Genomic DNA, 56,220 nt, shown 5'->3' with positions numbered 1-56,220 from the left:
GCACCAGCTCTCCGGCGGCCAGCGCCAGCGGGTCAACATCGCCCGGGCCCTCATGGGCGATCCCAAGGTCCTGCTCGTGGACGAACCCACCGCCGCCCTGGACCACGAACGCAGCGACTCCATCGTCCGGCTCCTGCGCCGGGTCACCGACGACTTCAGGGTCGCCACGGTCATGGTGACCCACGACACCGAATTTGTCCCACTGACGGACTCGGTCGCCACCATGCGCGACGGCAAGCTCACCGCCCCCGTACTGACATCGGTCTGAGACGCAACCTCCCCATCGTGTACAACTGAGACCATGACGCGAACCACCATGGCCCGGCTGGCCGGCGGCCGCGAGATCCTCTACTTTGACGACGACGACGACGGCGAGCGGCCCGCAGCATCCCTCGTGGATCACCGCAGGCTGCCCGCCCGCCCGGAACCCGGCGAGTTGCGCTTCGATGCGCTCAGCCGCGAATGGGTTGCCGTCGCCGCGCACCGGCAGGCGCGGACCCACCTGCCGCCGGCGGACCAATGCCCCATCTGCCCGACGACGCCGGCCAACCAAACCGAGATCCCGGCCCCGGACTACGACGTCGCCGTCTTCGAAAACCGATTCCCCTCGCTCGGCCCGGATGTGACCGAACTCCCCGCCGCACCGGGCTGGGGGGACTCGGCCCCCGCCGTCGGCCGCTGCGAAGTGGTGGCTTTTACCCCGCAGCACACCGGGTCCTTCGCTGAACTGGGCTGGCGCCGCACCCGCACGGTGATTGACGCTTGGGCCCACCGGACGGAAGCGCTCAGCGGCCTCCCCGGTATCCAGCAGGTCTTCCCCTTCGAAAACCGGGGCGCCGAAATCGGCGTCACCCTGCACCACCCGCACGGGCAGATCTACGCCTACCCGTACGTGACGCCCCGCGCCGCGGTCCTGGCCGCCGCAGCAGGGCAGTACGCCGCGACGTCCAACGGTACTTCGACCCTCACTTCCGCGCTGCTCCGGAACGAGCGCCGCGACGGCAGACGCATGGTGCTGGAGGGCGAACATTTCAGTGCCTATGTGCCCTTCGCGGCCCGCTGGCCGCTGGAGGTCCACCTCGTCCCGCACCGCGAAGTCCCGGACCTGGCGGCGCTGGACGGGGCCGAGCGGGACGAATTGGCGGAGCTGTACCCCGAACTCCTAAAGCGCTTCGACGCCCTCTACGCGACGCCGACCCCCTACATCGCGGCCTGGCACCAGGCGCCGCTGGAACCAGCCCTGCGCAGGACCGGCCACCTGCACCTGCAGCTGACCTCGCCGCGCCGCGCCGCGGACAAGCTCAAGTACCTGGCCGGCTCCGAGGCCGCCATGGGTGCTTTCATCAACGACACCACCCCCGAATCCGTTGCCGCCCGGCTGCGGGAGGTGGCCAGCGAGGTGACGGCGGGGCGCCTTTCCTGACGTCGGCTACTGCCACACCCGCACATAGTCCACCCTCATGCTGACCCGCTCGCCGAAAAGCCGGGGACCCGCCGAGACGCCCAAATTCAGGATCAGATAGTGGGGGCTGTTTCCATCAACCGTGGGATAGGAGTGAACGAGCCGGCCGTCGTAGTAGATGTCGTTGGCTCCGGCCTTCCGGTGCAAACCGTAGGTGTGGTAGGCCCCGGCCCAGCAGGCGTCAATCGTCCGCTTTTTCCTGCCCTCCGCTGAGTGATACACGCTCCACATATCACCGGCAAGGGGCTCCGCTATGTCGATTTCCCCGGTACGGGGATACCGCTGCCCCACGGTCCACCACGCTGGCCAGTTGGGGATCCCGCTGCTGCAGGTTCCCGGGAAGTAGATCCGTGCTTCGATGTAGCCGCTGCTGAACTCGAAGCCCGCATGGCCGGGAGCGCCGTCCTCGGGATTGGTGGAGAGAAGTGCGCCGGACTGGGCATCGGTGAGCTGGAGAACTGCTTCGCCATTGGCAACCTTAACGTTGCTCGAACAGGTCTTGACGTTGTTCATCACCGATTTGGGATCGCAATCATTGAACCAGTAGGGAGTCCAGACTGCTGTGTTCAGGGTGTCGAAGTCATCGTCGAAAACCAGATGCGACGCGCCGTCGACGCCGGGCGGCACCGTGTGCGTCGAGCCCAGGACCGGCGTGACTGTCAGCGAATCCGTTCCAGCGGGATTGCCGGAGGAGGCGTCGCCGGAAGTGTCTGCCCCAGTGTCAGGAGCAGGGGCTTCCGCCTGCATGCCAGCCCCGCGATCGGAGGACGGCGACTCCGCCGCCATGCCGGCTCCCGAGGCGCCGGAGGCCGCGGGATCGGCTGCGGCAGATTCTGTAATAGGTGCACTCCCTGCCAGCCCGGCCAGGATGAGAAAGCAACACAGCCCCTGCAACGAGCGGCCCTTCATGGAAAAGCCACGCCTCGGGTCGGGGCCAGGACCGGATGCTGCCGATGCTGTGGTCCCCTTTCGGCCGGTGCCCACCCCGTGGCACCGGGCGCTGTGGCTGGTTGCACGATGGTCCTTCCGTTTACGACTCGGCAGGCGGCCTGATCCTCTTCTTGCGCTCAGGCGATAGGCGGGTTTGCCGCAGGTCAGGAGTACCGGCTACTCGCCTGTTGGCTTCCTACTCTCGTGTCGGCGTCCCGGATTACTTGATAAGCGCCAGCCACCGAAGCTGGACATTGTTCCGAGCCCACAACCCACCAAACTGCTAGGCTCCAGCTATCGGCACCGTCCGGCGACGGCAGCTGGTGCAACAGCGGGGTTGCGAGTGAGGGAGACGCCATGACGGTTGCCGAAATCCAGGTTGACCAGCGGGTGATCGGGATCGACTCCCGCCGGTTCGCTTCCGTGGAGAAGGCGCTGGTGGAGCTCATCACCAACAGCGACGACAGCTACGCCCGGCTGGAGAAAACCGGGGCGCCCGTGACCGGCAGCATCCACGTCGGCTACGAGCGGCACTACACCGGTGCCGTGCTCATGGTGACTGACCAGGCGGAGGGCATGTCCTTCGAAGAGGCCGCCCGCATCCTCACCTACGGCGGCGCGCACAGCCCGCTCTCCCGCGGCGAGGGCAACGGCCGTGGATACTTCGGTCGCGGACTCAAGCAGGCAATCTTCGGCCTGGGTCACGGCTGGATCGAGACCATCAGGGACAGCCGGTTCACCCGCATCGACGTCTTCCGCGGCGAGAACGGCGGCTACCTCTACGACGACGGCGAGGAGGACCGCCGTGCGTTTCCCGCCGACTACGCCCGCCTCGGCATTCCCGCGGGCGTCGCCGAGAGCGGCACCCGGGTGACCATCGTCGTCGATAATCCCCACGTCACGATCACCCAGCACGCAACCCTGCTGCAGTCCCTCTCGGACAACATCTATCTGCGTGACGTGCTGGACCGCCGGACGGTGGAGCTGGTGCCTGGCCGGGGCGGCGGACAGCATGGAACCGGGCACGACGCCAGCGAGTTGATCCGCTTCCAGGAGCCCCCGGCCATGCTGCTCCTCGGCCCGGAGCACCCCGGCAGCTTTAGCCACGAGGGACAGGAGCATCCATTTACCCTCACGCTGAAGCGGGCGAAGGATGTGGAGCTGACGCTCAAGGGCGACGAACGCACCAACGGCCTGGTGGTCCTGTCCGGGATGGCGGCGCTCGACTGCACGCTGTTCGAGTACGAGAACCAGGTGGGAACGGAGTATCTGTTCGGCACTGTCCGCTGCGCTGCGCTGACCGAGATGCTGGGCCTCGGCAAGGCGGTCATCAGCGACGAGCGGGAAGGGCTGAACTTCAAGGATCCGTTTGTGGCAGCGTTCTCCCAGGCCGTCAGCGCCATGATCGGCAGCGCGGTGCGGGACGAGAAGGAGAAGGTCGCGCACCTGGAACGGGCCACCACCTCCGGCCGCACCGCCGAGATGATCGAGCGCCTGCTGCAGCACATGAGTGAGGCGGCCGTGGTGGACCTGGGCATCGAGTCCTCCCCGGAAGCCGCCGGCCGGATCCCGGCCGAGGAGGAACCACCGGCCGCCCTGCGGTTCACCACCCCGTTCTACTACCGGAAGCCGGGGCACCCGTTCCACGTCGCCCTGCTGGTCGATGCAGGCCAGTTGCCCGACGGCGAACAGCTCACCTTCGAACTCGTTCTGCCCGAGTCGATGCGGATTGAACCTGAGCCTGTTCCCGTTCCGGTCGGTTCGTTGGACGGCACCCAGCGGATCGAGTGGACGGTCACGGGGGACGCCGCGGGGGAGCGGGGTGAGATCACCGTCCGGGCCGGCGCCTACTGGGCATGGTGTGAGATCGTGGTTGCCGAGCACGCGTCCCACCGCAGCGAAAGCCAGCCCCCGCACCCTGCGGTTGTTCGACCCGCCGGCCACCCCGCTGAGCACCCCGCGGCGCACCGGGTTCCCCGGGACCACGGTATGGATCTGTTCATCGGCTACGAATTCCGGAACCTGCACAACAGCGCGGACCGGGCCCTCTACAGCGCCGCGGAACGCAAGGTCATCATCAACACCGGCGCACCGACCGTGAGGCTCTATGTCGACGGCCGCGGGCGCTTCCGAGACTCAGCGCGGCTGCTGCTCGCCGAACTCTTTATGGACGTGATCTCGGACGAACTGGCCCGGCGGCGCATCGGTCAGCACGGGCATGGGGGCGAGCTTGAGGCTTTCCACAGCGCCAAGCAGGACATCATCCGGCGCTATGGCAGCGACATCCACTTGTCGTTCCTGAGCTGAAACACGCTTCCGAGGTGGCGTCGTGATGCGGTGCCGCGCCCCGGCACTGGCGCATGGCCGCCAGGCTACCGCTGCAGCGGCAGGTACAGAACCGTGTAGATGCCCAGGCCGGCGAGTACCACAACGCTGCCGGCAATCGCCGCCGTCCCCCGGATGTTCGCGGTCATCACCGCCCCGCCGATACCGCTGGCGTGGTGGTGGTAGCGGCGCCGCTGCGTGAGGGCGATGCCCAGGGCGACCAGGAGTGAAGCCGCCACAAGGGTGCCGGCAAACCAGCCGTGGTGGGGCACCCAGCGCAAGAAGATGCAGGCCGCCGTGACCAGCGTGAAGGAGGTCCGCCGCCACGCGAGGTCCGTGCGCTCGGGCTGGAGCCCCGGGTCGTTATGAACAGCAGCGGGCCTGGTCTTCGCCACGGCTAGGCCGACCGCCCGATCACAAAGACAATCAGCACGGCCGCAACGAGGGCGCCGCCGACGGCCAGGACCGGAGCGAGCAGGGGCGCCGGGAGCGGAGCCTGGCGCCGCATGGCCCGTTCCACATTGAGCCAGCGGAAGAACGAACCGCCGCCCGTCACCAGCCCCAGCAGAAGCAAGAGCACGGAGACGGTCTTGCGGAGTTCCGGGTCGAACAGTTCCGCGGTGAAGGCCTCGACCGCGATGCCGCCGGCGACCATCGCCAGCGAGGTCCGGATCCAGGCCAGGAACGTGCGCTCGTTGGCGAGCGTGAACCGGGGATCCGGGTCGGTCCCGCCGGCCAGTGCCCGAGACAAGATCCCACGACGACTCCGGCCGGTGCCCGAAACCTCCCCGGCAGCCTCAGACCCGGTGCCGGTCGCGGCCGGGGGTGCGCCGCCCGGTGCCTGGCCGACGTTGTGGGACGTGTCGTGTGCCTCTTCGTGTGCGGTCATGATGCTTTCAGGATGTCACTCGACGAGAGAATTCCACATTTTTCTGCCACCGCTGCGTCGTTCTCAGTTGTTCACGGCCGCATACAGGTTCAGGCTGGCCGAGAACACAAGCCACGAGACGTAGGGCAGCATCAGCAAACCGGCGGTCCTGCTGATGGGCCCGAAGCTGAGGACGGCAAGGGTTGCCGTCACGGCGTGGCCCCCAATGACGAGAAGGGCCAGCCACAGGGCAGCGGTTTCCAGCATCGGGTACAGGCCAAAGAACGTAAACGGCCACGCCAGATTCAACAGCAGCAGGGCGCCATAGGCCCGGAGCGCCGGCCGCCGGTCGACGCGCCGCTGCCGCCACACGAGCCACACCGCTACGGCCATGGCTGCATAGAGCACCAGCCACACGGAGCCGAAGATCCATCCCGGCGGGGTCCATGGGGCCTTGTCAGCGACGGCGTACCAGCCGTCCCCGTTCATCCGGATCGGCAGGGAGCCCAACAGCGACACGCACCAGGACACCGCCAGGAAGCCGAGCAAGGCTGCGCTTTGCCGCCGCCACGGCCGGTCAACCGGCAGCGCGGGGCGCGGGAGACTGGCGTCAACGTTCGCAGGCACTGACTTACTGTGGTCAATCGGCGCCCATACGTCAAACCCCGACGGCGGGACCTGCCGCCGTCGCCGTCGTCCGCGGCGCAAAATGGATGGCGCCGCGCCAAATGCCCAGCGCTACGCGAATGCCCGCAGCGAGGGCGCAATTGCGCAGCGCAGGGTGATTTGCGCAGCGACAGCGCGTTGGCGACGGCGTCACCTGCCGCCCCTGCCCTCGGTGGAATCCGTCTGTCAGGCCTCCGGCACCCGCAGCACCTCGACTGAAGCCAGGAGGTACGGCACCGGATCAGGGTCCGTTCCCGCGGCCCACCGCATCCACGCTTCAAATGTCGCGGCGAGATAGGCCGCACACAGGTAGCAGGCCGTCTCGTCCGGAACCCCGAGATCAACAAGATAGAGCCGAGCCCTCTCGCGCTGGGGCGCCAGGGAATCATAGCTCCGGCTGGCCAGTTCGGGATGCTCCGCGATCAGGCGCAGCCGCCCCCGCGACACCGAAAGATCGGGAATTGCCGCCACACCGGCGATGGCCGCGGCACGCAATCCCGCCATGAGGCCGTCGCCGCCCTCGCGACCGTCCCCGGCCACTTCGAGGGCGAGCCCAGAGGCCTGGATCACCGGTTCCATGCCGCCCCAGATGAGATCGGCCTTGCTGGAGAAATACCGGTACAGGCTCTTACGCCCAATCCCGGCCTCGCGGGCAATGTCCTCCATCGAGGTCCGTTCGTAGCCGTTTTCGGCGAACAGCCGCAGCGCGAGCCTGGCGATGGCGTCCGGATCGATGGTCACGGGACGCCCGGGGGAACGCATGCCGGGGGGCTTGGGGTCTTGCGAAGGCATCCCACCAGTATTCACCCTTTCATAATGACACAGCGTGTCATAAGGAGGGAGATGTCAGCACTGGGAAACACTCGGAAGGACATCATGGGCAACGAAGCTTCATGGCAGGAATCCATCACCTCGGGCCGCTTCGCCGGCAGGACAGTTATCGTCACGGGCGCCGGCTCGGGCATCGGGCTGGCCACGGCCCTGCGCATTGCCAAGGAGGGCGGCAAGGTCATCGCCGCCGACATCAGCGCCGAGCGGCTGGACGAGCTGGTCGCCGGGAACAGCGGCCTGGACCTGGTTCCCATCGCCGGTGACATCGCTGATGAGGCAACCATCGCCGCCGTCGTCGCCTCCGAGGCCGGCCTCCGGGGTTCGGCCGCCGGTGCCGCGTACACCGCGTCCAAGCACGCCGTCATCGGACTGACCAGGAACTCCTCGGTGATGTACGGGCCGAAGGGCCTGCGTTTCAACGCCGTGGTCCCCGGTGCCACCATCACCAACATCGAAGCCACGTGGGGTTCCCAGCTGGCAGCCGAGCGGCTCGGCCCGCTGATGGACGCGAACATCCCGGCCCCCGCCACCGCGGCGCAGCTGGCGGCCTCGATCACCTTCCTGCTCAGCGACGACGGCACCAACGTCAACGGCGCGATCCTCGCCTCCGACGGCGGCTGGTCCGCGATCTAACAGCACGCCGGCACAACGCAAGAGGACGACGGCGGGAGCTCCCGCCGTCGTCCTCTTGCTATATCCCTGCTGTATGTCAGCAGGGCCCCGTTGGATTGGCCTGGTCAGGCAGGCTTCAGCGCTGTCCGCCAGACTGCGACGGCTTTTGCGGTGAATGTCCAGGTGGCTGTGCCGGTGGCGCCCGCGGTGGCTTGCGTCTTGTCGGCCTGTTCAGCGATCTGCGCGGCAGTGGCTTCCCAACGTTCGGTCCAGCCGCTCGGGGGCGTTGCCGCCGGCGAGGAGCTGTCGAAGCCGACGCCGCCGATCAGCATCGCGTTGTTGCTGGCGGTGGTGATGCTGGGGGCTGTGATGCTGGTCGCTGTGTAGGTGGTGTTTGTGGCTGTGACAACGCTGCTGTCCAGCGGGGTGCTGTTGTTGACACCCCGGTAGGCTGTGACGCCGCCGCCCCACTTCACCGCGGTGCTCAGTGTCCAGCTGTAACTGGCCGGGTCAGCTGAGCCCACCACCTTGTAGTAGGCGAAGACCCGCGCGCCGCTGGTGATGGAGAGATTGTTGACGACGGCTGTCCAGCCAGCCGGGGCAGCGGATACCGTCGGATTCTGGTCCGCCGTGAACGACGCGACCAGGACGTCGCCGGCCGCCGTTCCCGACGGCTTGGGCAGCGTGACGGCCGTAGTGGCCGTTGCGTTGTTCGTGGTGGTCGAGGCTCCGACTGTGATCCCTGACGGCGGCGGCGGGGTGGTGCCCGGGTTGACCGTGATGGTCTTGCTGGCCGACGTCGAGCCTCCGGCGTTGGTGGCGGTCAGTGTCGCGGTGTAGGTTCCGGCGGTGGAGTAGGTGTGCGACGGATTCTGCGTGGTGGAGGTCCCGCCGTCCCCGAACGCCCAGGCCCATGAGGTCGGTGAACCCGTGGACGTGTCAGTGAAAGCCACATCCAGTGGTGCGGTGCCCGACGTCGGAGACGCGGTGAACGAGGCCACCGGTGCCGCCGGCGGGGGTGGTGTGGTTCCCCCCAGGGGCCGGTAGGAGAACCAGTAGCGCTTGGTCACGTTGTTGCTGGCCAGGACCACCAGGCCGGTGGTGCTGTTCACGCTCTGCTTGCTGGTGGTCACGTCGTTCATGTTGGCGGACGATCCGTCCTGGATGATCGGAGTGCCGCGTCCGGAGGCGAAGACGGGGTTGTCCATGGAGGCCGTCTTTTCATAGATGGCGCCGGGGATGCCGGAGTAGGCGCAGCCGCTGACACCGGTGCCGGGTGCGGTGTGGAAGGCGTGCACGCTGTTGTTCTGCGTATCCAGGATGATTTGCGGGCGGGATACGCAGTCCCCGATCGTGGCGATCGTTGACTGCGAGAACGAGCCCGTTCCGGGCTTGAAAACCACCAGCAGCAACTGCGCCAGGCTCTGGTTGCTCGACGTGTCGTTGAGGCCGGTCTTGATCGCAGCGAACACCCGGCCAGTATTGTCGGACTGAAGTGTCTTGACGCTCAGATGGTCGTCGGCGAGCTTGTTGCCCTTGACGGCATCCTGGACCTTCCACGAGGACGTCGCCGTGGGGCTGGTCCCATCGGTGCGGGTCGCCCAGCGCACGGAGCCTGTGAGCTGGTCGCTCCACATGACCCCGACCTTGTTGTTGCCGTAAGCCACGACCGCGGAGATGTCATCCGGAGCGGGATTCGGGTTGGTGACCGGGATAACGAACGGGGAGTCCCAGCTGGTCCCGCCCGCTGCGGATCGGTTGACGTAGACGGTGTTTTTGAAGCCGCTGGTCGAATTGCCGGAGACCTGGGTCCAGGTCGCCCAGATGGCGCCTGTGCTGTCCTGGTCGATCGTCATCGACTCGCTGCTGTTGTTCATGATGGTGGTCGGGAAGCCGCTGTCCAAGGTGAACGTTCCCCCGGAGTAGCTGTAGCGGTACAGCTTGGCAGGCTGCCCCGAGACCGATGCTTTGGGCGTTGAATCGCTGGACACTGTCACAACATGGGAGGCGATGTAGAGGTGGGTGCCATCCCAGAGTGTGTCCGCCAGCGTGCTGGCCCGGGTGTCATTCGTGATACCGGTACTGACCCAGGTCTTCGTGGGGACGTCCAGCCGGTAGATTTGCCAGCCCGTTCCGGAGGTCCACATATCGGCCCACCAGGATCCGCCGTTGAACCAGAGCTTGCTCTGCGGCTTGTCCGACGTCGGTGGGTTGCTCACTCCGGAGTAGCTGATGCTGGGATAACCGTAGTCGGTGGCCGCCGAGGCGCTGCTTGAGATTCCCAGCAGGCCCCCTGCCACGACTAATGCCATTACCAGGCTCTGGCTTAGCCAGCGGACTGTACGTTTCATCTTGATCGCCGTTTCTTTCATGCGTTTGATCGCCGTTTCCATGGTGAGTTTGCAGATGTCTCCCGACGAGGTGATGCTAGCCACTCTTTCGGGAAGTGAAAAGAGCAATTTTCCCTAGTTTGGATTCTTATGTCTTTCCTGGCGGAGAAAGACCTTTCATGGAATACGCGATATGCCCCCTGGGTGGCAGCCGAACTGCACCCAGAATCCCGTTTCCCCCTGGACCCGCAGCCGCCTTGCAACTTCGTTGCGGCTTCGGCGTGCGCCGGCGCTGGAGCCTCCAGTCGAGGCGGCGTACGGTTCCAGTATCAGGACAAAAGCGCTGAAACTCAACGGAATTTGGCACTTAAGCCGCCGTCCGAGTACACCGTTCACGAATGACTCGTGGTTCCCGAGTAGGCCGCCCGGAGGACCCAAGTAGAGGCACGGGAACCGCGTGCTGAGTGGAACAAACAACCAAGTATTAGCCACTCGTGACACAACATTGGGTGAACTTTAGGCTCTAGGCAAGGCCACCGTCCAGTGGCAGCTGGGGTTCGGGGTTGCTGGTAATTCGACGGATGTCTATGAATTCGTCCGATAGGTTCTCATTCGCTGATGGCTGGGCTGTCAGCGTCCGGAAATTCCATGAAGTGGTGAGGCTTTTGTCTATTCCCAATTTGGTCCCTAATTCGCCCACGGAGCGAATTGCCGCCTCGCCGAGGGCTTCGGTGAGCGTGGTTATTCCTACGCTGAATGAAGAAATGAATTTGCCGTGGGTTCTGCGGCGCATGCCTTCATATGTGGATGAAGTGGTCATCGTGGACGGGCGCTCCCATGACCACACGATCGACGTCGCCCGGGCACTCAGGGTCGACGTTGTGGTGGTGGCTGAACCGCGCAAGGGCAAGGGCATCGCAGTCCGCGCCGGCTTTGCAGCGGCGTCGGGAGACATCATCGTGATGCTCGACGCGGACGGAAGCATGGACCCGCAGGAAATCGGCTGGTTCGTTTCCCCACTCCAGCATGACTACGACTTCGTCAAGGGCTCCCGCTACGTAACAGGCGGCGGGTCGGAAGACCTGACCTGGCTGCGGAACACCGGGAACCGGGTCCTGACGGGGTTGGCGAACACGGTGCTGAGAAGCAACTACTCGGATCTTTGCTACGGCTACATTGCGCTCCGCCGCGAATGCCTCGAGGTCCTCGAATTGGAGTCGGACGGCTTTGAGATCGAGACGGAGCTGATCGTCAGGGCCGCCCGCGCAGGCCTACGGATCGCGGAAGTGCCGAGCTTCGAACTTGACCGCATCTCCGGTGTCTCGAATCTGCAGACCTTCCGGGACGGATGGCGGGTCCTGCGCACGCTGGCCCGGGAATGCACGACGTGGGATGCGCCGACCGCGGGGGCAAGGCCCGAAGCCCTCCGACGGGTGAAGTACACCTATCCGAATGTCCGGTTTGCCCGCACACCCACGGATCCGCACAGCGTGCTTACCGTGGCGGAAGGAGCCTAAGGTGCTCGACTTCAATTTCCGGCCCACCGCTTCCGTGGTCATCTGCTCCTACACGGAGCAGCGCTGGGAACTACTCATGGACGTCATTGACTCCGTCCACGCCCAGACGCTGCAGCCGAAGCAGGTGATCGTCGTCGTGGACCACAACGAGGATCTGTACAAGCGGCTGGTGGCCGCCGTCCAGGACGTCACCCTGGTGGAGAGCACCGGTCTCCAGGGCCTTTCCGGGGCCCGGAATACGGGCGTGGGCCTGGCCACCTCGGAGATCGTGGCGTTTTTGGACGACGACGCCGTGGCAGCTCCGGACTGGCTCGAGAAGCTGACGGCGCTGTACGACGATTCCGACGTCCTGGCAGTCGGCGGCAAGGTTGAGCCGGCGTGGGAAGGCGGCCGGCCCGGCCACTTTGGCCCTGAATTGGACTGGATCGTCGGCTGCAGCCACCGCGGCATGCCCAAGGTGGCCTCCGAAGTGCGGAACGTGATCGGCGCCAACATGTCCTTCCGGCTTCAGGTGCTCCAGCAGGTCGGCGGCTTCAACCTTTCCCTTGGACGCCAGGGGACGAAACCGCTGGGTTGCGAAGAGACCGAAATCTGCATCCGGGCGGCTGTTGGCTCCCCGGGCTCCCGCATCGTGTACGAGCCGGCAGCCCTGGTGCATCACTACGTCCCGGTCCAGCGGGGAACGTTCCGCTACATGCTTGAGCGTTCCTGGGCGGAGGGTATTTCCAAAGCCCAGGTCAGCCACATCGTGGGCCACAAACGGGCCCTGGGTCCCGAGCGGCGCTACGTCCGCAGCGTCCTTCCACAGGCGGTCTTTTCCGCCCTGGCGGCCTGGGGCCGCGGTGCCGACCCCCAGGGTCTGCGCCGGGCGGGCGCCTCCGTTGCCGTTCTGGCAGTCACTGCCGCAGGATATCTGCGCGGACGCCGGGTCGCCCAAGGCTCCGGATCGCTCCTGTCCGGCCCAGCCCCTCTCGCCCATAGCGGCCCTCCCTGGAGGGAAGCCACGTGATTGAAGTCGGAAACGAGTTTGGGGTGGCAATCGAGGACGCAGGCCTGGACATTGCTCCGTCGATGGGAACCGGGGCCGCCCCTGACTGGCCCGGAGCCCTGTGGGTCGGAGCCGTCGACCTTGATGCCCTCGCGGGCTACACCCACCTGAGGCTTCAGGATTCCGTGGGCTACCACCGCGCACGCCTACTGGTGCGCAGCGGACCGTCAGTGCGCGGGTTCGTCGACGTCGACGCCCCCGGCGGCGTCCTGGACCGTGGCGTCCTTGAGTCCGCCGCGGCGGCACTGCCGTCGGCCGCAGCATCCCAGACGTCGTCGACGCCCTCAATCACTGTGATTGTGTGCACGCGGGACCGCGCGTCGCTGCTGCGCGGCGCGATCGCCGCGATCCTGCGCCTCGACTACCCGAACTTCGACGTCATCGTTGTGGACAACGGCGCAAGTACTGACGAGACACGCGACATGGTCCGTGAGGAGTTTCAAGACCCCCGCTTAATCCTGATTTCCGAGCCGAGGCCGGGGCTGTCCAGGGCCCGCAATGCCGGCTTGCGGCATGCGCGCGGGGACATCGTCGCGTTCACGGATGACGACGTCGTGGTGGACGAGTTCTGGCTGCGGGGAATCGCATCCGGCTTTGAGCAGGCCCCTAATGTTGCCTGCGTGACAGGACTGGTTCCTGCCGGCGAGCTGCGGTCGGCCGCCCAAGGCTACTTCGACGAGCGTGTCAACTGGTCCAAGATCGTGGCGCCGAAAGTCTTTTCCATGGCGGATCCGCCGGCCGACCTGCCGACGTTCCCGTTCTGCCCGGGGGCCTTCGGCACCGGGGCGAACTTCGCACTCGATCGGCGCACCGCCCTGGCGCTGGGAGCATTTGACCCGGCCCTGGGCGTCGGGACCCGCACCTGCGGCGGCGAGGACATCGACATGTTCACCCGGGTCATCCTCGGCGGGCATTCCCTGGTCGTCCAGCCTTCAGCGATTGTCTGGCACCGCCACCGGGCAGAGCTGGAAGACCTCATTGTCCAGGTCAGCGGTTATGGCAAAGGCCTGGGATCGTGGCTGACCAAGATTCTCTTGAACCCAAAAACGGCACGACTGGCCATTGCCCGAAGCCCACAAGGCGCGTTGCATTTCCTCAGAAACGCCCGTAACCATTCCCGTGGGCAGAACGCGGCCATCACGACGGCGACGGCGCCCCGGGACCCGCGCATCGCGAAGGCCCTGCGGACAGAACTTGTCTCAGTGGCGCGAGGACCACTGAACTACCTTCTTGAGCGCCGGTCGGGAAAGACATAGGCGGGTTCACCGACCACCGGCACGGCAGATGGCCTACACAGTTTTGGGGGAGCGCGTCACAAGGGGACGCTGACCACCCACTCGCACAGTCCCCGACAATCGATCAAGGAAGTTTCAGCGACATGGGTCTCTTACTCCACGACGAAACACCAACCCCCAAATCCCCGAGGCCAACGGTCTCGGCATTGAGGGCAGACAGGCCTTCGGACTTTGGGCTGGCCCTCGCCGGCCTCATCCTTGCCGGCCTCATCCTGTTCGATCTGGGCGGGCCCGTGCTGGCGCCGGTCACCCTCCTCGGCTGCCTCGTGCTGCCCGGATGGGTCCTGGTACGCCGTCTTCCCGACGCTGATCCGGTCGCACGCGCGGTCTGGACCGTCGTGATGAGCGCAGCCATCTACACCCTCCCCGCCGTCCTCATGGCGTGGGCGCATTTCTGGCATCCCCGGCCCGTCACGGCCGCCATCCTGATTGTGGCCTCGGCACTCATCGCGGTCTTCCCTCCGGGGACCGGAACAGGCCGGCATGCCGTTGACGGGCATCCGGTCAGCAGCCGCGCGCCGGACTGGCGCTCCGTGCGGAGCTTCGGGGCGTTCCGGGCCCGCAGGCTCTCGACGTACGTGCCGTGGGCCATCCTCGGCGCAGCGATGGTCGTATGGGGCGTAGCGCTGGCCACGACAGGGGAGGAGCTCGTCGGGAACAAGGGGCTCCTGACGACGTTTCCCCTGATCTGGTACTTCGCCGTGGCCGCGGTCGTGGCACTGTGCATCTGGGCCGTCGCGGCGCGGAAGATGGCGTCCAACGGCTTCCTGGCCGCCTCCACCACGGGACTCGTCGCCATGCTGTACGCCTCTGCGCCAATGGTGGACAGTGTTCCGCGTCTGCCCTGGTCCTACAAGCACATTGCGGTGACGAACTACATCGGTGCCACCGGCCAGGTGGATCCTTCAATCGACATCTACAACAGGTGGCCCGGATTCTTCTCGGTCAGCGCCTTCATGGGCGAAGTGGCCGGGTACCACAACGCCGTGGACTACGCTGCACTGGCGGAGTTCGGGTTCGGCCTGCTGGACGTTGTGATCATCCTCGCCATCGCCCGGACCCTCAGCTCCAACCCGAGGATCTACTGGACCGCCACCCTGGTCTTTGCCCTCACCAACTGGGTGAACCAGAACTACTACTCACCCCAGGCGTTCTCTTACACCCTCTACCTGACGATGTGCCTGATCGCATTGACCTTCCTCCGCAGTAGTCCCGTGAAAATCGTCACCGCGGTGGAGGCCCGGCTGAAAAGACTGCAGGGGCGGTTCAACCGGGGGCTCCCGGCCGCCACGTCGACTGAAGAGGTCCGCCCCAGCCCCGCCATGGTGATGCCCGCGGTCTTGGCGATTCTCCTCCTGCAGACCGCGACGGTCGTGAGCCATCAGCTGACGCCGTACATGGCCATCCTGGCACTGTTCCCGCTCTTCGTCTTCGGCTACTTCAAACCAAAGTGGCTGGGCCCGGCGCTTGCGGTTATGGCCATCGCATACCTGCTGCCCAATCTCGATTATGTGGACAACAAGTATGGCCTGTTCAGCGGATTCGACATCTTCAAGAACGCCAGTTACACCCTGCCCCAGGTCAGCAACATCGATAACGCCACCGGCTGGATGGCCCGGACTCCGGATGCCCTCTCTCTCCTTGTCGGGGCGCTGGGACTGGCCGGCTTCATCCGCAACCTGATCCGGGGCAACGTCAGGCAAACGCTGATCGTCGGCTGGCTGGCAGTCGCGCCCATGTTCTGGCTCCTGGCCCAGTCCTACGGCGGGGAGGCCAAGTTCCGGGTCTTTCTCTTCGCGCTCCCGTGGCTGGCAGTCGGGACGGCCTGGCTGTTCTGGTCCGGGCCGATCCGCACCCGGAAAGCCGTTCTGGGCGCCGTCGCCTCAATGACGATCATGGCTGTCCTGTTCACCATCGTGTACTTCCAGGCGGAAGCGAAATTCCGGGTCCCGAAAGCAGACGTGGTGGCGGCGCAGTGGCTGGACGCACGGGTCGGGCCGCGGGACGTTATTTTTGAAACCAACGCCTTCTTCCCGTTGCTGATCGGGCCGAACTACCCCAGCTACCTGGAATGGGGCCGGGTCACCCCGCTGACCAAGTTCCTCCAAGGCTCCAGCCGGAGCCTGACGCCCGAGGGAGTCGAGCGGTACGCGAACAACAACTGGAAGCCTGAGCGCATCTTTGTCGTCTTCTCGGACTCGCAACTGGCCCAGGCGATCAAGGACAAGCTATTCGATGCCGACATGCTCCCCGCTCTTGAACGGGCGATAGCCGTAGGGGATAAATCCGATCATGTATATGACAATGGAGCCGTCCGAATCTACCAAATCAAAAAAACCGGTTAACTTGGGGACAAGCGGCGGCATTCTCGCCAGAGTGGTCGCGGTCGTCGTCGCAACTGCGGTGGTCGTCGCGGCGGGCGTGTTCTTCTCGCGGGGACCCGACCCGTCGGACATGCCGGTGGGGGACCTCCCCGGGTGGAAGCAAACCGGCGCCCAGGACTTCAACACCCCGGCCCGGCTGGGCCAAGTGGGTGACGTCTACGGGCCGGACATGCGCGGCTATCACGATCTCGAGGACACCTCCGGCCAGGGCCTCTACACGCCGGATTCCGTGCTCTCCGTGAAGGATGGAAAACTCGATTACTACCTCCACACGAAGGGCAGGACGCCGCGGGTAGCGAGCATTGTCCCGTTCGGCTACGCCGGTCAGACCTATGGCCGCTACTCCATCCGGTTCCGGTCGGACAGCCTGCCGGGCTACAAAATCGCCTTTATGCTCTGGCCCACAAGCGATGATTGGCTCGAGGGCGAGATTGACTGGCCGGAAGGCGAGCTCAACGGGAAAATGTACGGCGTCTCGGCCATCAAGGATTCTCCGCTTAAAGGGCCGGACCGGTTCGACCCTTCCACGAGGTATTACTCGCGGACCGATGCGACCGAGTGGCATGTGGCGACGACGGAATGGACCCCCGGCAAAGTGAAGTGGTTTTGGGACGGGGAATTCGTCGGCAAGACGACCATTCCCGAAGGTGTCCCCACCACCAACATGCGGCTGACGCTGCAGGCCGAGACGAAGGACGGAGCCGACCAATCGTCACCCAAGCCTGAAACGGCCGGCCACCTGGAAGTCGACTGGGTCGTGCAGTATGCCTACGCGCCTTAGTGCGGCCCGCCCGCATATCACCGGCAGGATTGTCAGGCACGATTTTCCAGTGTTACGGCGGGAGGAACAGATGGAAGTGCCCAGTAACGGCCAGACCGACCCAGGGGAATGGAACGGTGAGCAGCCGGACATCCACCCCTTGATCGCGAGGGCGTTCCAGGCGCTTGACGGGTCGGGGCTTCCCTGGGTGCTGTTGCGCGGCGAAGATGACCTCGTCCGCCCCAGAGGCGATGTGGACATCCTTGTGGGGGACGGCCAGATGCAGCGCGTGGACGCCTTGTTGGCGGGTGTTGGTTTCCGCCGCGTGCTCGCTCCCGGGCACGGAAGCCACCGGTTCTATTTCAGCTACGACGCCGCAGAAGACCTGTGGCTCAAACTGGACGTCGTCTCGGAGATCTCCTTCGGCCCCTACCAACAGTGGCACACGCCCCTGGCCCAGGGCTGCCTCAAACGGCGCCTCCGGAACGGGCTGCTCTGGCTCCCGGCAACAACCGAACAGGCATGGCTTCAGCTCCTCCACACCATGCTGGACAAGGGCGGAGCCGTCGGGCCGGAGCGTGTGGAAACCGTCCGGGTCGCCGGCGCTCTGGCCTCGACCGATGACGCGATCGCGGCCTATGTCGACCGGCAGGTGGGACCCGGAACCGCCGCGCAGCTGCTCAAACTTGTCAGATCAGGCAGCGTTGAGGATTTCCGGGGTCCGGCCCTGCGCATGGCGTCAGCCCTGACCCGGAACGCGCCGTTGCGTACCAGGTTTACCGCGGGCCGAAACCGGGGGCTCCGGCTGATCAGCCCGACCTTTCAGGGGCGCGTCGGCCGCGGCATCGTGGTTGGTGTGGTGGGCCCGGAAGGTGCGGTCGAAACGACGCTGCTGCGCCGGCTCTGCGAGAGCTTTCCGGTTCCCAGCCGCTGCGTGTACCTGGGCATGCAGGGACCCGGGCGGAGGGACGGCTGGGTCGCACGGATTACCGGCGGACGGCTCGGCCAGGGCACGGTCGGGCAGATCCGCGGCGCGGTGGCAGCCAGATACCACCATCGACGGGGGCGGCTGGTTCTTGTGGTCCGGCCGGCCAACGACTCTTTGCTGCCCGGGCCTGCCGGGTCTGCCGGGGGAAAGCGGACAGGGACGGCCTTGGCGGTCGCGCTGGCGCCGCGGCCCGATGTGCTGCTTGTGCTGGACGCCCCCGGCCGGGTCATGTTCGCGGCGAACGGTGGAAACCGGTCTGAGGTCCTTGAAGAGCGGCGACAGGCCCACCTGGAAACCGCACAGCGGCTCCCCAACACCTGGGTCATCGACGCTGCCCGGCCTCAGCCGCTCATCCAGAGGATTGCAACCGAGATTGTCTGGGGGCAGGTGGCTGGATCCGCGGCCACCCTGGCCGCGTCCGGACGGCCGGAGCCGGAGACCCCGGAATCCGGAGGGCGGCCGTGAACTTCATCGACTCGGTACTCCGCGAGCACTACGGCGAGTGGGAGCTGGCGGCTTGCGGGCTGGGGGCGGAGTGGACCACCGTTATGGTGACGCCGCAGTTCACCACCTCACGGCACGTTGTGGGCCTGGTCTTCGCGGCCGGCGCCCGCTCTCCGAGCCTGGTCGTCAAAATTCCACGCTGCCCTGGAGACAATGAAGGTGTCCAGCGGGAGGCGGAGATGCTGCGGCAGCTCACCGCCCTCAGCGGCGGGCGGGTGGAGGGAATCCCCCACATTGTGGCCACCCTGGAGGTGGGGCTGCACACCGTTCTGGTGGAGACTGCTTTGACCGGAACTCCGCTGGACCCGGACAAGGTCGCCCGGGATCTGGCCGGCGCGGTCACCCTCGGTGTGGACTTCGTGGCCGCCCTGCCCTGCACCCGGCAGGGGGCGGACAACCGGGACTGGTACGAGCGGACGGTCGAGCGCCCGCTGGAGGCCCTCGCCGCGCTCCTGCCGCAGGACGCCGAGGTGTCCGCGCTGGTCGACCGCACCCACGAACTGCTGGGGCCCCTCCGGCACAGCACACTGCCCGCAGTATTCGAACACGCGGACCTGAGCCATCCAAATCTTCTGGTGCAGGCCGATGGGAGGCTTCAAGTCATGGACTGGGAACGCTCGTCGCTGTACGGCATTCCCGGGCACGACCTCATCTTCTACCTCCAGTACCTCAGTGAATCGTCCGACATGGCGTTTTCCCGGGTCGCCCAGCTGGCGGCGTTCGACAAAGCCTTCGGGCACGGGGGGTGGGCGCTGACGCCACTTCGCGAGCACCTGGCGCTCCGGAGCGTCGATCCGGAGCTGCTCCCGCTGCTCGTGATCGCCACCTGGGCGCGCTCAGCGTCCACGCTGGCCTACCGCCTTGCGAGCGAGGACGTTCCAGTGCCGGGGTCGGCCCAGCTGCGGGCCGCCGTCCTGGCGGACCGCGACTTCTGGCTGTGGCGGCATGTGGTGACCTCCGGCCTGAACGAGGTCTGCACCGGATGGTGCTGAGCCGGGAATTCGCCGGGGGACGGCGGTTCACGGCAAGATGTGACCATGGAGCACACTGACCAGCAGCCCTGGGTGAAGAACTACCAGCCGGGTGTCCCGGCCGAGATCGAATTGCCCACGGAATCTCTTACCGCGATGCTGGAGCGGTCTGTGGCCGAGGCCCGTACCGCCCCCGCACTGGAGTTTTTCGGGCGCCGCACCAGCTACACCGAACTCGGCGAACAGGTCGACCGGGCAGCGGAGGGCCTGCGCAGGCTCGGCGTCCGCGCCGGCGACCGTGTGGCCCTGATATTGCCGAACTGCCCGCAGCACGTGGTCGCGTTCTACGCGGTACTGCGCCTCGGCGCCGTCGTCGTCGAACACAACCCGCTGTACACCTCGCGGGAACTCCGCCACCAGTTCGAGGACCACCAGGCCCGCGTCGTCATTACCTGGGACAAGGCCGCGGCGGCCATCCGCGACTTCCCGGCCGACATCGAGATCGACCACGTCGTCTCGGTCAATCTCCTGGCGGCGTTCCCCGCCGTCAAGCGCCTTGCCCTGCACCTGCCGGTAAAGAAACTGCGGGAGTCCCGCGAGGCGCTGACCGGCCCCGCGCCGGGAACGACCCCGTGGAAGGAACTCCTCAGCCACGGCCGCATCGATCCGGGACACCCCCGTCCCGCGGTCAATGACCTCGCCGCAATCCAGTACACCTCGGGAACCACCGGCCGTCCCAAGGGCGCCATGCTCACCCACTTCAACCTGTACTCCAACGCCCTGCAGGGTGAAGCGTGGATGCACGGGGCCGAATACCGCAAGGAAGTCTTCTACGCGATCCTGCCGATGTTCCATGCCTTCGGCATGACGCTCTACCTTACCTACGGCATCCGCAAGCAGGGCCTGCTGGTTCTCTTCCCCAAATTCGACCCGGACCTGGTGCTGGAGGCCATGAAGAAATCGCCCGCCACCGTCTACTGCGCAGTCCCGCCGATCTACGAGCGCACCGCCATGGCCGCGAAGGAGAAGGGCATCTCGCTCCGGTCCTGCAAGTACTGCATCTCCGGCGCCATGAACCTTCCTGACCATGTCGTGGAACTGTGGGAGTCGGTCTCCGGCGGGCTGCTGGTGGAAGGCTACGGGATGACCGAGTCCTCGCCGGTTGCGCTGGGCAACCCCTTCCACCCGACGCGCCGCAACGGCACGATCGGCGTGCCGTTCCCGTCGACCCTGATGAAGGTCGTCAGCCTGGATGATCCCGCCGTGGACGTGGCGCCGGGCCAGCCGGGGGAGTTGCTGCTGAAGGGCCCGCAGGTCTTCCATGGCTACTGGAACAACCCGGAGGAAACAGCGAAGACCCTCACCGCTGACGGCTGGCTGCGGACCGGCGATGTCGTGACCGTGGACGAGTGCGGATTCACCACGATTGTTGACCGGGCGAAGGAGCTCATCATCACCGGCGGTTTCAACGTCTCACCCACCGAGGTGGAGGCGGTGCTGCGCCTGCACCCGGACGTCAAGGACGCCGCCGTCGTCGGCAGGCCACTCGAGCGGGGCGGCGAGATGGTGGTCGCCGCTGTCGAACTTGAGCCGGGCACCACGCTGGATGAGGACTCCCTCCGCGGGCACTGCCGCGAGCACCTGGCCGGCTACAAGGTCCCCAAACGGATCGTTGCCATCCCGGACATGCCGCGGTCGATGCTCGGCAAAATCCTGCGGAAGCAGGTTCGCGAGCAGGTGCTGCCGACGCTCTGACCTTGCCGGGGCACACGGCGAGCGGGCGGGGGCGACGGCGGGGCGCGCCGTCGACGTCCGGCGGGTCGGCACGACTGAGCGAGTAGGCACACGTGGAGTCAAACATCCTGCTCAAGTAGCCATCCAAGGCCGGGCCCAGAGGCCGCTACTAGTGACACCCGTTCGTGCAGATCGTAGGCTTCAGTACACAGTTGCAACGGCTGTCCCGCCGTTGGTGTCCTCTGGTGATTGACGCGGTTGATTGCAGTGGGGCAGCTGCTGGATGGCAGCTAACTGGAAACCCGGCCAAGGAGGTCTCACCCCGTGGTTCACGCGCTTCGCAGCGACTCGCCGGCGTCACGCCCGCCAGAGCGCGCCCGACGGCGGCGCACATGACTGCGGACCCGCGCACCGGCCATTCGGCCGTGCACCCGACGGTAGCCAAGGCCTTTCACGCCCTTGACGAAACGGGGCTGCCCTGGGTCCTGTTGCGCGGCGAGGACGACCTCGCCCTGCCCTCCGGCGACGTCGACATCCTCGTGGCACAGGAGCTGCTTCCGGTCCTGGACGGGCTCATGAACGGGATCGGACTGTGCCGGGTCCACGCCACGGGACACGGTAGCCACCGCTTCTACTTTGGCTATTCGGACTCCGGTGAGCTGTGGCTGAAACTGGACATTGTCACGGAAATCTCCTTCGGGCCGTTCCAGCAGTGGCGGACGCCCTTGGCGCAGGGCTGCCTCGAACGGCGCGTCCGCACGGGTGAGCTGTGGATGCCCGCCCCGGCGGACCAGGCCTGGCTGCAGCTCCTCCATCTCACGCTGGACAAAGGGGAGATCCAGCCGCAACGCCAGGAGGCCGCCCGGGCCGCCGCCGCCGTCGCGTCGCCCGCGGACCGAATCGCCCGATACCTGAATCAGCGCAGCGGAGCGGGCGCCGCGGCGGAACTGCTGGACCTGGTCCGCGCCGGCAGGTTTGACGAGGCCCCTGCCCTGGCCGCCCGGCTGCGGTCCGGCTGGACTTCCGCGGCACCCCTGCGGACACACTCACTGGCCCTGACAAACCGTGCGCTGCGCCAGCTCAGCCCGAGGCTCCCGGGCCGGGGCCTGGTGGTGGGCGTGATGGCCCCCGACGGCGCCGGAAAGACCACACTGCTCCACGGCCTGCGTGCCGGATTCCCCATCCCCACCGCCTATGTCTACATGGGCTTGTGGGGCGCCGGGCCGTGGGATGGCTGGCTGCACCGGGTCCCCGGGGGGCGAACCGCGAAGAAGATGTACCGGGCCCTCAAAGGCGGGATGGCCGCCCGGTACCACCGCGTCCGCGGACGCGTGGTGCTCATGGACCGGGTCGCCTACGATGCCCTGCTGCCAGGAGCTGCGGACAGCAAACCTAAAACCGGAGGATCAAACTCACTCGCCGTGCGGCTCGCCGCTGCTCCGGACCTACTGCTGGTCCTCGATGTTCCCGGTGAGGTGATGTTCTCCAGGAAGGGCGAGCACACGGCGGAAATTCTGGAGACATGGCGGCAGTCCTACCTGCAGTTGGCTGATCGGCTGCCCGGTTCCTACATCCTCGACGCCGCCCAGCCCCTGGACCTGGTCCAGCGGCTGGCAACGAAGACGGTGTGGGGCCGTGTGTGCCCCGGCACGCCAGACGCCTCCGAGGCAGTTCCTTCGAGTGAGGCGGCCGCCCTCTCGCTGCACTTGTGGAGGCTGCTCGACTGGCGCTTCCTGGTACCGGTGTTGCAGCCCCGCAGTGTGGGGTACGGCGGCTCGGTGGGCCCGGATCTGATGGCGGCGCTGCATTTGCTGGACCCCGACGCCGTCCGCATCCCGTCCCGGCGCAATGGCACCCCGGACGGTTCTTTTGAAGTTGTGCTGCTCCGGGAGCCTGACCTGCAGCTTTTCGAGCAGGCCGCGGCGGCGGTGCAGCCCGGCGGGTGGATGTGCGCCCAGGTGAAACGTTCGTTCCTTCGGCGCACGGGTCCGCGCACGCTGGCTGGTTGGAAACGGACGTTCAAGCGGCGTGGTTTCGATGACATCAGCGTCCACTGGCACGCGACCACCCTGGACAGCCCGGGCCGCCTGGTGCCAACGGCATCGGCCACCGCGGTCCTGGACACGCTGTCGCTGCACAAGGGGGTCCGCTTCGGATTGGCCAAGGCCGTCATGGCCCGGTTTGCCCTGGTGCTTCGCTTGTTCGATGTGGCAGTCCCGGAGGGAACCGTGACGGGCCGCCGCCCGGAGCGCTGAAAATCCGCTGACCCCCGGCACTCCGGGGGTCAGCGGCGCCGGACCAGCTGCACCAGCTCATCATGCAGGGGCTTGAAACCGAAGCGAAGAATCGCATAGACCACGGCAACGGCCGTGGGGACAACCAGAACGAGGGTGGCTACTCCGCCCAGGACCGGCGCCGCGAGGATGCCGAGTCCCGCTACTGCCACGGCCGCACCGCAGACCAGACCGGGAGCTACAGCACGGAGCAGTTCCCGGGCCCGCAGCTCGATCACCCGGGCGGCCACGAGCTGCATGCCGCCGGCGAACACCACCGCGACGACGAATTGTGCACAGGCGACGCCCACGATGCCCCACTGGGTGGCATACAGCAGGACCGGCAGCAGGATGACGAGCCGTACCAGCGAAACCCAGATCGAGAGGCCGGGACGGCCGATGGCCTTGTACACGTCGTTGGCGCCGGCGCCCAGGGAGCGGGCCGCGGCGTAGAGGGCAAGGAAAACGAGCGGCAGTACGGCGTCCAACCACTTCTCGCCGAAGACCAGCGGTACCAGAACCGGTGCCACCACTGCCAGCCCCACACCCGTGGTGACGCCGTACAGGGACTGGATCCGCACACTGGTCAGGTAGCCGGAGCGGAGCCGTTCCGGCTCGCCGCGTACCTGGGCGTACAAGGGGAACAGGACGGTCGACAGCACAAAGAAGACGTTGAGGATCAGCACCTCGGGCAGGCGGAAGGCCAGCGTGTAGTAGCCCAGCGCGTGCGCCCCGAGGAGGAGGCCAATGATGAGGTAGTCGATGTCGAAGATCAGCCGGGCCAGCATGCTGCTGCCGGCGACCGGTGCGCCGTATTTCAAGTTGGCTTGGAGGGCATCTTTGCGCACGCGCCAGATTTGCCAGGGTGCACTCCTGCCCACGAGGAACCAGCACGTCGCTGCGTAGGCCACGGACCCCGCCGCGGTTCCCACGGCCAGCGACCAGGCCCCGTGGCCGGTAAATGCCAGGCTCAGTGTCACTGTGCCCATCGTGGCGGCACGTATGACCGGAGCCGCCGTGAGCTTCTTGAATTGCAGGTCGCGCCGCAGCAGGGCCTCGGGAACGGCGCCGAGCGAGGTGGCCAGCACCGAGATCCCCAGGACCTGGACCAGGGGTTCGACATCGGGGAGGCTGAAGATCTCCGCAATCAGGGGCGCGGCCAGGAAGGCGCCCAGGCCCAGGAGGGTGCCCAGCACCGCGGAGATCAGCAGCGCGGACCTCGCAATGACGCCGGTGCGTGGCAGGTAGACCAGCGCCTGGGCCACGCCGGCGTCGGCAATAGTCTCCGCGTAGCCCATGAGGACCAGGGCCAGGGCCACCAGGCCGTACTCTTCGGGAGACAGCAGCCGCGCCAGCACGATGGTGGTCACCAGGACGATGATTCTTCCGCTGGCGAAGGCCAGCCCCTGCCACATGGCGCCCCGGACACCGGTCCGGGCCAGTTCCCCGGGTGCGTACGTCATGCCGGCGAGCTTCCAAGCGCAAGGCCGGCGCTGCCGGGATGGGTCGCGCTGCGCAGCTCGTCCAAGTACTCCTGCGTGACCGTCTGCCAGGTCCTGACGGCGCCGGCGTCACGCTCCGCGTGCTCCGGCCGTGGCCCTGTCAGCCGATTGACGACGTGTTCAGCAAAGTTGCCGGAGTCCGGCGCAATGGTCAGCAAAGGATGAGGGTCCTGCTCCCGGGCGGCGACCGGTGTGGCAACCACGGGAAGTCCCGCAGCCAGCGCTTCGCGGACCGAGTTCCGGATGCCGACCCCATGTTCGTCGGGGAACGCTGCCACATCGGCGGACTGGAAGACGTCGAGGACGGACGGCACATTCGCCAGGACCTCCACCCGGGGCCCGGCCAGCGCGAGGACTTCAGGCTCGGGGCGGCGGCCGGCGAGGACAAACCTGGCATCCGGGACCTTTTCCCATACCAGGGGGGCGATCTTGCCGATCAGGACCTTCACGCTATCGATATTAGGTCCGTAGTTCAGGCTGCCGACAAAGCAGACCACTGGGCCGGACTGTCGGGCGGCGGGACGGCGGGCCTGCTCGGCTCCGTTCGGGATGCTCCGCACCGGCCGTGCCAGGCGGTGAGACCATTCAATGGCATCCTGTGAGCCCACCGTGAGAAGGCGCGCCCGTGCGGGCAGGCGTCGCTCGGCCCGCAGCGCCTGACGCTCCCGTGCCCGGTACGCCGGCCGCAGGCGCCCCGCGATGGCGGTGTCCATCCCGGCCCGGATCGACCAGGGGTCCACTGTCTGCAGGACAACCGGTCCCTGCACGTGGCGGGCGAGAAAAAGGGCGTGTGGACCGTGGATCAGGGTGGCATCGCTCCGGGCTGACAGCCTGACGGCGGTCGAAACGGCCTCCGCAGTGGAACGTTGGTGCTTTCCGACGCCGTTCAGGCCAGCAAATGACCGCATCAGCGCAGCAGCGCGGCTCCGGGGGGTCAGGACGTGCACTGCGGCGCAGCGGCTGCGCACCTCGTCCGGAAGGCCGACCGGGCCCGAGAACGTCAGCAGGGTCACGTCCACGTCGGCCGGAAGATTTCGCAGAATCTCATAAGGAATCATCGAGCTGCCGTCACCGAAGACGGGGTCCCGGTTGGGCACACTTTCTGTGATGTACAGAAGCCTCATTGCACGAGTGTACTGGACCCTGCGGGCGTGCGGCCGGGGGTCCGGCGGCCCTGTTTGGGACCGCGGATATTTCGTGTGACGGCTGTCAGCCCAGAAGATCGTCCTCGTAGCACCAACGCCAGTCCTCCCCAGGTTCGATACTCCGCATGACGGGATGGCCGGTCGCGCCGAAATGCCTGGAGGCATGGGTTCCGGGCGACGAATCACAGCACCCCACGGTGCCGCAGGCCAGGCACATTCTGAGGTGGACCGGCGTCGTGCCGTCCCGGGCGCAGTCCGCACAGTACGGGTGGGCGGGGACCCCGGGTTCCGGTGCGGATTCCAGATGCGTGCACATGCCGCCCGGCTGGGCAACGCCCTCGCCGCCGCCGCCGCTGGACATGTCCAGGTCCTCCACCGCCGCGTCCAGCATCGATTCCTCAATGTCCAGCCGGTCCAGGACCGAGCTGAGGACCTCATGCGGAAACCCGCCGCCGCGCCGCAGCTCCAGCACCTTCGTCCGCTCAGCATCCAGCATCGCCAGCCGCAGGTGGGCGTAGCGCTGGCTCGGCGTCGCCGCCTCCGCCGAGGGCCGGCCAAGACGTTCCCAGGCCGCCAGCCCGCGTTCCTGGGTCCGCCGCTTGAGCATCGCCATGACTTCGGGCGGGTCGGCGTCGGTCCGGAGTTCCTGCAGCCGTTCCACCCCGGCCGCCGTGGCCAGCTGCATCAGGGACGCCTGATTCAGGGCATCTTCACGCTGGTCCGGCCCCTGGACCTGCAGCAGCCGGACCAGCGAGGGCAGGGTGAAGCCTTGCAGTGTCAGGGTTCCGCCGACCACCACCATTGCCGCCAGCACCAACACGGAACGGTGCTCCAGGTCCGCGGGCAGCACCAGCACCGCCGCGAGGGTGACGACACCGCGCATGCCGGCCCACGAGACGATGGCGGCGTATTGCCACGGCGGGGCCGGGTCCTTCCGCCGTATCGCCGGAACCAGCCGGGGCAGGTAGGTCGCGGGGAACACCCAGACCGGCCGCAGCAGCAGCACCGCCAGCAGAATCACGGCGCAGCCGGCCCAGATCCGGGCGGCCCCCAGCGAGTCGCCCTGGACGCCTTCAATGATGGTCCGGACCTGCAGGCCGATCAGCAGGAAGACCGAATTCTCCAGCAGGAACTGCACCGTGTTCCAGTTGCTGCGCTGGCTCAGCCGGGCCGCGCCATTGGGCATGGACGGCGCCTTAGTGCCCATCACCAGCCCCGCCACGACGACGGCGAGGACACCGGAGGCATGGATCGCCTCCGCCGGGAGGTACGCGACGAAGGGTGCCATCAGGGACAGGGTGGTGTTGATCGCGACGTTCCGGATCCGCTTGCGCAGCTGGGTCAGCACGTAAGCCGCAGCCAGTCCCACCACCAGCCCGCCGCCGGCCGCGAGCAGGAATCCGCCGGCCAACCCGGCCGCGGAGACGGTTCCTGCGATGGCGGCGATGGCCGCCCGGAGACAGACCAGGGCCGTCGCGTCGTTGACCAGCGACTCGCCTTCGAGGATGGTCACGATCCTGCGGGGCATGCCCACCTTGCGGGCGATGGCAGTCGCCGCGACGGCGTCCGGCGGTGCGACGACGGCGCCGAGGGCGATCGCTGCGGCGAGCGGAATCTCGGGGAACAGCCACCAGACGACGAAGCCCACGGCGAGCGTGCCAAAGATGACGTAGCCGACCGACAGCAGGCCGATGGCGCGCCGGTTGGAGCCGAAATCGAACAGTGAGGTCTGCAGCGCCGCGGCGTAGAGCAGGGGCGGCAGCAACCCCACCAGGACGAGTTCCGGGTTCAACTCGATGTCGGGAACAAAGGGCAGGAAGGATCCGACGACGCCTGCCAGCACCAGCAACAGGGGGACGGAAACATTGATCTTCCGGCCCAAAGCGCTGCCCGCGCAAACCACCGACGCGAGTGCAAGCAATCCAAGGGCAACTTCCATGGGGCTATTCTCTCAGGCGTGGTTCTGTCGGCCGCGACCGGCGGCCGTCAGCCGTCCCCGGGTCGGGCCCCGTCAGTACCCCGCGATCTGGGCCAGATATCCGTAGTACTGCCCCTGGACCGGGCGGAGCGGGTCGCCTTCGAAGCCGAAGCCGCGGTGCTCCTTGTTGTATGCGGCGGTCAGATCCAGGAACTGTGACATCAGGGCCTTGCCCGAGCCCTCACACTCCCCTTCACTGATGCACAGCGCCAGCAAGCCGGCGACGGCGGGGCTGGCGAAACTGGTTCCATGGGCCACCGCATAGCCTGCCGGCTCCGGGGACGTGGAGGAGACGCAGACCCCGGGGGCTGCGACAGTATGGGCTTTGTCCTTGGGTTCGCTGGCGTAGTTGGAGAAGAAGGCCGGCCGGTCATCCAACTGGCCGATCTTGGACCAGTCCTCGGCCCCGCAGACCGGGGACGCGAGTCCGTCCGGCTTGCCGTCGAAGTCCGCCATCGCCGTGGCGGTGAGCACCTCGTCGTAGGTGGCGGGAACAAAGTTGGCGATGTCTTCTCCGGAGTTTCCGGCCGCCACGGCGTAGGCGACCCCGGCCTTGACCGAGCGGCAGATGGCGTAGTGCATCGGGTCCGTGCCCTTGCCGCAATTGGAGGTGTCGGCGCCCGGGCCGCCGATGCTGATGTTGGCCACCTCAATGTCGTTGTTTGGGTCCTTGTCCTTGCGCGTCGCCGTCACCCAGTCGATGGCGCAGATGAGCATTTCTTCCGTGATCACATCTGCGTCATTCACCACGCGTACGGACCACAGCGGGGTTCCCGGGGCAGCCCCGATCACGCCCTGTTTGTTTTCTTTGGCGCCGATCACACCGGCCACGAAGGTCCGGTGCCCAACTTTGTCCGTGGGGGTCACCGTGACCGGGGTGCCGGTGGAGCAGTCGATGCCGCCGCGCACATTGAGGTCCGGGTGGGTGCCGTCGATGCCGCTGTCGATCACGGCCACGTTGACGTCCACTGGGTCCCGGGGTCCGTGGTGTTTCCGTTCGCCAGGGGGAGTGCCGCCAATCCTCTTCCACCACTTCGGCGCGACCTGGGTGCTGGGAGACGGGTCCTTGGGCTTCTGGAATTCCCTGGCTACGGTGACGAAGTCAACGCCCGGGTCGGCAGCTAGGCGGGCCGCCTCAGAGGGCGTCATCGTGGCGGCGTACCCGTTCACGGCGTCGCGGTAGACCGTGGAAACGGTAAGGCCGTAGCTGCCCTGCTGGGCTGCGGCCGCGGCGCCGGGGTCAACGACCTCGTCCTTCAGCACCACAATGTAGCTTTGTTCCTGCTCGGCCGCGGTTGCGGGGACGGCTGCGACGAGGACTCCGGCCACGGCCAGGCTCAGCGCTGCGAGGCCGCCGACGAAGGACCGAACCCGTGTCCTGATTTTGGGCGGTGGAGCGGCGTTGCCGGGATCTTGGCGTGGTCCTGCGGCTGCAAGCGCTGGCTGTCGTGATGATCCCGGATGGCGGACGTGGCTGAACATAGTGGCCTCCCTTAAGCGTCTTCGCTATTGAGCGCCCCCGGTCCTAGCTTAGGCCCGCGATCGTGCATTGCACACGGACCTTCGGATTAACGTGGAAGAGAACTGCGAACGGCGATCCGACGGCGGCGGGACCCTGCCGCCGTCGGACGCCTGACCGGCGCCACCGACAAGGCGACGGCTCTAGGCCCGGAGCCAGTCCTGCTCGAAGTCGGGGTGGTCGAAGTAGGGCAGAGCCAGGGCGTTGAGCGAGCGCTCCATCCATTCAAGGGACTGCGGGATCCAGCCGGAGTCGTGGCCAGGATCGCTGACCATCGCTGCAAGGGCAGCCTGCCGGGCGGATTCGACGATGCTGATCAGGCGCCGCTTCGCCTCGCACTCGAGCAACAGGCGCTGCTCGTACCAGGCGCCGGATTTCGAGACAGTCCGGTCGCCGAGGAGGGTCCGGGCCACGGCCTCGTCCTCGCTGATCCGCTCGGACAGGAATTCGACAATGTCCACACCGCGAGCGTACGCGCCCTGCGATACGTCTGGATACGACCGAAAGCACGGTCAGTTCCTGGAGTAGTCGAAGCCGTCCCCCTCCATCCAGGGGCCCTTTAGCGAGGCGCGGAACCCTTGGCAGACCGCAGGACGGCGGAGGCCTCGGTTACCAACATTGCCGTATCGCTGCTGGCCATCACAAAGTCGAACCCGTGGTCCAGTGCGGCGCGTGCGCCATCGGCAGTACCTGAAGCGAAGCCGCACGGCTTGCCGGCGCGGTGGGCCATGTCGAGGGCATGGAGGTAGAGCTTGATGACCTCCGGATCCGACGGCGAGGTTCCCATGTCCATGCTGAGGTCGGCCACTCCGACGAACAGTGCGTCCACGCCCTCGGTTGCCGCGATTCTTTCCACGTTGTCGATGGCCAGTTTGCTCTCCAGTTGGGGGATGCAGAGTGCTGTCGTGTTGCCGGAGGCCAGATAGTCCGACGAAGGCAGCGTTCCCCAGCGGCCTGCCCGGCTGGTGCCGCCAGCCCCCCGGATGCCAAACGGCGGGAACCGGACGGATTTGGCTGCCATTTCCGCCTGTTCCGGTGTGTCGATGTGGGGGATGAGCACGCCGGCGGCCCCGGCGTCGAGGATCCGCTGGATGGACGCCGGGCGCAGTTCATCGACCCGCACCAATGCCAGCATTCCCTCGGCGGTGGCCGTGTTCACAAGCTGGTATGCGGTGCGGATGTCGATGGGGGCGTGTTCCTGATCGATGACGACGAAGTCGTAGCCGGCGTGGGCGAGGATCTGGACCGATTCGATGGTGGGCAGCTTGACCCAGGTGCCGACGGCTCCGGGCGTATTGAGGATTGACACTGTGGTTGTCCTGTCGTTGGCGGGAGCTGCGGTGCTACTTGCGAGGGTATTCGGCGGCGTTCAATACCCAGCCCGGCTGGTCGGAGAAGTCCTCGCGCGGCGGGCTGAAGATGTCGATCAGGATGTTGGATCCGGCACCCGTGGCCCTGGTGGTGTGCACCGTGGGCGGCGGGATGATCGCCAGGGAGGGGCTGCCCACCGGGGTGTGCTCATCGTCCCTCCATTGCTTCATGTCCGGAGTCCAGGGCGTGCGGATGTGGTGGGTGAAGTTGCCGCGGACTGCCAAGGATCCCTGTTCGAAGTCATCGTGATGATGCGGCGACAGTTTGCTGATGTCGCGGGGTCCCTCGGTCGGGTACATGTAGTTGATCATGAGGGTCCGGGTCCGGAAGATGCGTCCGAAGCGGCCCGGTTCCGGGGCAATCGTCTCCAGCGGGTACACGCGGAGCTTGTCCCCGTCGAAAGGTTCCGGCCATGACTCCAGAGGTGCGACCCGGGGATGGTCCACGGCGTAGTCCGCGGCGTTGGCGGCCAGGGCTGCGAGGTCCCCGGCGCGGATATCGAAGACCCTCACGACGTCTGTGGGCTGATCGGCCACGATGACGGATTCGCCCGGCGGCACCACCAGGAGGCTTTGCCCCTTGGCCGTGACTTGCTCCCCTGAGGCGCGGGCGGTGACCACTGATTCGTCCTGGTGCAGGATCACCACATATTCATCCTGACCGGCAGGCCGGTGCAGCTCATCTCCGGCTGCCAGCCGGGAGTAGGCAACGACGAAGTTCTGCCCCCGCGTGATCCACGTAGGGCTGCCCTTGGGGCTGATCTGGCTCGGCTCGCCGTCGAACTCCGTGTAGTGCGGCGCCGCAATACCAGTATCGGGCGCGACGGCGGGGGCGCTGCGGGTCAGGCCGGCGCGGGGATCGGACTTGTCAAACATGGGAATCTCTCCTTTGAGACGTGTCAAAGACTTCGCCTGGTTGTTCGCAATGGACTCTTCAACTTCGTATGTCGAACATTTTCTCTCGGGATGCTCTCCTAAGAATGAACGAATGCGAACTACGTCACTTGCCAGTGTGGCTCACTTCACTTAGAGTATCAACTAATTGTTCCGGATTGCGAACAACGAAACATCGATACGAACAGAGGGTCGCATGTCTGAAGAAAGCTCCGCCGGGTCGGCCTCGGACATCCAGGCCGTGACCCGCGCCGCGCAAATCCTGCAGCTGTTCGGTCCCAACCGGCCCCAGCTCACCGCCGCTGAGGCCTCGGACCTCCTGAACCTGAACCGCTCGACCGTTTACCGGTACTGCAACTCACTGGTGGCAGCCGGGCTGCTGGAACGCGGCCACGCCATCGGATCCTTCGTCCCCGGCGGGCTCCTGCTCCAGCTCGGCACCTTCGCCCTGAGCCAGCGGAAGGTCCTTGACCTGGCGCCGGCGGTCATGCGGGACCTGAGCCTGGGGGCCCACATGACTGCGGTCCTGAGCCTCTGGGGATCCGGGGGCCCTGTTGTGTCGAGGGTGGAGGAGGACACCAGCCGGAACGTGGTGGTCTCTGTCCGGGTTGGGTCGCAGCTGCCCCTCACCTCAGCCCAGGCGAAGGTCTTTCTGGCGTTCACCGCGGATCAGCTCCGGGCGGAAAGGATGCTCTCAGCGCTCCCTCCGGAACAGCAGGAAGCCCTCCGCGCCGAAATCGAACTGACCCGGCAAACCGGAGTTGCCACCAGCCCCGACCTGGGCGGTGTCAACGCCGTTGCGGCGCCGATCTTCGACGAACACGGCATCTGCGCCACGCTCGCCCTGGTGGCCACAAACCACGTCCTGAGCCTGGACCGCGATTCACAGGCCGCCTGGGACGTGGGCTCCGCTGCAGCAGAACTTACCGCCGCGCTGGGTGGAGGCACCCAGCGCAACCAGGCAACGGGCCGATCGGCCGACGTTGCCGAAACCGGCCCGCGCAACTAAGCACCGGCCACCACCCAAGATCAAATCCCCTTAACAACCAACGGAGGACAACGATGTCCGTGCACAACACCCTGCAGCCCCCTGCCAAACCGGCCCGCTCCAAGCGGGCCGGGCGAACCAACGACAACGACAACGCCAACCCCGGACGCTCAGCGCTCAAGGGCGGCATCTTCGGCTACTACGCCGATCAGTTCGACATCTACCTGCCCATCATCGCCCTGGCACCAGCCATGATCTACTTCCAGCCCCCGGAAATGGACAAAGGAACAGCGGCGACCATCGCCGCGCTCGTTTTCGCGTCAACACTCGTCGCCCGGCCCCTCGGATCGGCCGTCTTCGGCCACTTCGCCGACAAGTTCGGACGCCACAAACTCACACTCGTCGCGCTCGCAGGCTTCGGGCTGACCACCCTGGGAATTGCCTGCCTTCCCGGCTACCAGACGGTTGGCAGCCTCGCGGTCGTCCTGCTGGTGCTGTTGCGCTTCCTCGGCGGCATCTTCCTCGGCGGCGAGTACAGCACGGCCGTGCCGCTGGCGATGGAGTGGACGCCGAAGCAGTGCCGGGGACTGGCCAGCGGCCTGATCACGGCCACCAACCCGCTGGCCAACGCCACCATCGCGGTCCTGACCTTCGGCCTGCTGATGATCCTTCCCGCCGGCAGTGTGGCTTCGCCCTACGTCCAGTGGGGCTGGCGCATCCCGTTCGTCATCGGCGGACTTCTCGCCTTTGCGGTGTTCGCCTATTACGTCCGCAACGTCGAAGAGGCCCCGGACTTCGAAGCCTCCGCTGCCACCGGTTCCCCCGTGAAGGCGCTTTTCTTCGGCCGCCACCGCGGCAGCCTGCTGCAGGTCTTCACCCTCATGACCGGCTTGTGGTTCCTCACCAACGTCGCGGCCGCGATCCTTCCCGCAACCCTCAAGAATTCCGTGGGCGTGCCGGATAAGACGGTCAGTGTCATCATGCTGATTGCCTCCGTGGTCACCATCGGAGGCTTCCTGGGGGCGGCGGTCCTGTCCCAGAAGATCGGCCGCCGGCGCTTCTACATGGGTTTCGGCATCACGTCGCTTCCGATCGCCGGGACGGCATTCGTGCTGCTGCTGAACACGCCGGCGGACAACCTCGTGGCCATCACCATCCTGGCGACCGTGGTCGATGTCTTCACCATCTCCGCCTTTGGCCCCATTGCGGCGTACCTGACCGAGCGGTTCCCCGCCGCCATCCGGGCCAGCGGCTACGGCATCGGCTACAGCTTCGCCCTGATCATCCCCGCGTTCTACACCTTCTATATGAGTGGCCTCGCGGCCGTCATGCCCATGGCCTACACCCCCGTAGTCCTTATCGTCATCGGCGGCCTGCTGCTTGCCGCCGGAGCCTACTTCGGACCGGAAACCCGCGACGTCGACATGGACGCCGCCGCCCCGGTTCCGGCCGGCTCCCAGGCCTAGGCCCCCAGCCTCCACACTCTTCTCAGGAGACACGCAATGACTACCCTCGCAACAGACGAACACGTCTTCACCGACGCCCGGATCCCCGAACTCCTCGTTGGCGCCGTCGACCTCCACGTCCACCCCGCACCCTCGCCATTCCCCCGGAACATCGGCATCCGCGGCGTCGCTGACCAGGCCCACGCCGCAGGATTCCGCGCCATTCTGGTCAAGTCCCACCACCACAGCATGGTCACCGACATCGCCGCCGTGGACGACGCCATCGGCGGGCTGCCCCTTCCCGTCTACAGCGGCGTGGCCCTGAACAACTACGTGGGAGGCATCAACCCCTACGCCGTCGAACTCAGCCTCCAAATGGGCGGGCGCATGGTCTGGATGCCCACGGTGTCCTCCGAACAACACATCTGCGTCCACGAGCGCGAGGAACACCTGAAGTTTCCCTCCACCAGTATCAAACTCCGCAAGACCACCCCCATCGCCGTCCTCGACGACGCAGGGAACCTGCTCCCGGAAACCGTCGAGGTGCTGCAGCTTGTCAAGGACGCCGACGCGATCCTCTCCACCGGACACATGTCACCACCCGAGATCACTGCTGTGCTGCGAACCGCCAACAAGATGGGCCTCCGCCGGCTCGTGGTGAACCACCCGAACTTCGTGATCGAAGCCAACCCGGCCCAAGCCAGGGAATGGGTGGACCTCGGCGCCGTCGTCGAGCACGGACTGGTCCAATACGATGACCGGACCACGTTCTTCCAGTGGCAGGTGGACACGATGCTCAGCTTCATCGATGCCGTGGGCATCGACAACACGATCATCGGCTCTGACCTGGGCCAGAAGAACAACCCGTTCCCCGTCAATTCCTACGAACGCGTCCTGGGCCAACTCCTGGACGCAGGCGTCAGCCGCGAGGACGTCCGCAAGCTGGTAGCGGTCAACACAGGGCGCGTCCTGGACGGCTAGACGAGAAAAGATCAATTGGTCAAAGGTCGACGGCGGGAGCTCCCGCCGTCGGCCTTTTGGTTATCAAGCTGTCCCGGCGGTCAGTGTGCCGCGAGGTTCTCCGCGTCCTCGGGACCGACGAAGCGGCAGGATCCGTCGTGCCGCTCGGGCATGTCGCAGGTCCGGCCGGTGGGCAGATGGACGTTGCCGCAGAGCCCGGTAATGGCAATGTCCTCACGGACGTGCAGGCTGCTGAGGTCGGGCCGGGCTTCGCTGCCCTCGTGTATCCGGGGGCTGGCGGGGGCGTTCTGGTCTTGGCTGTTCATGTCTGCATGGCTCCTTGGAGGGTCTGCGGTGCAGCAGGGTTGCCAGTCTCGATTGAGTCCGATGCCCCAGTCTCACACAGCGACGTTAAGACGGGGTTACCACACCGTAAGATCCTCGTCCCGGGCTGTGCCGGGAGGTGTTCACCGGGGGTATATTTCGAGGGAGAGCAGCATCGGGATTCAATGAGGCAAAAGAGGTGCGCCATGAGGGTGCCAAGTCCAGCGGAAACCGGTGCCGGGGCGCCGCCTGTGCCCGGCGAGCCGATGAGCGCAGACGCCCTCGCCATCCGGCTGGGTGACATCGCCCGGGAGCTGCAGCACGAGGACGACGTCGACTCGATGCTGGCCGGGATCGTGCACGCTGCCCTTGAGCTCGTGCCGCACGTGGCAGAGGCCTCGGTCAGCCTGGTCACCGGCTACCGGAAGATCGACTCGCGTGCCGCTTCCAGTGATCTTCCGCGCCGGGTGGACGCCCTCCAAAGCGAAACCGGGCAGGGGCCGTGCATGGAAGCGTCCTATGACAAGCGGGTCGTCAGCGTTCCCGACCTCAGCACGGACCAGCGCTGGCCGGAATTCTCGCGGGCGGCCGTCAAGCTGGGGGCGCGGAGCATGCTCTCCTTCCAGCTCTTTGTGAATGGTGACCACCTCGGAGCCTTGAACCTCTTCGGGGAGGACGTGGGCGCCTTCGACGCCGAATCCGAGCGTATCGGTGCGCTGGTGGCTGCCCACGCCGCCGTCGCCGTCGCCGGCAGCCAGCAGGTCAGCCAGCTCACCCTGGCCCTGGACACGCGGGACCTGATCGGTCAGGCCAAAGGAATCCTGATGGAGCGCTCTTCGGCGCTGTAGATGATCGGCCGGCCCCGGTAGAGCTCGACGCCGCGGAAGACGTGCGGAGAGTGCCCGTAGACGACGTCGGCCCCCGCCTCGATCAGTGCCCGGGCCAGCTCGCGGTGCTCGGACGGGGCGCCGGAGCCCCAGTTGGGCCCCCAATGCGTGGAGACGATCAGGAGCTGGACACGGGCCTTCGTCCGCCGGACCAGCGCCAGCAGGTCCGCCACCCGCCGGTCGCCGTCCACGACCGGAACGTAGAAGACGCCGGGCCCGCGGCCGGCTTCCCAGTCAGGCTGGTTGTCGGTGAAGGCAATGAGGCCGACGGCGGTCCCTGACACGCGGCGCACCGCAGGCCGGCGCGCGGCCTCCCGGTCCAGCCCGGCGCCGGCATGCAGGATGCCGGCCGCGTCGAGCGCCGGCAGCATTTCCCGGAAGGCGCCTGCCCCGTAGTCCAGCACATGATTGTTGGCCAGCGAGACCATCCCGATCCCCGCGGAGTGGAGGCTTGCCACGTTCTTCGGGTCGGAGCGGAAATGGAACACTTTTCCGGCTTCCGGGTCCCCGCCGGCGGCCAGGACGCATTCGAGGTTGGCGATCGTGAGGTCCGCCTGGCGCAGCACGGATCCGGTGTCTCCCCACGGGTAATCTGCGCTGACCCGTCGCAGCCGCTCGTTGACCAGCCGGCCCAGCATGACGTCGCCCAACAACCCGATCAACATGGCGCACCCGCGAGTCCGGGAGCTAGGACTCGTAGTTTTCCACTTGCTTGACCGGGCGGGGCTGCGCCTCATCCGGGTTTTCACCGTACTGCCGCTTGGCCCGGCGCTGCCGCAGGAGGTCCCAGCACTGGTCCAGGTCCTCTTCGATGCGCTGCAACCGGGCATGCTCCGGGCCGTGTTCATAATCCGGCACAGAGGAGGGGGCCTTCTCGCGGAGCGACTGCTCTTCTTCGACCAGCGCTGAGATTTGCTGCAGGATGTGTTGTTCGTCCATGACGGCCTTCTTTCGGGTAGCGGTCCTTCCGCCAGAGTAGCGAGGCCGCGATGAGCTGGCCAGAGGACCGTCCACCGGAGGCGGCTGCGGGTTCAGCCGATGCGCAGGGAGGCGGCAGCCGGAACGCCGGGCGGGAATCCCGGGATGGCGTTATCGGGGGTGTGGAAAATCCACAGTGACAGGGCGCGGTACGTGGCCCAGTCGCCATCCGCCGCCCGCAGTGACGATGTTTCCGAGCCGTCGGCGCCGTCCCACACCCGCACGACCTCCAGGGCGACGGGCTTCGCGCCGGGAAGACCCAGGCGGACGCGCTGTCCTTCCTGCAGCACTCCCTGAGCGAAGCTCACCGCCGCCCCTCCCACGGAGATGTCCAGCAGTTGCCCCTGGACTCCGCCAATGGTTACGGGAGCTTTGATGGCTATCCGGTGGCCGTTCCGCCGCGAGGTCGCGAATTCGGATGCCCGGATCCGCCGGGTTCCCAGCACCAGTACGACGCCGGCCAGCAGCAGCCAGGCGCCGGCGGCCACGGTGGACCCCGGGCTGGTCGCCCACGGCACCCACCCGGCAACGCCGGCCGCGGCGTACAGGATGACTGCGGCCACAACGATCACCAGGACATTCAGCACCTGTGGGGTGCGGCCGCGGAGTCGAGCGTCGGTTGCGCCCTTGGGGGTGACCTGGAACTCCAGCGATTGGCGGGATACCAGCCACCAGAGGCATGCGAGTCCCACCGGAACACGGAAGATCCGCAGCGCGAACGCCGTCGGCCAGTGGATCTGGTGCCGCATCAGCCGTTTTGAGCCCCACAGGCGGGTGCAGAACATGGCGACGAAGGCAATCAGGAATTCCACAGGCCCGGCCGTGGAGGTCTGTGCCCCTGAGACCAAGACGAGCATCGGGATCAGGAAAGCCACCAGAGTGGCGATTCCTTCGAGCCACCACAGTGTCCCGTTCAGGTATTCATGGAAGTTCCGCCAGGACATCCAGCTCTTGGCTGCCCAGAGCCGCTCGTGGGTCAGGATCTGCATGGCACCCATGCCCCAGCGCCGGCGCTGCAGCAGGTACTGGTCCGCCGTTGCCGGCGCCAGGCCCACCGCGAGCGTCTGGTGATGGTAGACGGTCTTCCAGCCGACCCGGATGAGTTTGAGCGTGGTGTGCATGTCCTCCGTGATGGTCTCCGTGGCTACCCCGCCCACTTCGCGCAGGGCCTTCACGCGCAGCAGGGAGGTGGAACCGCACCAGAACGGACCGGCCCCGGCCGAGTTGCGGGCCGGCATCAGCACATTGAAGAACATGCCCTGTTCCCCGGAAATGCCGTCGTCGTCGAAGGCCCCGGAATTGTAGAACGCCTGCGGCCCCTGGACCAGGGCGATCTCCTCATCGGCGAACCAGCCCAGGGTGGCGGTCAGGAAGGTCGGGAGCGGAACATGGTCGCAGTCCAATACCGCGATGATGTCGATCCGCTCCTGGCCCGCTTCCTCCTCGGCCGCCATGAGGTCCAGGGCGTGATTCATGTTGCCGGCTTTGGCGTGGTCGTGCTGCGGGCGGCTGACATACCGGGCGCCGAACGTGGCGCACATGTCCGCCACCCACTGGCGGTCGCCGTCGTCGAGCACCCACGTCTGGTGGGCGGGTTCGAGCGCACACGCCGCGGCGATGGTCGGGGCGAGGACTTCGACGGGCTCGTTGTAGGTAGGGATGAGCACGGCGACCTTCTGGCCCAGGGGAGCTTCGGTCACGGGCGGGGGCGCGTAACTGTCGATGTTCCAGAGGGTGATGGCCTTGAGTATCAGGCCGCCCAGCGGGAGCGCCTCAAACACCACCAGGACCAGGGCGACGGTGAGGTTCCACCCGCCCGTCGGGAGGGTGAACGCCAGGCGCCATGTCAGGTAGATGACCAGCGACCCGATCGCGGCGATGCCGCCGATGTGGGCCATCCGGCGGGAACGCGGGGCTTCGGGACCAGGGGTCCCCAGCTGCGCCGCCCACGATGCGATCCCCGCGCGCGAGAGCAATTTAGCCGCACGCAGAAGATCGTGGCTTACTGCCTCCTCCGCGGGGCCGGAAGCCGGACCGGAGGAGTACTTCTGGAGAGTTGACATGCCATCCCATCAGCGGGGCAGACTCTGGTGCCCCTCGCGAATCGATCTTCGCACCGGCAGGGGTGCTGGTGGCGCAGGCTGAGCGCATCTTAACCCAAGGATTTGCCCGGCAATCAGCATGGCACCCCCGGGCGGATGGGCCCGGATGCACACTCCGTCGATGCCGCTCACTGGCAGGGCACCAGGCCACATAATCAGCTTGCTTATTAGTTTGTTGCTTCCTAGAGTGGATCCGGTAAGGCATCAATCTCTCCGAGTGGAGGATCGCGGCCGGTTTAACGGCCGTGCGGACCTTCCCCCGGCACTAGAGGAGGACCTATGTCAAAGCACAATATTTCCGGAAAGAAAGTCGCTTTCCTGCTGACGGACGGCGTGGAGCAGGTGGAATTGACCAGCCCCTGGAACGCGGTGAAGCAGGCCGGCGGCGAGCCCACGCTGGTGGCACCCAGGGGCGGGAAGCTCCAGGGCTATGACGGCACCGAAAAGGGGCAGAAATTCGACGTCGACCTCACCGTCGCCGAGGCGAATGCTTCCGATTTCCATGCCCTGGTGATCCCCGGCGGCGTCGTGAACGCGGACCATCTCCGCGTCGACAAGGACGCCCAGGCGTTCACCCGCGCCTTCTTCGAGCAGCACAAACCGGTGGCCTCGATCTGCCACGGCCCGTGGCTGCTGATCGATGCCGGCGTTATCAGCGGCCGGAATGTCACGTCCTACCATACGCTCCAGACCGATCTGAAGAACGCCGGTGCCAACTGGAGCGACCGGGAAGTGGTGGTGGACCAGGGCCTCGTGACCAGCCGGAACCCGCACGACCTTCCGGCCTTCAACGACAAGCTGCTGGAGGAGATCGAAGAGGGCGAGCACGCCGGACAAACGGCCTAGCCGGCAGCACCTACCCCGAAGAGCCGATTTGGGGCAGGATATGCCCTGTCACGTTCACCGGCCGCGCCGCCCCACGGCACCCCGCCCGGCGCACCAGCTGCGAAGGAGTCCCTGCCATGGCCACGCTTAACCCGTACCTGAGTTTCCGCGAGAACGCGAAAGACGCCATGACCTTTTACCAGTCTGTATTTGGCGGCGAACTGAACATGAGCACCTTCGGCGACTACCACGCCAGCGAAGACGTCAACGAGCAAGACAAAATCATGCACGGCACGCTGACGACGGACAAGGGCATGGTGCTGATGGGCGCGGACACGCCCAACGGCATGGAGTACACGCCCGGCAGTAGCATCTCCGTGTCGCTCAGCGGTTCCGACGAGGCCGAACTGCGCGGTTACTTCGACAAGCTCGCCGACGGCGGAAAAGTGACTGTGCCCATGGAGAAGGCCCCCTGGGGAGACGTCTTCGGCATGTGCACGGACAAGTTCGGGACCGACTGGCTGGTCAACGTCGGAGCCGAGCCGGGCCAGGCGCCGGCCGCGGGCTGAGTTCCTGACATATACCCCAGGCCCGCGCCTCTGGCTGCCGCCGGGGGAGCGGCGTATGCTCACGCCATGGGCCAGGATCCGGTGGTGTCGAACCCCGCGTTGTACCGGGTAGTTTTCGAGAATGAGCGTGTGCGGGTGCTCGAATACCGTGACGGGCCAGGGGATAAGACCGTGGAGCATGGCCACCCGGACAGTGTCATGATCACCCTGAGCTCGTTCCGCCGCCGGCTGTCGGGCCACGGGGACGACATCGACGTCGAGATCCCCGCCGGGACGGCCCGCTGGCTCCCGGCCCAGGAGCATTCCGGCGAGAACATCGGCGACACCGAAACGCACACCCTGTTCGTCGAGCTCAAGGAAGCCGCGCCCGGGACGGCCGCCGGCGAGGCGGCCCAGGCCCCCCTCGGTCCGGCGGACAGCTAGTTCGAGCCACTGCCGGCGCCGGCACGACCGTCGGCCGTACTTTCCCCTGCACCGTGGCCGCGGCTATCCTAAGACGGCCGGGACACAGTAAACTCCGAGTCCACCCGGTCCAGAGAGGCATGCCATGACTGAGAAGCTTCACCTCACGCCGGAGGATGAGTTCCCGGAGGACCTCAGCAAGGTAGCGGACCAGGAACTGCAGGTCCTCGACAGCCAGGTCCAGCGGCAGTTGGACTACGAGTACGTGGCTGACGGCGAACCGAATCCGGAAACCGAATTCAGGCACTATGACCTGGATGAGGAGTTCAGCGAGCGGGACAAGCGGCAGGACTGAACGTCTTATGGTCAGTATGCTTACCAGACGCTGACAGTGGTGCAGAACAAAACCTGCGCCGAAAAGAAAAGAGCCCACCATGAGCAGGCCCGACCGCTTTGAGATCGAGGCCGCAGGCCATCTGGGCCACGTGTTTGTCTCCAAGGGACCGGCCGGAGCCGAGGCCCCGCGCCCGGCCGTCGTCCTGATCCACGGGATTGGCGTCTCGCACCGCTACTTCACGAGACTGCACGGGCTGCTGGCGGAATCGGCCGATATCTATTCGATCGACCTGCCGGGCTTCGGCGCCACCCCGCGGCCGGAACGCACCCTCTCCGTCGCAGACCACGCCACCTACATCCTCGGCGCCCTGGAACAGCTTGGCGTCCTGGACTTCGTGCTCGTCGGACACTCGATGGGCACCCAGTTCGCCACCGAGGCCGCGCTCCAGCAGCCTGACCGGATTTCCCGCCTGGTCCTGATGGGTCCGGTGGTCGATTCCAAACGCCGCACCGTGCTGCAGCAGGCCCTGGCGCTCGGCAGGGACAGCCTCTTCTTCGAAAGCCCGTCCTCGAACGCGCTCGTCTTCACGGACTACCTCCGGTGCGGCCCCACCTGGTACCTGAAAACGCTGAGGGTCATGATGGACTACCCCACGGACGAGCGGATCGCCGGGGTCACGGCACCGGTCCTCGTGGTTCGCGGTGCCAACGACCCCGTGGCCTCCGTGGGCTGGTGCCGGCGGCTGGCCGGACGCACGGACCGGGGGCAACTGCTCGAAATCGAAGGCACCGGGCACGTGGTGCAGCACAACCGGTCCGGGGAAGTGGCGGGAGCCATCCTGGACTTCGCGGGAATCCGCCAAACGGCCGGGGGGATCCAGCAGGGACGCCCGGCATGAGCAGGATCCTGTGGACCGGCCACTGGTGGATCCAGGACTACCTCTACGCCGCGGGGCGGCAGCTCCTCAGCGCCGTTTCCCGGACGAGTCCGGACGATTTCCTCAGCGGCTCCGGCCGCCCCGTCGTCGTAGTTCCTGGAGTCTACGAGGACTGGCGCTTTATGCTGCCGATGGTTCGGCGGCTCCATCAGGCAGGCCATCCCGTGCATGTGCTGACCCTTCTGCACCGGAACCGGCTCGCCGTGCCCAGGGCCGCGGACCTGATTGCCGGCTACATCCGGGACCGTGACCTGTCGGACGCGATGATCGTCGCCCACAGCAAGGGCGGACTGATCGGCAAGTTCGTGATGATGCAGCTGGATCCGGAGCGCAGGATCGCAGGCATGGTGGCGGTCTGCTCGCCGTTCTCCGGCTCGCGCTACGCCGCGTTTATGCTGCTGCCGAGCCTGCGCGCCTTCTCGCCCCGGAATGCCGTGACCATGCAGCTCTCCCGGGAGGAACGCGTCAACGGGCGCATCACCTCGGTCTACGGTCTCTTCGACCCGCATATCCCGGAGGGCAGCGTGTTGCCCGGCGCCCGGAATATCCAGCTGGACACCGCCGGCCACTTCCGGATCCTGGCCCACGAGGACACCATCCGCACCATCCTGGACATCGCGGCCGCACCCTAGTCCGGGGCCAAACTGCGCGGGGCTAAACGTCGAAGTGCGTCCTGGCCGGTCCCCTGCCGAGCGATTCCACAACCCCGGCCGCTACCGCGTGCAGCTTGATGTTGCGGGCGCTGGAAGCAGCCTTGAGCAGTTCGAAGGCCTCGGCCTGGCTGCAGCGGTTCTGCGCCATGATGATGCCGACCGCGACGTCGATGCCGGTCCGGGTTTCCAGGGTTGCTTTGAGCTGTTGAGCACCAGTTCGTGCAGGTGCTGGTTGGTTGATGTTGCGTCTGTTGACGCTGCGGTTGATTCACTAACCACTGTCTCGTCGTGCCGTTTCACTCAGGTCAACACGATCCGGACAGGTGGCGCCCACCTGCACGAAAGCGGCAGTGGCAGACGGCTTGCGGCCGGATCGAAGAACAATCCAACGGCTTGCTGCAAAACCGTACCGGGAAATTATATACAGCCGGTCCCCGCGTTCCTGACCGGACCGGCCGCGGCCGGGAAACCGCCGTGCGCGGCCAGCTTGCGGACGTACCCTAGGACATATCTCGACGTTCGAACGGAAACCCCATGCCTGATCTCGATATCCGCGAACCGCGCTTTCTGTCGCTGGCGATCGCCGACGCCTCCCACCAGCCAGTCGAAAAGGTCGTCGAGCGGCTGGGCTCAAGCCCGGACGGACTCAGCAGCACCGAGGCCGCCCGGCGCCTTGCGGAGCTGGGACCGAACGCGGTACGCACCCACCAGGCCAGCGGATGGTCCGTCCTGGGCCGGCAGCTGCGCAGCCCCATCCTGATCCTGCTCCTCGTCACGGCAGGGCTCTCGCTTTTCCTCGGCGATGCCACGAACTCGATCGTGATCGGCGTCATCCTGCTGGTCAGCGTCGGCCTCGGGTTCAGCAACGAATTCCGCGCGGAACGTGCCGCGGAGGCGCTGCACTCCCGCGTCACCCACCGTGCTGTCGTGGTCCGCGACGCACGCCCGCAGGAGGTGGACGTGACCGCCCTGGTGCCCGGCGACGTCGTGCATCTGGCCATCGGCGCGATCATCCCCGCGGATATGCGGTTGCTCAGTGCCAAGGACCTGCTCTGCGATGAAAGCATCCTGACCGGGGAATCCATGCCCGTAGGCAAGGACCCTGCACCCGTCCCCGGCGCGGCGGCGCTCGGGGACCTGACGTCGTGCCTGTTTATGGGAACCGTGGTCCAGGCCGGCAACTGCACCGGTGTGGTCGTCTCCACCGGCGGGCGGGCCGAATTCGGCCGGATCGCCCTGGGTCTCGGCGAGCGCCAGCCCCAGACCGAATTCCAGCTGGGCCTCCAGCGCTTCTCCTTCCTGCTGCTCCAGGTGGCGATTGGCCTCACGTCCCTGATCTTTATCGCCAACCTGCTGTTGCAGCGGCCCGTCATCGAGTCGCTGCTGTTCTCGCTCGCGATCGCCGTCGGGATCACACCGCAGCTGCTGCCCGCCATCGTCAGCACGAGCCTGGCCACCGGAACCCGGCAGCTGGCCAAGCGCAAGGTCCTGGTCAAGCGGCTGGTCTGCATTGAGGACCTCGGCGACATGGACGTTCTGGTGACGGACAAGACCGGAACGCTGACCGAGGGTCGGATCAGCTTTACGGCAGCCCTGCCCGCCGGTCCCGGCCTCTCCGCCGGCGACCTGCTGACACTGGGACTCCTTGCCACCGAAGCCGACTACGCGGAATCCCAGGCATCCCCGGTGGGCCTGAACCCGCTGGACGCCGCTCTGTGGGCGTCCCCCGGCGCGGCCGCGTTCGCGCCCGGCCGGTATGAGCGCCTCGACGTTATCGACTTCGACCACCTGCGGCGGCGGACCAGCGTCCTGGTCCGCGAAGCGGGTGCCGCGGCCCGCATGATCACCAAGGGGTCACCCGAAGATGTCCTGGCGCTCTGCGGAGCCACACCGGCCAGCGTGCAGGCAATGCTGGACGAACAGTTCGATGCCGGATCCCGGGTGGTTGCAGTCGCGACCCGGGCGGCCGATGGCCTGACGGCGATCGGGCCCGCCGACGAAAAAGACCTTGTCCTCGCAGGGTTCCTGATCTTCCTGGACCGGCCCAAGGCCACCGCACGCGCCTCCCTGGACCGGCTCGAGGAGCTCGGCATCACGGTCAAGATCGCCACGGGGGACAACGCGAAAGTGGCCGAAAAGGTCTGCGACGAGCTCGGGGTGCTCTCCGGTGGAACACTGACCGGCGCCGCGGTCGAGGCCATGTCCGATGCGGAACTGGCCGCCGCGGCGCGTGAGGCCAGCATCTTCGCCCGCGTCTCGCCCGAACAGAAGGCCCGGATCATCAGGCTGCTGCGGCAGAGCGGCGGGTCCGTCGGGTTCATGGGCGACGGCGTCAACGACGCACTGGCGCTGCACGCCGCGGACATCGGCATCTCCGTGGACAGCGCCACCGACGTCGCCAAGGACGCCGCCGACGTCGTGCTGCTGGACAAGGACCTGGGCGTCCTGGCCGAAGGCGTGATGGAGGGCCGGCGGATCTTCGCCAACACCATCAAATACGTCCTGATGGGCACGTCCAGCAACTTCGGCAACATGTTCAGCGCCGCCACGGCCTCCGTGGTCCTGAGCTTCCTGCCGATGCTGCCGGGACAGATCCTGCTGAACAATCTGCTCTACGACGCCGGCCAGCTCGCCATCCCGGGGGACCGGGTGGACAAGGAACAGCTCCTGGCGCCATCGCACTGGGACATCGGTTTCATCCGGCGCTTTATGTTCCTTTTCGGCCCGATCAGCTCACTGTTCGATTTCGCCACGTTCGCCCTGATGCTGTTCGCCTTCGATGCTGTTTCGGGCGAATTCCGGGCCGGCTGGTTCATCGAGTCCATCGTCACGCAAACGCTGATCATCTTCGTTATCCGGACCCGGCGGGTGCCTTTCTTCCGCAGCCGGCCGTCGCTGGGCCTGGTCGGCGCGTCCCTGGGCGTCGTGGCCCTCGGCGTCTACCTGCCGCTCTCGCCGCTGGCCGGTGTGCTTGGCTTCGATCCGCTGCCCGTCCCGTTCTTCCTCGCCCTGCTGGGGATGGGCGCGGTGTACCTGGTGCTGGTTGAACTGGCCAAGTTCTGGTTCTACGCCCGCGCCGCGCAGCAGCCTGTCCCGCTGCGGCCCCGGGCGGTCCCGCGGCGCGGCACGACGCACCACATCGCGCGCCGTGCCGCGCGGTTCAGCACGGCGAAGGCCGGCCCGTTGCTCCACAACCGGGGACCGGAGCGGCGGCGCGGCCGAATCCGGGCACAAAGGCCCTCACATCCCGGGGGCTCCTGACCGATAGTGGGAGGGAGCGGCCAACTGGTCAATTTCCCAGCCTGCGGAGCGCACGCCTGGATGAGACCCCGGCCGACGTCCCGATTGGAAAGCCATACTGATGAGCATCTTCGAAGACAGGGTCGACGCTGGCCGGCAACTGGGAAGGCGGCTCGCGGACCTGCGGGGCCAGGACATCGTGGTCCTCGGTCTGCCCCGCGGCGGAGTCCCTGTCGCCTTCGAAGTCGCCGCCGCCCTCGACGCGCCGCTGGACGTGATCGTGGTGCGGAAGCTGGGTCTTCCGTACCAGCCGGAGCTCGCCATGGGCGCCATCGGCGAGGGTGGCGCCCGGGTGCTCGAAGAACACGTGCTGGCCCAGGCCCGGGTCAGTGACGCTGAGCTGCAGGCCGTCGAAGACCACGAACGCGCCGTGCTGGAGAACAGGGTGGCCCGTTTCCGGAAGGGCCGGACCCGGCAGGATCTCACCGGGCGCATCGCGGTGATCGTCGACGACGGGATCGCCACCGGATCCACCGCCAGGGTCGCCTGCCGGATCGCCCGGAAGCTCGGCGCCGCCAGGGTCATCCTGGCCGTTCCGGTCGCCCCCGCCGACACTCTCAGGAGCCTGACCGAGCCCGACGAAGTCGTCTGCCTCGCCACGCCGCACCAGTTCTCCGCGGTTGGCTACCACTACCGCGATTTCTCCCCCACCGAAGACGACGAGGTGGTGCAACTCCTCGACGCCGCGGCCAAGCGCCTGCAGAACTCGCCGCAGACGTCCCGGAAGCCGGCCGCGGCCAGCGCGCAGGACGCCGCCGAGTTCGATGAGGAGGTCGAAATCCCGTCACGCGGGGTGCGCCTCCAGGGCCAACTGCACCTGCCGGTCCCTGCCCGGGCCGTGGTGCTGTTCGCGCACGGCAGCGGCAGCAGCAGGCACAGCCCGCGGAACAGGTACGTGGCGGGGGTCCTGCAGCAGGCGGGGCTCGGAACCCTGCTGCTGGACCTGCTGACACCGGCGGAGGAACGGAACCGCGCCAACGTCTTCGACATCGAACTGCTGGCCCGCCGGCTGTCCTCGGCCACGGACTGGCTCGCCACCCGGCAGGACACGTCCTCCTGCGCCATTGGCTATTTCGGAGCCAGCACAGGTGCCGGGGCCGCGCTCTGGGCTGCCTCCGAACCAACCGCCCGGATCGACGCCGTCGTCTCCCGCGGCGGCCGCCCCGACCTGGCCGGACCCCGGCTCTCCGCCGTCCGGGCGCCCACGCTCCTCATTGTCGGCAGCTACGACGACGAGGTGCTGGAACTCAACCGCAAGGCGAAGTCCATGATGCGCTGCCCCAACCAGCTGGCCGTCGTCCAGGGCGCCACCCATCTTTTCGAAGAACCCGGTACGCTGGCGGCGGCTGCCATCCTCGCCCGGGACTGGTTCGTCGACTACCTGCTGCAGGCCGAAACCAATCCCCAGGAGTAACAGCATGAGCTACACCTACACCGCCGTCGTCCCGCTGAACTGGGAGGACGCCGTCGCAAAGACGCGCGCGGCGCTCGCCGCCCAGGGCTTCGGGATACTCTCGGAAATCGATGTGCGTGCCACCTTTGCCGCCAAACTCGGCGAGGACGCCGCGGAAGCCCTGGGAGACTACGTCATCCTCGGTGCCTGCAATCCGATGCTCGCCAGCAGGGCGCTGGCCGCCGAGCCGGAAATGGGCGCGCTCCTGCCCTGCAACGTGGTGGTGCGCCGCGGGACCGGGGCCACCGCGACGACGGTCCATGCCATCGACCCGCAAACCATGGTCCAGCTCAGCGGCGCCCCTGCGGTCCGCGAGGTAGCGGAGGACGCCGGCACCCGCTTGCGCGCGGCCATGGCCGAACTGGCGGCGGCGGACTGATCGGTCAGGCCCCGTGCACCTTGTGGTGCCCGTCGGCCCGGTGGCGGTAGGCGTAGACCAGCAGCGCCACACCGGCGAGCAGCAGGAGAACCGGGACGAAGAACTCGCTCGCGGTGAGCAACGCTGTGGCCTGCACCGCGAAGATGAGCCCCAACACGGCCAGGACCGCAGCCGGAATCAGCGGCCACTTCATCCGTGATGGCTCCGCAGCCCCGGGCTGGCCGGACAAGGCTGCCGGCTGGCCCGGACCGGGAGCGGTGCGGATGGGAACGAGGGAAAGCGCCGCGAACGTGGCTGCCAGGCCCAGGAACAGGACGGCGGCAACCGGCATGCCTTCCCAGTTCTGCGGGAGGGCCACCACGAGCGCAAGCGTCAGCATCACGCCGCAGGGGATCAGCGCCCACCAGTTGGAGCGTTCGCGCACGTACACCGCGCCGAAGCCCGCTCCCATAAACAGGAACAGGAAGGCGCCGGCCCAGTACGCCGCCGGGCCCGGCCAGAGCTGGGTGATTACGATGACCGCCGCCAGGCCCAGGAACACGGAGCCGGGAATGGCGGCCCACCAGTTGTCCCGGCTGCGGAAAAACAGGGTGATGAAGCCGGTCCCGGCGGCGGCGAAAATCAAGGGCCACACGAGGACCGCGCTGTTGAGGATCCCGGGCAGGTCCAGCAGCAGGAGGACACCGGCCGCCATCAACGCGATGCCGGCGATGATGCTTGTTTTGGCCGATCTCACTGGTTGCCTCCCCGGAACCCGGCGGGCGGCTGCGTACCGCCCCTGAACTTCGAGGCTATGCCGGCGGGGGCCGCGGGGGTAGGGCACAAGGTCATGGACGCCGCCTGCGGCCCGACTGGCGGCCGCGATCCTCGGCGCGGGACTTGATGCCCAGCAGCATGCGCCGCTCCATGATGAACTGCAGGGGTTCCAGCAGCGGCCTGAGGATCAGCCCCACGGCCAGCGGTGAATAGTCGTACCGCGTCCGGGACAGGAGCCGCGTGGTGCCCGCGTCGACGGGCTGCAGCACAAACGTCCAGCCGAGCTCCAGCCGGGGGCCAGCGGCTGCACCGCCGGCCGGGGTGATTTTGCCGGTGCGCGGATCCATGGTGCCGCCGAGACCCAGCACGGATCCGGCCTCCATGCGCCGGACCGGAATCCCCACGTCGGGACCCTCCTTGAAAACCAGGGGGACGACATCGCCGACGCCGAGCCGCTGGTACTCGGGAAGGATCCGGTCAGCGCTGTGCATGCCGAGGCCCGCGGCGTTCTCCAGCAGGTCGTAGCTGTACATGCCGCCGCGTCCGGCGCCCAGCTGTACGAGCCAAGGCCAGACGCCCGCGGCCGGCGCGTTGACGGTGACGGCACGCGTGCTCTGCATCCGGGGCGTCCGGACCAGCTCGTCACCGGGCAGCGGGGCTGAGGACTCCTGGGCAGTCGCACCCCAGCGCAGCATCCGGGGCCGGACGGCGAGGACATAGCCGGCGGCGGCGGCCGCCGCGGCCAAAGCCGCCAGCGGTCCGCGGAGCCGGGAGGAGGCAGCGGACCGGCTCACCGAACACCGCGTTCCACCGGCTGGTGCTGCCGTCGCCGATGCGCGACTGCCGACGGGACCAGGAACGCCAGAGCCGGCACGCTCCACAGCCAGAACCCCCAGCCGAAAAGCATCAGTCCCAGGTGGAATGCGATCACTCCGGCCCAGCCGGCGGTGGCCCACGCCCCGCCCCTGAGCAGCAGGAGGCCGAGGGCAACCTCGCCCAGGGACAGGGCCAGGCCCCACACGGCAGGATTTGCCATGAAGACGTCGCGCCAGACAGCGGTGATGAACGGCAGCAGGGCCCCGTCTGCGAAGTGCCGGTAGAACTCCGGGCCGGCGGCCACGATCCCGAGGTGGATGCCGCCGGTGAAGAGGAAGAAACCGCCCACGACCCTTCCCGGCCGTCCGGTGCGCTCCGCGGCCCGGATCCGCTCCGGGGCCTGCAGCTGAGCCACGGCCCCTACCTTTCCGTGCCGGCGCCAGCGCCGGTTTCCGTGGCGGCTTCCGCGGTGAGGGGCCGGCCGGTCCCGTTGCGCCCGGCCACGCTGCCGGGATTCAGCTGAAGTTTCCACAGATGCAGCCCTCCCAGCACCAGGAAGAATGCAGACAGCAGGACCGAGGACCAGAGGGACAACGCGGACCCGGGGACGTCGAACAGCGGCTTGAACAGCTCCCCCAGCGCCAGGGAGAAGATCAGCGTGAAGCCGAGCAGGTACAGCGCGGGCATCAACACCAGCCCCGGCCAGCGGCTGCGGAATGTCAGGACGGCGAGGATGAGGAACGCCGGCATGATGAAGCACAGGTCAAGGATGAAAACGGAGTAGAGCGAATCGATTTGGTTGCCGTTCCGCATCAGCGGCAGCAACATGGCAATCCACAGCGGATAGAAGATGAGCGGCTGGAGGAGCGCGCCCGAGGCGGACAGCACCCGGATGCCTTTTGGCAGCCGTGCCCGCATCGGCCCCTCCGCCCGGAGCTCCACCGCCGTGTAGACCATCCCCCAGAAGGACAAGGCGAAGACGGCAAGGTACACGAGGTAGAAGCCGTTGTACGTCCGCTCAATGGAGTAGATTCCATAGGCGTAGAACAGGTAGCCCAGGATTCCCAGCGCCATTAGCTGCACCTTGGGTTGGCCCCGCCGCACGGTCACTGCCAGGACCAGCAGGGCAATGCCGGCGACGGCGGACATCAGGTCCTGGGATACTGCGCCGGGAAGCAGGTCCGCTGCCACGACGCCCCGGTAGATGTCCGGGAACAGCAGCCCCGTCAGTGCGGCGGGGAGGGTCAGCGCACCGGTGAGCAGCCAGAGGGCCCGCACCGGCCACGGGCTGCGGTTCATTCCCTCGCCTGGTGTTTGTCCGGGTTATCGCCGACCACCAGCACCGGGCAGTGTGCATGGGCCACGCAGGCACCGCTGACCGATCCCATGACCTGGGCGAGGAAGCCGCCGCCGCCGCGCCGGCCGACCACCAGAAGCTGGGCGTCCCGGCTCTCCTGCACGAGGACTTTGGCCGGAGGGCCGAACTTCACGGTCCGGGTCAGGCCTTCCGGGATGTCACCGCCGAAGGCACGTTCGAGGGATTCGTCGACGAGCCGTTTGGCCGTCTCTTCCAGCTGGGTGGTGGTGGGGGAGCTCTCTTCGGGCAGGTGGGAGGCCAGGAAAAGATCCGACGTGCCCAGGCATGTGACGACCTCCAGGGGCGCGTCAAGGCTCCTGGCCATGCGCCCGGCGAGCCGGAGCGCCGTCGTCGAGAAATCCGAACCGTCCACTCCCACGACTATCCGCTGATCAGCGTTCATTGCCCCAGCCTGCCCGGCCCGCCCCGGCGCGCCTAGGGCCAAAAGTCACGCGGGGGTGTGCACGGTCCCCGGGCACCTCTAGGGTGGAACAAATCCCACACCGCCCCACAATGCGAGGAGTACTGATGAGAGTTGCTGTCACCGGAGGAAGCGGAAAGCTCGGCCGTAGCGTCGTGCGGCGGTTGGGCGAGGACGGCCACGAGGTCACCAACCTCGACCGCACCGGCACGCGGGGGCGCGGGTTCACCGAGGTGGACCTGCGCAACTACGGCCAAGTGGTGGACGTGCTCCTGGGGCTTGAGGACCGGCATTCCGGGTTCGATGCGGTGGTGCACCTGGCCGCGATCCCGGCCCCCGGCCAAGCCCCGGACGCCGCGACTTTCGAGAACAACATGCTGGCCACGTACAACGTGTTCCAGGCGGCCCGCCGGGCCGGGATCAAGAAGATTGTCTACGCCTCCAGCGAGACGGTGCTGGGACTGCCGTTCGACGTCGACCCTCCCTATATCCCGGTGGACGAGAAATACCCCGCCCGGCCGGAAAGCACGTACTCTCTGGTCAAGCACCTCGAGGAGCAGATGGCGATCGAGCTCACCCGCTGGGACCCGGAGCTCAGCATCACCGGGCTGCGCTTCTCCAACGTGATGGATCCGGAGGACTACGAGGAGTTCCCCGGTTTCGATGCCGACGCGAAGCTGCGCAAGTGGAATCTCTGGGGCTACATCGACGGCAGGGACGGGGCACAGGCTGTGGCCCGCGCCCTTGAGCACGGCACGCCGGGGTTCGAGGCGTTCATCATCGCCAACCCGGACACCGTGATGAGCCGTTCCAGCGCCAACCTGGCTGCGGAAGTTTTCCCGAACGTGCCCGTCGTCAAAGAGCTCGGTGAGCACGAAACGCTGCTCTCGATCGACAAAGCCAAACGCCTCCTGGGCTACGCGCCGGAGCACAGCTGGCGGAACTACCACCCGCTGCGCACCACTCCCACCGAAGACTGAGAAGAGTCCCATGAAATACCGCACCCTGGGCACCAGCGGCGCCGTCGTCTCCACGTACGCGCTGGGCACCATGACTTTCGGTGCCGAAGCAACCGAGGAACAGTCCCACGCGATCCTGGATGACTACCTCGCGGCGGGCGGCAACTTCATCGACACCGCCGATGTCTACGCCGCGGGGGTCTCGGAGGAGATCATCGGCCGCTGGCTCGCTGCGCGCCCGGAGGCCCGGGACCGCGTGGTGCTCGCCACCAAGGGCCGCTTCCCGACGGGAAAGGCCCCGAACGACGTCGGCACCTCCCGCCGGCACCTGAACCGCGCGCTGGATGAGTCGCTGCGCCGCCTGGGTGTGGAGCAGATCGACCTGTACCAGCTGCATGCCTGGGATCCCGTCACACCCCTGGAGGAATCCCTGCGCTTCCTGCACGACGCCGTCAGCAGCGGAAAGATCGCCTACTACGGCTTCTCGAATTTCCTGGGCTGGCAGCTGACGAAGGCCGTCCATGTGGCCCGGGCCCACGGCTGGAACGGGCCCGTGACGCTGCAGCCGCAGTACAGCCTGCTGGTCCGTGGGATCGAGTCCGAGATCGTTCCGGCCTCGCTCGATGCCGGGATCGGCCTGCTGCCCTGGTCGCCGCTGGGCGGGGGCTGGCTATCCGGGAAATACAAGCGGGACCAGCCACCCTCGGGCGCCACCCGGCTGGGCGAAAATCCGGAGCGGGGCATGGAGGCCTGGAAGGCCAGGAACGCGGACCCGCGCACGTGGCAGATCGTGGACGCGGTGCACGAGATCGCCGGACGGCACGAGGCAAGCGCCGCCCAGGTGGCCCTGGCCTGGCTGGCGGAGCAGCCAGCCGTGACCTCGGTGATCCTGGGGGCCCGCAGCACTGAACAACTCGCCGACAACCTTGGAGCTGCGGACCTGCTGTTGACCGAGGGGGAGCTGATGCGGCTGAGCGAGGTGAGCCGGCCGCGCGTCGGGGTCTACCCGTACGGGCCGATGGCCCAGGAGCAGCGGAGCCGGAAGATCGCCGGCGGCCGCTAAGGAAGCAACACGGGGTCAGCCCGCGCCTATCAGATCGCCGCCTCGGATGGGCGCGAAGTGGCCCCGCGTTGTGGTTTTGGGGGCGGGTCCGGGGCAGCGGGCTGCTGGTGCCTGGACCAGATGTCGCCCATCTCCTCCGAGGACTGCTCCACGATCCGGCTCATCGCGGCGTGCGCCGCGTTCGCCTCGCCGCGCTGGATGGCGCTCGCGACGTCGACGTGCAGCTGCAGCGCCTCGTGCTGCGGCAGGTGCGGCATCAGGCCGTGCTCGGTGCGCCCGGTCAGGACCTCGGTGACCAGGTTGTGCAGCTGGGAAAACATCGGATTTCCGGAGGCCCTGAGCACCGCGGCGTGAAATTCGATATCCAGCCGGAGGAATTCGTCGTGGTCCCCGCGCTGGCCCGAAGCCCAGAGCCGGGCGGCCTGGGAGACAAGGTCGCTGCCGGCGTCCCAGGAGGCGCGCTCGGCGGCGAGGCGGGCAGCCTGTGGTTCGATCGCGCCGCGGAGTTCGTTCAGCGCCTGCAGTTGCTCCAGCCGTTTGGAGGAGGCGAGCCGCCAGCGGATGACCTGGGGATCGTAGGCATTCCAGGAGTCTTCCGGCTGCACCACCGTGCCCAGCCGGCGCCGCGATTCCAGCATCCCCTTGGAGGAAAGCACCCGGGTGGCTTCCCGGACCACCGAACGCGACACACCGTGCACTGTTTCGAGCTCGTCCAGACGCAGGATCGAATGCGGCGCCAGCGACCCCTCGGCAATGGCAAGTCCCAGCTTGTGGACCAGCACGGAATGCAGGTCAGCTGAGGACTCCGCGTTTGGGGTTTTCATAAATAAATCATACGGCTCGGGCACAAGGGGTTGTTTAAGTCTGCTTTATTTCTCTAAGATCGCTTCCAGAGCAGATGTAACGATGCATTTGCGGCCGGCTGGACAGTGACGCCCGGCCCACAAGAAACCAAGGAGTCGTAATGAAGCGACGTTCGATCATGCAGTACGCGGCTGTCGCCGCGGCCCTGTCTCTGGGCCTCACCGCCTGCGGCGGAGCCAGCGGCAGCTCCGATGCCAAGACAGCCGGCACGGTCCGGGTCACCCTCGCGAACCACGTCTGGACCGAAGGCATCAAGGCAGCCATCCCGGAATTCGAGAAGTCCAGCGGCCTCAAGGTTGAACTGACCCAGCTCGGCGAGGACCAGCTCTCGGACCAGTACAACGTCAAGCTCAACGCCGGCAGCGACGAGATCGACGTCATGATGTACCGCCCGCTGCAGGAGGGCAAGGCGTTCGCCAAGAACGGCTACCTCGCCGACCTGACGTCCAAGGTCTCCTCGGACTCCAGCTGGGACTGGAAGGACTACCAGGACGGCCCGGTCAAGGCCACCACGGCCGACGGAAAGGTGGTCGGCGTCCCGATCATCACCGAACGCGAAGTGCTCTACTACCGCAAGGACCTGCTGAAGGCCGCCGGCCTTGAGGTTCCGAAGACCATGGAAGAGCTCGAAGCAGCCGCCAAGGCCATCAAGGCTTCCTCGCCGGACACTGCAGGCTTCGTGGCCCGCACCGGCAAGTCCGCCGCCGTCACCCAGTTCTCCAGCTTCCTGTACAGCTTCGGCGGCGACTTCACGGACGCCAGCGGCAAATCCGCCGTCAATACCGACGCCGCCAAGAAGGCCTACGCGTACTACGGCGGCCTGATCAAGAACTACGGCCCGGCCAACGTCAGCACCGACATGAGCTGGCCCGAGGCGATGGCAATCTTCACCCAGGGCAAGGCCGCCTTCTACACCGAGGCCGACTCGCTCTACAAGAACGCCACCGACCCGGCCAAGTCCAAGGTCGCCGACACGGTCGGCTTCGCCGCCCTGCCCGCCGGCCCGGCCGGTTCCAAGCCGTACAACATCCCGTCGTGGGGCCTCGCCGTCAACCAGGCCTCGGGCAACCAGGACAACGCCTGGAAGTTCATCCAGTGGGCCACCAGCAAGGAACGCACCCTCGCAGCCCAGAAGGCCGGTGTCCCCGGACCCCGCGCCTCCGTCTGGTCCGATCCCGCCGGCACCTCCACCTACCCGAAAGACCTGGCCGAGGCCATCGCCGCCAGCGCCAAGAACGGCGTCGGCCACGACCGCCCCGAGGTTGTCACGGTCGGCAAGGCCCGCGAAATCGTCGGCGGCCCGATCGTAGCCACCATCACCGGCGCTGACGCGTCCGCCGCCGCTGACACGGCCCACGAGGCCTTCCAGAAGTTCCTGGACAGCGAAAAGAAGTAGCGCACCCGGCGCACCACGCGCCGCCTACCAAACCGCCCGGTGGGGGGGGGGGACAGCCCCCACCCCCCCCCAGCCAGCCCTTCCCCCCCCCCCCCCCCCCCCCCCCGCAACACCCCTTTTCTTGCCCCCCCCCCCCCCCCCCC

The 56,220-nt window shown here is 67.0% G+C and carries 53 protein-coding genes and 1 pseudogene (1 of these 54 only partly in view); 29 read left to right on the top strand and 25 right to left on the bottom strand.

Annotated features, from left to right (window positions below; genetic code table 11):
• Both ACZY0Y_RS10445 and galT read left to right on the top strand, forming a co-directional pair.
• Window positions 1–268 carry the 3' portion of an ABC transporter ATP-binding protein gene (locus ACZY0Y_RS10445; RefSeq protein ID WP_463957858.1) on the top strand. It extends 464 nt beyond the left edge of the window, so only the last 268 of its 732 coding nucleotides appear in the window; its start codon lies beyond the left edge, outside the window; the stop codon is at window positions 266–268.
• A gap of 33 nt (window positions 269–301) precedes the next feature.
• Window positions 302–1,423 carry a galactose-1-phosphate uridylyltransferase gene (gene galT / locus ACZY0Y_RS10440; protein WP_463957856.1) on the top strand — a complete coding sequence of 374 codons (1,122 nt, stop codon included), beginning with the start codon at window positions 302–304 and terminating at the stop codon, window positions 1,421–1,423.
• 6 nt (window positions 1,424–1,429) lie between these two features.
• Here galT and ACZY0Y_RS10435 read toward each other — a convergent pair whose 3' ends face one another.
• A complete protein-coding gene (locus ACZY0Y_RS10435) occupies window positions 1,430–2,248 on the bottom strand; it encodes a glycoside hydrolase family 16 protein (protein ID WP_463957854.1) in 819 nt (272 codons plus the stop codon).
• A gap of 501 nt (window positions 2,249–2,749) precedes the next feature.
• On the opposite strand from ACZY0Y_RS10435, the gene ACZY0Y_RS10430 reads away from it, so the two are divergent.
• Complete coding sequence (locus ACZY0Y_RS10430) at window positions 2,750–4,699, top strand: ATP-binding protein (protein ID WP_463957852.1); 1,950 nt, start codon at window positions 2,750–2,752, stop codon at window positions 4,697–4,699.
• 65 nt (window positions 4,700–4,764) lie between these two features.
• On the opposite strand, the gene ACZY0Y_RS10425 is transcribed toward ACZY0Y_RS10430, so the two are convergent.
• The 4 genes from ACZY0Y_RS10425 to ACZY0Y_RS10410 form a co-directional block, all read right to left on the bottom strand.
• Window positions 4,765–5,112 (bottom strand): DUF202 domain-containing protein, encoded by a 348-nt coding sequence (locus ACZY0Y_RS10425; protein ID WP_160663634.1) that lies wholly within the window; start codon window positions 5,110–5,112, stop codon window positions 4,765–4,767.
• A 2-nt stretch (window positions 5,113–5,114) separates the two neighbouring features.
• On the bottom strand, window positions 5,115–5,606 hold the full coding sequence (locus tag ACZY0Y_RS10420; RefSeq protein ID WP_463882309.1) for a YidH family protein: 492 nt from the start codon (window positions 5,604–5,606) through the stop codon (window positions 5,115–5,117).
• 63 nt (window positions 5,607–5,669) lie between these two features.
• Window positions 5,670–6,212 (bottom strand): TspO/MBR family protein, encoded by a 543-nt coding sequence (locus tag ACZY0Y_RS10415; protein ID WP_463882311.1) that lies wholly within the window; start codon window positions 6,210–6,212, stop codon window positions 5,670–5,672.
• Window positions 6,213–6,437: 225 nt separating this feature from the next.
• Window positions 6,438–7,043 carry a TetR/AcrR family transcriptional regulator gene (locus ACZY0Y_RS10410; RefSeq protein WP_463957850.1) on the bottom strand — a complete coding sequence of 202 codons (606 nt, stop codon included), beginning with the start codon at window positions 7,041–7,043 and terminating at the stop codon, window positions 6,438–6,440.
• 84 nt (window positions 7,044–7,127) lie between these two features.
• Between ACZY0Y_RS10410 and ACZY0Y_RS10405 the strand changes: the two genes are divergently transcribed.
• Window positions 7,128–7,715, top strand: coding sequence for an SDR family NAD(P)-dependent oxidoreductase (locus tag ACZY0Y_RS10405; protein ID WP_463957885.1), 588 nt, complete (start codon window positions 7,128–7,130; stop codon window positions 7,713–7,715).
• A gap of 104 nt (window positions 7,716–7,819) precedes the next feature.
• Here ACZY0Y_RS10405 and ACZY0Y_RS10400 read toward each other — a convergent pair whose 3' ends face one another.
• Together ACZY0Y_RS10400 and ACZY0Y_RS10395 are read right to left on the bottom strand one after the other, a co-directional pair.
• The gene (locus ACZY0Y_RS10400) at window positions 7,820–10,129 is read right to left on the bottom strand and encodes a PKD domain-containing protein (RefSeq protein ID WP_463957849.1); all 2,310 of its coding nucleotides are present in this window, start codon (window positions 10,127–10,129) and stop codon (window positions 7,820–7,822) included.
• Between the two features lie 418 nt (window positions 10,130–10,547).
• Complete coding sequence (locus tag ACZY0Y_RS10395) at window positions 10,548–10,817, bottom strand: hypothetical protein (RefSeq protein WP_463882500.1); 270 nt, start codon at window positions 10,815–10,817, stop codon at window positions 10,548–10,550.
• Here ACZY0Y_RS10395 and ACZY0Y_RS10390 point away from each other — a divergent pair.
• From ACZY0Y_RS10390 to ACZY0Y_RS10350, 9 genes are all read left to right on the top strand, one after another.
• Window positions 10,789–11,541 (top strand): glycosyltransferase family 2 protein, encoded by a 753-nt coding sequence (locus ACZY0Y_RS10390; RefSeq protein ID WP_035740138.1) that lies wholly within the window; start codon window positions 10,789–10,791, stop codon window positions 11,539–11,541. The two genes, ACZY0Y_RS10395 and ACZY0Y_RS10390, sit on opposite strands and share 29 nt — an antisense overlap.
• 1 nt (window position 11,542) lies before the next feature.
• Window positions 11,543–12,550, top strand: a complete 1,008-nt coding sequence (locus tag ACZY0Y_RS10385) for a glycosyltransferase family 2 protein (RefSeq protein WP_463882321.1) — start codon at window positions 11,543–11,545, stop codon at window positions 12,548–12,550.
• Complete coding sequence (locus ACZY0Y_RS10380) at window positions 12,547–13,845, top strand: glycosyltransferase (protein WP_463882323.1); 1,299 nt, start codon at window positions 12,547–12,549, stop codon at window positions 13,843–13,845. Before ACZY0Y_RS10385 ends, ACZY0Y_RS10380 begins: the two co-directional genes overlap by 4 nt.
• A gap of 122 nt (window positions 13,846–13,967) precedes the next feature.
• Window positions 13,968–16,229, top strand: a complete 2,262-nt coding sequence (locus ACZY0Y_RS10375; RefSeq protein WP_463957847.1) for a hypothetical protein — start codon at window positions 13,968–13,970, stop codon at window positions 16,227–16,229.
• A 31-nt stretch (window positions 16,230–16,260) separates the two neighbouring features.
• Complete coding sequence (locus ACZY0Y_RS10370; protein ID WP_463957845.1) at window positions 16,261–17,049, top strand: glycoside hydrolase family 16 protein; 789 nt, start codon at window positions 16,261–16,263, stop codon at window positions 17,047–17,049.
• 70 nt (window positions 17,050–17,119) lie between these two features.
• On the top strand, window positions 17,120–18,481 hold the full coding sequence (locus ACZY0Y_RS10365) for a nucleotidyltransferase family protein (RefSeq protein ID WP_463957843.1): 1,362 nt from the start codon (window positions 17,120–17,122) through the stop codon (window positions 18,479–18,481).
• Window positions 18,478–19,512, top strand: coding sequence for an aminoglycoside phosphotransferase family protein (locus tag ACZY0Y_RS10360; RefSeq protein WP_463957841.1), 1,035 nt, complete (start codon window positions 18,478–18,480; stop codon window positions 19,510–19,512). The genes ACZY0Y_RS10365 and ACZY0Y_RS10360 overlap by 4 nt, the downstream gene beginning before the upstream one ends.
• A 45-nt stretch (window positions 19,513–19,557) precedes the next feature.
• Complete coding sequence (locus ACZY0Y_RS10355) at window positions 19,558–21,246, top strand: long-chain-fatty-acid--CoA ligase (protein WP_463957840.1); 1,689 nt, start codon at window positions 19,558–19,560, stop codon at window positions 21,244–21,246.
• Window positions 21,247–21,617: 371 nt separating this feature from the next.
• Complete coding sequence (locus tag ACZY0Y_RS10350) at window positions 21,618–23,480, top strand: nucleoside/nucleotide kinase family protein (RefSeq protein ID WP_463957838.1); 1,863 nt, start codon at window positions 21,618–21,620, stop codon at window positions 23,478–23,480.
• A gap of 29 nt (window positions 23,481–23,509) precedes the next feature.
• Here ACZY0Y_RS10350 and ACZY0Y_RS10345 read toward each other — a convergent pair whose 3' ends face one another.
• The 7 genes from ACZY0Y_RS10345 to ACZY0Y_RS10315 all read right to left on the bottom strand — a co-directional run bounded on the left by ACZY0Y_RS10345 (window position 23,510) and on the right by ACZY0Y_RS10315 (window position 31,888).
• Window positions 23,510–24,961: a lipopolysaccharide biosynthesis protein gene (locus tag ACZY0Y_RS10345; RefSeq protein WP_463882341.1), complete on the bottom strand. Its 1,452-nt coding sequence runs from the start codon at window positions 24,959–24,961 to the stop codon at window positions 23,510–23,512.
• Complete coding sequence (locus tag ACZY0Y_RS10340) at window positions 24,958–26,124, bottom strand: glycosyltransferase (protein ID WP_463957836.1); 1,167 nt, start codon at window positions 26,122–26,124, stop codon at window positions 24,958–24,960. The genes ACZY0Y_RS10345 and ACZY0Y_RS10340 overlap by 4 nt, the downstream gene beginning before the upstream one ends.
• An 85-nt stretch (window positions 26,125–26,209) precedes the next feature.
• Window positions 26,210–28,084 carry a Na+/H+ antiporter gene (locus ACZY0Y_RS10335; RefSeq protein WP_463957834.1) on the bottom strand — a complete coding sequence of 625 codons (1,875 nt, stop codon included), beginning with the start codon at window positions 28,082–28,084 and terminating at the stop codon, window positions 26,210–26,212.
• A gap of 72 nt (window positions 28,085–28,156) precedes the next feature.
• A complete protein-coding gene (locus ACZY0Y_RS10330) occupies window positions 28,157–29,605 on the bottom strand; it encodes a S8 family peptidase (protein WP_463957832.1) in 1,449 nt (482 codons plus the stop codon).
• Window positions 29,606–29,785: 180 nt separating this feature from the next.
• Window positions 29,786–30,103 carry a DUF6221 family protein gene (locus ACZY0Y_RS10325; RefSeq protein ID WP_160663666.1) on the bottom strand — a complete coding sequence of 106 codons (318 nt, stop codon included), beginning with the start codon at window positions 30,101–30,103 and terminating at the stop codon, window positions 29,786–29,788.
• A 98-nt stretch (window positions 30,104–30,201) separates the two neighbouring features.
• Window positions 30,202–30,951, bottom strand: coding sequence for an HpcH/HpaI aldolase family protein (locus tag ACZY0Y_RS10320; protein WP_463882353.1), 750 nt, complete (start codon window positions 30,949–30,951; stop codon window positions 30,202–30,204).
• A gap of 34 nt (window positions 30,952–30,985) precedes the next feature.
• Window positions 30,986–31,888: a cupin domain-containing protein gene (locus tag ACZY0Y_RS10315; RefSeq protein ID WP_463882356.1), complete on the bottom strand. Its 903-nt coding sequence runs from the start codon at window positions 31,886–31,888 to the stop codon at window positions 30,986–30,988.
• 214 nt (window positions 31,889–32,102) lie between these two features.
• Here ACZY0Y_RS10315 and ACZY0Y_RS10310 point away from each other — a divergent pair, with 214 nt between their 5' ends.
• The 3 genes from ACZY0Y_RS10310 to ACZY0Y_RS10300 are packed head-to-tail and all read left to right on the top strand — an operon-like array spanning window position 32,103 to window position 35,320.
• Window positions 32,103–32,915, top strand: coding sequence for an IclR family transcriptional regulator (locus ACZY0Y_RS10310; RefSeq protein ID WP_463882359.1), 813 nt, complete (start codon window positions 32,103–32,105; stop codon window positions 32,913–32,915).
• Between the two features lie 53 nt (window positions 32,916–32,968).
• Window positions 32,969–34,360 carry an MFS transporter gene (locus ACZY0Y_RS10305; protein WP_463957830.1) on the top strand — a complete coding sequence of 464 codons (1,392 nt, stop codon included), beginning with the start codon at window positions 32,969–32,971 and terminating at the stop codon, window positions 34,358–34,360.
• Window positions 34,361–34,396: 36 nt separating this feature from the next.
• Entirely contained in the window at window positions 34,397–35,320 is a 924-nt protein-coding gene (locus tag ACZY0Y_RS10300; RefSeq protein WP_463957828.1) for a DUF6282 family protein, read from the top strand.
• Window positions 35,321–35,400: 80 nt separating this feature from the next.
• Here ACZY0Y_RS10300 and ACZY0Y_RS10295 read toward each other — a convergent pair whose 3' ends face one another.
• Window positions 35,401–35,625: a hypothetical protein gene (locus tag ACZY0Y_RS10295; RefSeq protein WP_463882368.1), complete on the bottom strand. Its 225-nt coding sequence runs from the start codon at window positions 35,623–35,625 to the stop codon at window positions 35,401–35,403.
• Window positions 35,626–35,889: 264 nt separating this feature from the next.
• Between ACZY0Y_RS10295 and ACZY0Y_RS10290 the strand changes: the two genes are divergently transcribed.
• Complete coding sequence (locus tag ACZY0Y_RS10290) at window positions 35,890–36,471, top strand: GAF and ANTAR domain-containing protein (RefSeq protein ID WP_463957826.1); 582 nt, start codon at window positions 35,890–35,892, stop codon at window positions 36,469–36,471.
• Here ACZY0Y_RS10290 and ACZY0Y_RS10285 read toward each other — a convergent pair.
• The 3 genes from ACZY0Y_RS10285 to ACZY0Y_RS10275 form a co-directional block, all read right to left on the bottom strand.
• Window positions 36,429–37,175, bottom strand: coding sequence for a CapA family protein (locus ACZY0Y_RS10285; protein ID WP_463957824.1), 747 nt, complete (start codon window positions 37,173–37,175; stop codon window positions 36,429–36,431). The genes ACZY0Y_RS10290 and ACZY0Y_RS10285 overlap by 43 nt on opposite strands.
• A gap of 22 nt (window positions 37,176–37,197) precedes the next feature.
• Window positions 37,198–37,449: a DUF2630 family protein gene (locus ACZY0Y_RS10280; protein ID WP_463882385.1), complete on the bottom strand. Its 252-nt coding sequence runs from the start codon at window positions 37,447–37,449 to the stop codon at window positions 37,198–37,200.
• A 92-nt stretch (window positions 37,450–37,541) separates the two neighbouring features.
• The gene (locus tag ACZY0Y_RS10275; protein WP_463957822.1) at window positions 37,542–39,551 is read right to left on the bottom strand and encodes a glycosyltransferase family 2 protein; all 2,010 of its coding nucleotides are present in this window, start codon (window positions 39,549–39,551) and stop codon (window positions 37,542–37,544) included.
• A gap of 318 nt (window positions 39,552–39,869) precedes the next feature.
• On the opposite strand from ACZY0Y_RS10275, the gene ACZY0Y_RS10270 reads away from it, so the two are divergent.
• From ACZY0Y_RS10270 to ACZY0Y_RS10245, 6 genes are all read left to right on the top strand, one after another.
• Entirely contained in the window at window positions 39,870–40,436 is a 567-nt protein-coding gene (locus ACZY0Y_RS10270) for a type 1 glutamine amidotransferase domain-containing protein (RefSeq protein WP_463957820.1), read from the top strand.
• Between the two features lie 116 nt (window positions 40,437–40,552).
• Window positions 40,553–40,984 carry a VOC family protein gene (locus ACZY0Y_RS10265; protein ID WP_463957819.1) on the top strand — a complete coding sequence of 144 codons (432 nt, stop codon included), beginning with the start codon at window positions 40,553–40,555 and terminating at the stop codon, window positions 40,982–40,984.
• A 66-nt stretch (window positions 40,985–41,050) separates the two neighbouring features.
• Window positions 41,051–41,407 (top strand): cupin domain-containing protein, encoded by a 357-nt coding sequence (locus ACZY0Y_RS10260; RefSeq protein WP_463957817.1) that lies wholly within the window; start codon window positions 41,051–41,053, stop codon window positions 41,405–41,407.
• Between the two features lie 124 nt (window positions 41,408–41,531).
• Complete coding sequence (locus ACZY0Y_RS10255) at window positions 41,532–41,741, top strand: hypothetical protein (RefSeq protein ID WP_463957815.1); 210 nt, start codon at window positions 41,532–41,534, stop codon at window positions 41,739–41,741.
• Between the two features lie 79 nt (window positions 41,742–41,820).
• On the top strand, window positions 41,821–42,621 hold the full coding sequence (locus ACZY0Y_RS10250; protein WP_463957813.1) for an alpha/beta fold hydrolase: 801 nt from the start codon (window positions 41,821–41,823) through the stop codon (window positions 42,619–42,621).
• Complete coding sequence (locus ACZY0Y_RS10245) at window positions 42,618–43,292, top strand: esterase/lipase family protein (protein ID WP_463957811.1); 675 nt, start codon at window positions 42,618–42,620, stop codon at window positions 43,290–43,292. The genes ACZY0Y_RS10250 and ACZY0Y_RS10245 overlap by 4 nt, the downstream gene beginning before the upstream one ends.
• Before the next feature lie 22 nt (window positions 43,293–43,314).
• On the opposite strand, the pseudogene ACZY0Y_RS10240 reads toward ACZY0Y_RS10245, so the two are convergent.
• Window positions 43,315–43,524, bottom strand: a pseudogene (locus ACZY0Y_RS10240) (ANTAR domain-containing protein); the annotation flags it as partial.
• 323 nt (window positions 43,525–43,847) lie between these two features.
• On the opposite strand from ACZY0Y_RS10240, the gene mgtA reads away from it, so the two are divergent.
• The 3 genes from mgtA (at window position 43,848) to ACZY0Y_RS10225 (ending at window position 48,445) form a co-directional block, all read left to right on the top strand.
• The gene (gene mgtA / locus ACZY0Y_RS10235; protein WP_463957809.1) at window positions 43,848–46,574 is read left to right on the top strand and encodes a magnesium-translocating P-type ATPase; all 2,727 of its coding nucleotides are present in this window, start codon (window positions 43,848–43,850) and stop codon (window positions 46,572–46,574) included.
• Between the two features lie 100 nt (window positions 46,575–46,674).
• The gene (locus ACZY0Y_RS10230) at window positions 46,675–48,027 is read left to right on the top strand and encodes a phosphoribosyltransferase family protein (protein ID WP_463957807.1); all 1,353 of its coding nucleotides are present in this window, start codon (window positions 46,675–46,677) and stop codon (window positions 48,025–48,027) included.
• A 4-nt stretch (window positions 48,028–48,031) separates the two neighbouring features.
• On the top strand, window positions 48,032–48,445 hold the full coding sequence (locus tag ACZY0Y_RS10225; protein WP_160663698.1) for a DUF302 domain-containing protein: 414 nt from the start codon (window positions 48,032–48,034) through the stop codon (window positions 48,443–48,445).
• 4 nt (window positions 48,446–48,449) lie between these two features.
• Here ACZY0Y_RS10225 and ACZY0Y_RS10220 read toward each other — a convergent pair whose 3' ends face one another.
• From ACZY0Y_RS10220 to ACZY0Y_RS10200, 5 genes are all read right to left on the bottom strand, one after another.
• Window positions 48,450–49,181, bottom strand: a complete 732-nt coding sequence (locus tag ACZY0Y_RS10220) for a hypothetical protein (RefSeq protein WP_463957805.1) — start codon at window positions 49,179–49,181, stop codon at window positions 48,450–48,452.
• A gap of 91 nt (window positions 49,182–49,272) precedes the next feature.
• Window positions 49,273–49,995, bottom strand: coding sequence for an SRPBCC family protein (locus ACZY0Y_RS10215; RefSeq protein ID WP_463957803.1), 723 nt, complete (start codon window positions 49,993–49,995; stop codon window positions 49,273–49,275).
• Window positions 49,992–50,432 (bottom strand): hypothetical protein, encoded by a 441-nt coding sequence (locus tag ACZY0Y_RS10210; protein ID WP_463957801.1) that lies wholly within the window; start codon window positions 50,430–50,432, stop codon window positions 49,992–49,994. Before ACZY0Y_RS10210 ends, ACZY0Y_RS10215 begins: the two co-directional genes overlap by 4 nt.
• A 5-nt stretch (window positions 50,433–50,437) precedes the next feature.
• Window positions 50,438–51,316, bottom strand: a complete 879-nt coding sequence (locus tag ACZY0Y_RS10205; RefSeq protein WP_463957799.1) for a hypothetical protein — start codon at window positions 51,314–51,316, stop codon at window positions 50,438–50,440.
• Window positions 51,313–51,777 carry a universal stress protein gene (locus tag ACZY0Y_RS10200; protein WP_463957797.1) on the bottom strand — a complete coding sequence of 155 codons (465 nt, stop codon included), beginning with the start codon at window positions 51,775–51,777 and terminating at the stop codon, window positions 51,313–51,315. The genes ACZY0Y_RS10205 and ACZY0Y_RS10200 overlap by 4 nt, the downstream gene beginning before the upstream one ends.
• A 125-nt stretch (window positions 51,778–51,902) precedes the next feature.
• Between ACZY0Y_RS10200 and ACZY0Y_RS10195 the strand changes: the two genes are divergently transcribed.
• Both ACZY0Y_RS10195 and ACZY0Y_RS10190 read left to right on the top strand, forming a co-directional pair.
• Window positions 51,903–52,775: an NAD-dependent epimerase/dehydratase family protein gene (locus ACZY0Y_RS10195; protein ID WP_463882420.1), complete on the top strand. Its 873-nt coding sequence runs from the start codon at window positions 51,903–51,905 to the stop codon at window positions 52,773–52,775.
• A gap of 10 nt (window positions 52,776–52,785) precedes the next feature.
• Window positions 52,786–53,817 carry an aldo/keto reductase gene (locus ACZY0Y_RS10190; protein WP_463957795.1) on the top strand — a complete coding sequence of 344 codons (1,032 nt, stop codon included), beginning with the start codon at window positions 52,786–52,788 and terminating at the stop codon, window positions 53,815–53,817.
• A gap of 29 nt (window positions 53,818–53,846) precedes the next feature.
• Here ACZY0Y_RS10190 and ACZY0Y_RS10185 read toward each other — a convergent pair whose 3' ends face one another.
• Window positions 53,847–54,641, bottom strand: a complete 795-nt coding sequence (locus ACZY0Y_RS10185; RefSeq protein WP_463957793.1) for a FadR/GntR family transcriptional regulator — start codon at window positions 54,639–54,641, stop codon at window positions 53,847–53,849.
• 140 nt (window positions 54,642–54,781) lie between these two features.
• Between ACZY0Y_RS10185 and ACZY0Y_RS10180 the strand changes: the two genes are divergently transcribed.
• Window positions 54,782–56,077: an ABC transporter substrate-binding protein gene (locus ACZY0Y_RS10180; RefSeq protein ID WP_463957791.1), complete on the top strand. Its 1,296-nt coding sequence runs from the start codon at window positions 54,782–54,784 to the stop codon at window positions 56,075–56,077.
• Window positions 56,078–56,220 lie beyond the last annotated feature (143 nt).

The organism is Pseudarthrobacter kochi (assembly GCF_055412805.1).
This window is presented reverse-complemented; position numbering and strand designations above follow the sequence as displayed.

Bases quoted from the DNA above. Each gene is read 5' to 3' on its own strand.
- ACZY0Y_RS10295 (WP_463882368.1), bottom strand. From the start codon at position 35,625: ATGAACAGCCAAGACCAGAACGCCCCCGCCAGCCCCCGGATACACGAG.
- ACZY0Y_RS10255 (WP_463957815.1), top strand. From the start codon at position 41,532: ATGACTGAGAAGCTTCACCTCACGCCGGAGGATGAGTTCCCGGAGGAC.
- ACZY0Y_RS10340 (WP_463957836.1), bottom strand. From the start codon at position 26,124: ATGAGGCTTCTGTACATCACAGAAAGTGTGCCCAACCGGGACCCCGTC.
- ACZY0Y_RS10390 (WP_035740138.1), top strand. From the start codon at position 10,789: ATGAATTTGCCGTGGGTTCTGCGGCGCATGCCTTCATATGTGGATGAA.
- ACZY0Y_RS10310 (WP_463882359.1), top strand. From the start codon at position 32,103: ATGTCTGAAGAAAGCTCCGCCGGGTCGGCCTCGGACATCCAGGCCGTG.
- ACZY0Y_RS10180 (WP_463957791.1), top strand. From the start codon at position 54,782: ATGAAGCGACGTTCGATCATGCAGTACGCGGCTGTCGCCGCGGCCCTG.
- ACZY0Y_RS10355 (WP_463957840.1), top strand. From the start codon at position 19,558: ATGGAGCACACTGACCAGCAGCCCTGGGTGAAGAACTACCAGCCGGGT.
- ACZY0Y_RS10315 (WP_463882356.1), bottom strand. From the start codon at position 31,888: ATGTTTGACAAGTCCGATCCCCGCGCCGGCCTGACCCGCAGCGCCCCC.
- ACZY0Y_RS10375 (WP_463957847.1), top strand. From the start codon at position 13,968: ATGGGTCTCTTACTCCACGACGAAACACCAACCCCCAAATCCCCGAGG.
- ACZY0Y_RS10275 (WP_463957822.1), bottom strand. From the start codon at position 39,551: ATGTCAACTCTCCAGAAGTACTCCTCCGGTCCGGCTTCCGGCCCCGCG.
- ACZY0Y_RS10245 (WP_463957811.1), top strand. From the start codon at position 42,618: ATGAGCAGGATCCTGTGGACCGGCCACTGGTGGATCCAGGACTACCTC.
- ACZY0Y_RS10430 (WP_463957852.1), top strand. From the start codon at position 2,750: ATGACGGTTGCCGAAATCCAGGTTGACCAGCGGGTGATCGGGATCGAC.
- ACZY0Y_RS10195 (WP_463882420.1), top strand. From the start codon at position 51,903: ATGAGAGTTGCTGTCACCGGAGGAAGCGGAAAGCTCGGCCGTAGCGTC.
- ACZY0Y_RS10365 (WP_463957843.1), top strand. From the start codon at position 17,120: ATGGAAGTGCCCAGTAACGGCCAGACCGACCCAGGGGAATGGAACGGT.
- ACZY0Y_RS10410 (WP_463957850.1), bottom strand. From the start codon at position 7,043: ATGCCTTCGCAAGACCCCAAGCCCCCCGGCATGCGTTCCCCCGGGCGT.
- ACZY0Y_RS10265 (WP_463957819.1), top strand. From the start codon at position 40,553: ATGGCCACGCTTAACCCGTACCTGAGTTTCCGCGAGAACGCGAAAGAC.
- ACZY0Y_RS10190 (WP_463957795.1), top strand. From the start codon at position 52,786: ATGAAATACCGCACCCTGGGCACCAGCGGCGCCGTCGTCTCCACGTAC.
- ACZY0Y_RS10230 (WP_463957807.1), top strand. From the start codon at position 46,675: ATGAGCATCTTCGAAGACAGGGTCGACGCTGGCCGGCAACTGGGAAGG.
- ACZY0Y_RS10305 (WP_463957830.1), top strand. From the start codon at position 32,969: ATGTCCGTGCACAACACCCTGCAGCCCCCTGCCAAACCGGCCCGCTCC.
- ACZY0Y_RS10350 (WP_463957838.1), top strand. From the start codon at position 21,618: ATGACTGCGGACCCGCGCACCGGCCATTCGGCCGTGCACCCGACGGTA.
- mgtA (WP_463957809.1), top strand. From the start codon at position 43,848: ATGCCTGATCTCGATATCCGCGAACCGCGCTTTCTGTCGCTGGCGATC.
- galT (WP_463957856.1), top strand. From the start codon at position 302: ATGACGCGAACCACCATGGCCCGGCTGGCCGGCGGCCGCGAGATCCTC.
- ACZY0Y_RS10205 (WP_463957799.1), bottom strand. From the start codon at position 51,316: ATGAACCGCAGCCCGTGGCCGGTGCGGGCCCTCTGGCTGCTCACCGGT.
- ACZY0Y_RS10280 (WP_463882385.1), bottom strand. From the start codon at position 37,449: ATGGACGAACAACACATCCTGCAGCAAATCTCAGCGCTGGTCGAAGAA.
- ACZY0Y_RS10395 (WP_463882500.1), bottom strand. From the start codon at position 10,817: ATGCGCCGCAGAACCCACGGCAAATTCATTTCTTCATTCAGCGTAGGA.
- ACZY0Y_RS10200 (WP_463957797.1), bottom strand. From the start codon at position 51,777: ATGAACGCTGATCAGCGGATAGTCGTGGGAGTGGACGGTTCGGATTTC.
- ACZY0Y_RS10405 (WP_463957885.1), top strand. From the start codon at position 7,128: ATGGGCAACGAAGCTTCATGGCAGGAATCCATCACCTCGGGCCGCTTC.
- ACZY0Y_RS10285 (WP_463957824.1), bottom strand. From the start codon at position 37,175: ATGTTGATCGGGTTGTTGGGCGACGTCATGCTGGGCCGGCTGGTCAAC.
- ACZY0Y_RS10335 (WP_463957834.1), bottom strand. From the start codon at position 28,084: ATGGAAGTTGCCCTTGGATTGCTTGCACTCGCGTCGGTGGTTTGCGCG.
- ACZY0Y_RS10250 (WP_463957813.1), top strand. From the start codon at position 41,821: ATGAGCAGGCCCGACCGCTTTGAGATCGAGGCCGCAGGCCATCTGGGC.
- ACZY0Y_RS10270 (WP_463957820.1), top strand. From the start codon at position 39,870: ATGTCAAAGCACAATATTTCCGGAAAGAAAGTCGCTTTCCTGCTGACG.
- ACZY0Y_RS10260 (WP_463957817.1), top strand. From the start codon at position 41,051: ATGGGCCAGGATCCGGTGGTGTCGAACCCCGCGTTGTACCGGGTAGTT.
- ACZY0Y_RS10420 (WP_463882309.1), bottom strand. From the start codon at position 5,606: ATGACCGCACACGAAGAGGCACACGACACGTCCCACAACGTCGGCCAG.
- ACZY0Y_RS10225 (WP_160663698.1), top strand. From the start codon at position 48,032: ATGAGCTACACCTACACCGCCGTCGTCCCGCTGAACTGGGAGGACGCC.
- ACZY0Y_RS10185 (WP_463957793.1), bottom strand. From the start codon at position 54,641: ATGAAAACCCCAAACGCGGAGTCCTCAGCTGACCTGCATTCCGTGCTG.
- ACZY0Y_RS10435 (WP_463957854.1), bottom strand. From the start codon at position 2,248: ATGGCGGCGGAGTCGCCGTCCTCCGATCGCGGGGCTGGCATGCAGGCG.
- ACZY0Y_RS10345 (WP_463882341.1), bottom strand. From the start codon at position 24,961: ATGACGTACGCACCCGGGGAACTGGCCCGGACCGGTGTCCGGGGCGCC.
- ACZY0Y_RS10330 (WP_463957832.1), bottom strand. From the start codon at position 29,605: ATGTTCAGCCACGTCCGCCATCCGGGATCATCACGACAGCCAGCGCTT.
- ACZY0Y_RS10300 (WP_463957828.1), top strand. From the start codon at position 34,397: ATGACTACCCTCGCAACAGACGAACACGTCTTCACCGACGCCCGGATC.
- ACZY0Y_RS10290 (WP_463957826.1), top strand. From the start codon at position 35,890: ATGAGCGCAGACGCCCTCGCCATCCGGCTGGGTGACATCGCCCGGGAG.